General features: G+C 43.6%; 38 protein-coding genes and 1 pseudogene. 17 read left to right on the top strand and 22 right to left on the bottom strand.

Features of this window, described 5'->3' with window-relative positions; all coding sequences use genetic code 11:
• Positions 1-519: 519 nt before the first annotated feature.
• From O9334_RS23020 to O9334_RS02265, 6 genes are all read right to left on the bottom strand, one after another.
• Positions 520-714 carry a hypothetical protein gene (locus tag O9334_RS23020; protein ID WP_045362137.1) on the bottom strand — a complete coding sequence of 65 codons (195 nt, stop codon included), beginning with the start codon at positions 712-714 and terminating at the stop codon, positions 520-522.
• A complete protein-coding gene (locus tag O9334_RS02285; RefSeq protein WP_045362134.1) occupies positions 708-1,355 on the bottom strand; it encodes a Uma2 family endonuclease in 648 nt (215 codons plus the stop codon). The genes O9334_RS23020 and O9334_RS02285 overlap by 7 nt, the downstream gene beginning before the upstream one ends.
• Positions 1,356-1,393: 38 nt before the next feature.
• Positions 1,394-1,861 carry a DUF29 domain-containing protein gene (locus O9334_RS02280; RefSeq protein WP_045362131.1) on the bottom strand — a complete coding sequence of 156 codons (468 nt, stop codon included), beginning with the start codon at positions 1,859-1,861 and terminating at the stop codon, positions 1,394-1,396.
• Positions 1,858-4,206: an HD family phosphohydrolase gene (locus O9334_RS02275; protein WP_287999014.1), complete on the bottom strand. Its 2,349-nt coding sequence runs from the start codon at positions 4,204-4,206 to the stop codon at positions 1,858-1,860. The genes O9334_RS02280 and O9334_RS02275 overlap by 4 nt, the downstream gene beginning before the upstream one ends.
• Positions 4,207-4,947: 741 nt before the next feature.
• Positions 4,948-5,559 (bottom strand): 4Fe-4S single cluster domain-containing protein, encoded by a 612-nt coding sequence (locus tag O9334_RS02270; RefSeq protein ID WP_045362123.1) that lies wholly within the window; start codon positions 5,557-5,559, stop codon positions 4,948-4,950.
• Between the two features lie 81 nt (positions 5,560-5,640).
• The gene (locus O9334_RS02265) at positions 5,641-6,822 is read right to left on the bottom strand and encodes an RtcB family protein (RefSeq protein WP_045362120.1); all 1,182 of its coding nucleotides are present in this window, start codon (positions 6,820-6,822) and stop codon (positions 5,641-5,643) included.
• Between the two features lie 544 nt (positions 6,823-7,366).
• On the opposite strand from O9334_RS02265, the gene dnaK reads away from it, so the two are divergent.
• Entirely contained in the window at positions 7,367-9,268 is a 1,902-nt protein-coding gene (gene dnaK / locus O9334_RS02260) for a molecular chaperone DnaK (RefSeq protein ID WP_045362117.1), read from the top strand.
• A gap of 138 nt (positions 9,269-9,406) precedes the next feature.
• Positions 9,407-10,615, top strand: coding sequence for a sodium/glutamate symporter (gltS, locus tag O9334_RS02255; protein ID WP_045362115.1), 1,209 nt, complete (start codon positions 9,407-9,409; stop codon positions 10,613-10,615).
• A gap of 233 nt (positions 10,616-10,848) precedes the next feature.
• Here the strand turns inward: gltS and O9334_RS02250 are convergent, their stop codons facing one another.
• The 3 genes from O9334_RS02250 to O9334_RS02240 form a co-directional block, all read right to left on the bottom strand.
• On the bottom strand, positions 10,849-11,811 hold the full coding sequence (locus O9334_RS02250) for a protochlorophyllide reductase (RefSeq protein ID WP_287999009.1): 963 nt from the start codon (positions 11,809-11,811) through the stop codon (positions 10,849-10,851).
• Between the two features lie 788 nt (positions 11,812-12,599).
• Positions 12,600-13,601: a CsgG/HfaB family protein gene (locus O9334_RS02245; RefSeq protein ID WP_045362111.1), complete on the bottom strand. Its 1,002-nt coding sequence runs from the start codon at positions 13,599-13,601 to the stop codon at positions 12,600-12,602.
• A 73-nt stretch (positions 13,602-13,674) separates the two neighbouring features.
• On the bottom strand, positions 13,675-14,658 hold the full coding sequence (locus O9334_RS02240; RefSeq protein ID WP_045362108.1) for a succinate dehydrogenase/fumarate reductase iron-sulfur subunit: 984 nt from the start codon (positions 14,656-14,658) through the stop codon (positions 13,675-13,677).
• Between the two features lie 531 nt (positions 14,659-15,189).
• Here O9334_RS02240 and O9334_RS02235 point away from each other — a divergent pair.
• Both O9334_RS02235 and O9334_RS02230 read left to right on the top strand, forming a co-directional pair.
• Positions 15,190-15,576, top strand: coding sequence for an AbrB family transcriptional regulator (locus O9334_RS02235; RefSeq protein WP_045362107.1), 387 nt, complete (start codon positions 15,190-15,192; stop codon positions 15,574-15,576).
• 378 nt (positions 15,577-15,954) lie between these two features.
• Positions 15,955-16,749, top strand: coding sequence for a CPBP family intramembrane glutamic endopeptidase (locus O9334_RS02230; protein ID WP_287999006.1), 795 nt, complete (start codon positions 15,955-15,957; stop codon positions 16,747-16,749).
• Here O9334_RS02230 and O9334_RS02225 read toward each other — a convergent pair.
• The gene (locus O9334_RS02225) at positions 16,732-17,538 is read right to left on the bottom strand and encodes a Tab2/Atab2 family RNA-binding protein (RefSeq protein ID WP_287999004.1); all 807 of its coding nucleotides are present in this window, start codon (positions 17,536-17,538) and stop codon (positions 16,732-16,734) included. The two genes, O9334_RS02230 and O9334_RS02225, sit on opposite strands and share 18 nt — an antisense overlap.
• A 149-nt stretch (positions 17,539-17,687) precedes the next feature.
• Here O9334_RS02225 and rimM point away from each other — a divergent pair, with 149 nt between their 5' ends.
• The 6 genes from rimM to O9334_RS02195 all read left to right on the top strand — a co-directional run bounded on the left by rimM (position 17,688) and on the right by O9334_RS02195 (position 21,507).
• Positions 17,688-18,266, top strand: a complete 579-nt coding sequence (gene rimM / locus O9334_RS02220; protein ID WP_287999002.1) for a ribosome maturation factor RimM — start codon at positions 17,688-17,690, stop codon at positions 18,264-18,266.
• A 353-nt stretch (positions 18,267-18,619) separates the two neighbouring features.
• The gene (locus O9334_RS02215) at positions 18,620-19,399 is read left to right on the top strand and encodes an ABC transporter permease (protein WP_045362097.1); all 780 of its coding nucleotides are present in this window, start codon (positions 18,620-18,622) and stop codon (positions 19,397-19,399) included.
• Positions 19,400-19,463: 64 nt separating this feature from the next.
• On the top strand, positions 19,464-19,928 hold the full coding sequence (locus tag O9334_RS02210; RefSeq protein WP_287999000.1) for a hypothetical protein: 465 nt from the start codon (positions 19,464-19,466) through the stop codon (positions 19,926-19,928).
• Positions 19,929-20,217: 289 nt separating this feature from the next.
• On the top strand, positions 20,218-20,460 hold the full coding sequence (locus tag O9334_RS02205; protein WP_002775464.1) for a hypothetical protein: 243 nt from the start codon (positions 20,218-20,220) through the stop codon (positions 20,458-20,460).
• Positions 20,457-20,924 carry a type II toxin-antitoxin system VapC family toxin gene (locus O9334_RS02200; RefSeq protein ID WP_002801782.1) on the top strand — a complete coding sequence of 156 codons (468 nt, stop codon included), beginning with the start codon at positions 20,457-20,459 and terminating at the stop codon, positions 20,922-20,924. Before O9334_RS02205 ends, O9334_RS02200 begins: the two co-directional genes overlap by 4 nt.
• Positions 20,925-21,012: 88 nt before the next feature.
• Complete coding sequence (locus O9334_RS02195) at positions 21,013-21,507, top strand: hypothetical protein (RefSeq protein ID WP_287998996.1); 495 nt, start codon at positions 21,013-21,015, stop codon at positions 21,505-21,507.
• Positions 21,508-21,631: 124 nt separating this feature from the next.
• On the opposite strand, the gene cimA is transcribed toward O9334_RS02195, so the two are convergent.
• A complete protein-coding gene (gene cimA / locus O9334_RS02190) occupies positions 21,632-23,272 on the bottom strand; it encodes a citramalate synthase (RefSeq protein WP_045362082.1) in 1,641 nt (546 codons plus the stop codon).
• Positions 23,273-23,334: 62 nt separating this feature from the next.
• On the opposite strand from cimA, the gene O9334_RS02185 reads away from it, so the two are divergent.
• The gene (locus O9334_RS02185; protein ID WP_242017298.1) at positions 23,335-23,724 is read left to right on the top strand and encodes a (2Fe-2S)-binding protein; all 390 of its coding nucleotides are present in this window, start codon (positions 23,335-23,337) and stop codon (positions 23,722-23,724) included.
• A 53-nt stretch (positions 23,725-23,777) separates the two neighbouring features.
• On the opposite strand, the gene O9334_RS02180 is transcribed toward O9334_RS02185, so the two are convergent.
• A complete protein-coding gene (locus O9334_RS02180; RefSeq protein WP_190380666.1) occupies positions 23,778-24,530 on the bottom strand; it encodes a competence protein CoiA in 753 nt (250 codons plus the stop codon).
• Positions 24,531-24,614: 84 nt separating this feature from the next.
• Between O9334_RS02180 and O9334_RS02175 the strand changes: the two genes are divergently transcribed.
• Together O9334_RS02175 and O9334_RS02170 are read left to right on the top strand one after the other, a co-directional pair.
• Complete coding sequence (locus O9334_RS02175) at positions 24,615-24,737, top strand: hypothetical protein (protein WP_277874315.1); 123 nt, start codon at positions 24,615-24,617, stop codon at positions 24,735-24,737.
• A 213-nt stretch (positions 24,738-24,950) separates the two neighbouring features.
• The gene (locus O9334_RS02170) at positions 24,951-25,496 is read left to right on the top strand and encodes a hypothetical protein (protein WP_190380665.1); all 546 of its coding nucleotides are present in this window, start codon (positions 24,951-24,953) and stop codon (positions 25,494-25,496) included.
• Here O9334_RS02170 and sds read toward each other — a convergent pair.
• Positions 25,493-26,464, bottom strand: coding sequence for a solanesyl diphosphate synthase (gene sds / locus O9334_RS02165; RefSeq protein ID WP_045362077.1), 972 nt, complete (start codon positions 26,462-26,464; stop codon positions 25,493-25,495). The genes O9334_RS02170 and sds overlap by 4 nt on opposite strands.
• Before the next feature lie 323 nt (positions 26,465-26,787).
• Here sds and O9334_RS02160 point away from each other — a divergent pair, with 323 nt between their 5' ends.
• Complete coding sequence (locus tag O9334_RS02160; RefSeq protein WP_045362074.1) at positions 26,788-27,483, top strand: HAD family hydrolase; 696 nt, start codon at positions 26,788-26,790, stop codon at positions 27,481-27,483.
• On the opposite strand, the gene O9334_RS02155 is transcribed toward O9334_RS02160, so the two are convergent.
• Together O9334_RS02155 and O9334_RS02150 are read right to left on the bottom strand one after the other, a co-directional pair.
• Positions 27,480-28,100: a CPP1-like family protein gene (locus O9334_RS02155; protein ID WP_045362069.1), complete on the bottom strand. Its 621-nt coding sequence runs from the start codon at positions 28,098-28,100 to the stop codon at positions 27,480-27,482. The genes O9334_RS02160 and O9334_RS02155 overlap by 4 nt on opposite strands.
• Before the next feature lie 86 nt (positions 28,101-28,186).
• A complete protein-coding gene (locus O9334_RS02150; protein ID WP_045362063.1) occupies positions 28,187-29,248 on the bottom strand; it encodes a CIA30 family protein in 1,062 nt (353 codons plus the stop codon).
• Between the two features lie 357 nt (positions 29,249-29,605).
• Between O9334_RS02150 and O9334_RS23015 the strand changes: the two are divergent.
• Positions 29,606-29,710: pseudogene (locus O9334_RS23015) on the top strand (IS30 family transposase); the annotation flags it as partial.
• Between the two features lie 68 nt (positions 29,711-29,778).
• Complete coding sequence (locus tag O9334_RS02140; RefSeq protein WP_287998987.1) at positions 29,779-31,467, top strand: WD40 domain-containing protein; 1,689 nt, start codon at positions 29,779-29,781, stop codon at positions 31,465-31,467.
• Between the two features lie 142 nt (positions 31,468-31,609).
• Here the strand turns inward: O9334_RS02140 and O9334_RS02135 are convergent, their stop codons facing one another.
• From O9334_RS02135 to sir, 3 genes are all read right to left on the bottom strand, one after another.
• Positions 31,610-31,813: a hypothetical protein gene (locus tag O9334_RS02135; RefSeq protein ID WP_287998985.1), complete on the bottom strand. Its 204-nt coding sequence runs from the start codon at positions 31,811-31,813 to the stop codon at positions 31,610-31,612.
• A gap of 33 nt (positions 31,814-31,846) precedes the next feature.
• A complete protein-coding gene (locus tag O9334_RS02130) occupies positions 31,847-32,356 on the bottom strand; it encodes a hypothetical protein (RefSeq protein ID WP_287998982.1) in 510 nt (169 codons plus the stop codon).
• Between the two features lie 115 nt (positions 32,357-32,471).
• Entirely contained in the window at positions 32,472-34,409 is a 1,938-nt protein-coding gene (gene sir / locus O9334_RS02125) for a sulfite reductase, ferredoxin dependent (protein ID WP_190380568.1), read from the bottom strand.
• Positions 34,410-34,605: 196 nt separating this feature from the next.
• Here sir and O9334_RS02120 point away from each other — a divergent pair, with 196 nt between their 5' ends.
• On the top strand, positions 34,606-37,005 hold the full coding sequence (locus tag O9334_RS02120) for an ATP-binding cassette domain-containing protein (protein ID WP_287998978.1): 2,400 nt from the start codon (positions 34,606-34,608) through the stop codon (positions 37,003-37,005).
• A 176-nt stretch (positions 37,006-37,181) separates the two neighbouring features.
• On the opposite strand, the gene msrA is transcribed toward O9334_RS02120, so the two are convergent.
• The 4 genes from msrA to O9334_RS02100 all read right to left on the bottom strand — a co-directional run.
• Entirely contained in the window at positions 37,182-37,844 is a 663-nt protein-coding gene (msrA, locus tag O9334_RS02115) for a peptide-methionine (S)-S-oxide reductase MsrA (RefSeq protein WP_190380570.1), read from the bottom strand.
• Positions 37,845-37,977: 133 nt separating this feature from the next.
• Positions 37,978-39,624, bottom strand: coding sequence for a DUF6930 domain-containing protein (locus O9334_RS02110; RefSeq protein WP_287998974.1), 1,647 nt, complete (start codon positions 39,622-39,624; stop codon positions 37,978-37,980).
• A gap of 75 nt (positions 39,625-39,699) precedes the next feature.
• Positions 39,700-41,775, bottom strand: a complete 2,076-nt coding sequence (locus O9334_RS02105) for a caspase family protein (protein ID WP_287998972.1) — start codon at positions 41,773-41,775, stop codon at positions 39,700-39,702.
• 30 nt (positions 41,776-41,805) lie between these two features.
• Positions 41,806-42,021 (bottom strand): hypothetical protein (locus O9334_RS02100; protein ID WP_287998970.1); only part of this gene is annotated, 216 nt, incomplete at its 5' end.

Raw genomic sequence — 42,021 nt, 5'->3', positions numbered from 1 at the left:
TAAGTACCTAAGCAAAATTAATTACACATCTAAGCCACTACTCCGTCAGACTTCTGGTGTGAGGAAACAGTGAACTGAAAACTCAAATCCGATCCCTAATAGCTGTCTCCCGTCTCCCGTCTCCCGTCTCCCGTCTGCCGTCTCCTGACGACCGTCTCCGTTCGGACCTCGGCGTGAGCTTTTGTCGAACGCAAAAGCTCACGGCCGAAGCCTGTCTCCTGTCTCGACTAGGAAATTAATTTTGCACGACTACTTAGTATTTGAATTGATAAAAATAAATTTATTTGATGTTGTCTGTGGAGATTTTTTGGGTAATATAAGCCGCTCTCTTGTTTATTACAACGCCAATTCAAAAACTTGTTCAGGAAACCCAAGAGCAATTACTAACAGGCTGGAATGACTTCTAATCGTTAGTCTCACTGAGTCTAGTTGAGAAAACCACCATAACCAGCATTGATTATTAACTAAAATTATCTAGGGCTTGCTGAATAAATCTAAAAACCTTGTTGGATAAGGCTTTTAGACTTTTTTGACCTCAAAAAGTGCCGACCATTGGAGTGATCGGGGGGAAAATTCAGGTGCTTTTTCCCTGAAAATTAGGTAACTGACTACCTCAAAATCGGTAAAACCCCACACCCTACACCCCACCCCCCCGATGTCGGGGGGGGGTTGGGGGGGCCACACCCTGCCCCCACCAACAAACTTTTTCAGCAAGCCCTATCTAAAGCTTCAAATTGACGTAAAGCAAGACTAGAACCTTGGCTCCAGCCTAATTCTACATAATAGGGAAAAAGTTTCTTGATATTTATATCGGGAAAGAGACGACTGTTTTCGCTTTCTTGATAACTGTCTTCTATTAACAGATATATTTTTAATTCTTCCCGACGATAAACCCACAATTCGGGTATTTTCAACAATTGATAAGCCTCTACATCAGTCAGGGAAGTAAAATCCACTTCTATAGCTAAATCGGGAGGAGGATCGACAGTTAAATCAATTCTCTCTTTGCCTAAAATTGCCTGTCTATTATCAATATAAAAACAAGTATCTGGTTCTACTCCTGCTTCCCCCGGCATTTTCAAGGTAATCGGATCAAAACATTGCCAGTCTTTGCCTTGGCGACGGAGGATAATTTTTACTAAATCCCTTAATGTATCAACACGATTGCCATGACTTGGTAAAGGAGACATAAGCCTAATTTCTTGAGTTTTGCGATTAAAATAGAGTTTGGGATAGGTTTTTTGGAGACGTAAACTCAGCAATCTTTCGTAATCTTCCCAAGTCTGATGGGTAAAAATAACTTGACTGCCAGGAGATAAAGATAAAGTATTTTCGTTGAGAGTAATTAGTAGCATTTTGGTAATTATCCTTGATTTTTAGCTGTGGGATTTAACTAATTTCGCTCTGGCAACCAATGCCTATCAAGCATTTGTTCGAGAGAATAGGGACAATTTAGAGGAAAATTGTGAGGAGATATTTCAGTTTTTTGCCCGACAATAAAAACGGCATCTTGATAAATTCTTTCTTGGTTATCTAGGAGATATTTTTCTAAATTTGTACTTAAATATCCATTTAGATGCACTCTAAAAGTAGCTATTTCTCCTTGCCAATGCCGATGATGTAATTCAAATTCTTCTGACCAATATTGCCAGAGCAAAAGATGAATAATTATCTGTCTTAAAAAACTCTCAACTCGATTTTTATCCCGTTTGCTCAAAGCCTCCAACTCCTCGATTAAATGTTGAATATCTAACTCAGCTAGACGATTTTCCTTGAGAAGTTTAATTGTTTCAGTCAACCAGAGATGTTCATCTTGTTCGTAGAGAAATTGTAACTGATTTAGCCAAGTATCTTTTTTCATATTTTTTTGGCTGAGGAGACTTCTAAAACTGCTTTCGGGTAGGCAATGCGTTGATGGTGGAATTGTTGCCAAACTTGCACAAAAACCTCGGCAATAATTGGTAATTCCTCCTGACGAATACCACTATCTACTAATTGTTGATCGCGCCATCGGGCCTGAAAAATCTTTTTGATCATATCCATGGCTTGTTCTGGGGAGGCCTCCTTCAGCGATCGCAAAGCGGCCTCGCTACTATCGGCTAACATGACGATCGCCGTTTCTCGCGATTGGGGAATCGGACCATCGTAGCGAAAGGCCGCCTCATCGACGAATTCTTGACCATTTTGGGCGGATTTTTGCAAAGCTTGCTGATAAAAATAGGAAATTAAGAGATTGCCTTGGTGTTCAGGAATAAAATCGCGGACTACTCGCGGTAAACCGTGTCTGCGGGCCATGACTAACCCTTCGCTAACGTGCTTTTTAATAATCTCGGCGCTGACGTAGGGATCGTTAATTTCATCGTGTTTATTCGGGCCACCCATTTGATTTTCAATAAAACCGAGAGGATCGTGCATTTTCCCGATATCGTGATAGAGGGTTCCCGTGCGAATTAATTCCACATTACAGTGCAGTTTTCGAGCGGCCGCTTCAGCTAAACAGGCGACAAAAAGGGTATGTTGAAAAGTACCCGGCGCTTCCGTGGCCAAACGTTTGAGCAAACTACAATTAGGATTGGACAACTCCACCAGACGAATGGGAGTCACCACATCGAAACAGCGTTCCAAATAGGGGGATAATCCTAGGGCGATTACCGTCCAAGCTATCCCCGATAGACCATAGACGAGCGCCGTGGGTAGTAGAGTATAGATGACCGTGCTGGCCGTGGCGCTAACGATCAGGTAGGTGAGCAGATAAACACCCCCTTGACTGACTCCGATTCCCATCCCTAGGAGCGATAATTCATCCCGGGAGCGCAATTTTGCCGCTATCATCGCCGCTAATAGTCCCCCCATCGTCCCGGCGATTAAATCGGCGCTGATGCCTTGGATGCTGAATAGGGAAAGACCGGCAGTTAAGAGGACTTGGGTGACGGCCAGAGTCGGGCCATAGAAACTGCTGACTAATAAACCCACGGCTGCCAGATTGGTAAAGGGAATATGGGCGATCGCTAGGATCGGTGTGGTAAAACTTAGCAAACCCAAGAGAATAAAATCCCGGTGACGCAGAGGCCGATGGAGACGTTGGGCAACGAGGCAAAAAGTCCCGATCGCGCTGGTGACAAGGATTGCCGTTGACCCTAAACCCATCCAGTTAATGCCCCGTTCGCTTAAACCAAAACCATCGATGAGAACAAACTGAGCTTGAGTAATTTTTTCGCCTGCTTTAACGATAATTTGACCGGTTTGAGCGTTAGACATGACCATATCTACCGCTTCCACTGCTTTAGTGGCTTGTTCTTTGGTTGCCTCTCGATCTTCTATCAGGTTCGTTTGTCCCTCTAGGGCCGCCAGAAGGATATTTTCGGCTAAAGACTGCTGACGACGGGTTAGGCGATCGCTGCTAATCTGCACGGCGATGGTATCCTGTAGGTGACTGGTGGAAATCCCGGGGGGAATGCCTTGTACCAAAATCCGGCGCCCCGCTTGCAGGACGGCTTTTTCTAGGTTTTGCCACTCTCGATCGCCCATTTGGGCCGCTGTGATCAGATCGGCATATTTGAGTTTATTTAAGCTGGAATGCCGATAATTTTGGCTGGTTTGCTCCTGTATTTGCCGTAACTGCTCCAATCGATCGATAAATTGCTCAAAGTTTCCCTTCGTCACGCGCTGACCATAGGCTTGGATTTCCTGCATAGCATATTCCTGCTCTTTTGTCAAGGGTTTTGCAAAAGATTCTTTATGGTTGAGGCCGCTTTGTAGAGTTGACCATTGAGCGGCAGAAAAGGTGAGCAGCGTTCCCAGTGTGGCGTTAGCAATAGTTCTGCTCAGTAAAATCGAATTTTTTGGCAAAATTGGGCTAATTTGACTTAATTGCCCTAAAGTGTCCCGTAGCGATCGCTCAATCTGGGCGGTGGTTTGGGGGTCTCTTTTCAGCCGGGGAAGCAGTCCAGCCCGAATTTTTTGGCGTTTGAGGGCGGTGGTTTCTTGGTCTTCAAAACGGGCATCTTCGGGGGCGATAATTGTGACTGGAGAAATAGTCCCGACGGCCAATTTCGGCTGATTATAGAAACGATAACCGACCACGCTAGTCAGACAACCAACGGTAAACAGGAAGATTAACGGTCGTCGAAGTTTACCTAGGGAGTAAGAGCGAGATTTTCGGGCAGAATCAGGAAAAACAGTGAAAGAATGCAGAAAATGATTCATAAATTCCAGCTAAATTCTATAAACTGCGCCACCATGCCCAGGGAAAAAATACCGGCAACTTGGTTTTGTGTCCCCTTTCTATTTTAAGGATTCCCTGTACAAAAAAATTTTTTCTCGATCGGGGTTGGGGGTTGGGGATTTCAGTTATCAGTTATCAGCTTCTGAAGGCAAGGGGCAACAGGCACTCGTGCAGAAGACAGAATCTGGCAATTCTCCTACCTAAAAAGAAGGTTAGAAACTAAGCACATCAAAGCTTTTAGCTTAACCAATTAGGTTTTAGATTCGGCCCTGTTATCAGTTATCAGATGTGAGTTGTCAGATGTGATAAGCTGCCCGCGCATTTAAATTGCTTGTTGAGACGAGGCAAGAGGCACTCTTGCAAGAGGCAACAGTAAAGGGATTGGGGGAGATTCGGCTAATCTTAAGAATAAGCGCTTTAAATGCGTCTTAGCTTACCATTTTTCACAAGTAATGGCAGAGATGGTTAATTGCCCTCACCCCTAACCCCCCCCTGCCCCCCACCCCCCCTGCCCCCCCGACATCGGGGGGGGCGGGGGGGCAGGGGGGGTAAGATACCTGCCAAGAATAAAGAAAAATGGTATCGAGTGATACTAAACGTCGGGACAGATAAACAGTTATAAGGTCGGTCAAGCGGTTATTTCAGGTCTATGGCTCCTTATTTCATGCCTAAACGTTTCGCACTACTGTTTACTGATTACTGTTCACTGATTCTGGGCCTGATCAAGAAATAATCTGTCCCCAAAATCCCGTAAAAATTCGGGTTCCGTCTTTGAGAATATGAATTTCCACTTGATCCGATGCCCAATTAATCTGATCTTCCCAAGCGGGATTGAGGATGTGAATCCGTTGATTGCTAGAAGAAACGGGAGAATCGGGGGAATGAATAGCCAGGGATTCCACATAGGCCCCATCCACCAAAATATCTAACTGGGCCAATAATTCTTGAGAGTGGGGCGGTGCTTGGGTTGAGCGCAATTGTTTGATCGTAAATCCCGTGAAGGACATCACATTTAAGCCTTTTTCCTTAACATATTTAGCTAATTCTGTCAAGGCTTTTGCTTGCCAAAAAGGTTCACCTCCGGAGAAAGTTAGGCCTCTATTGCGGGGATTAGCCAAAATTTTGGCAGCTAGAGACTCAACAGTAATTAATTGATTGATCTCGAAGGACCAGGAAGCTTGATTAAAACAACCCCGACACTGGCGAGAACAACCCTGTACCCAGACCACCGCCCGACAGCCGGGGCCGTTAACGGCGGATTCATCCACATAGCCCATGATATTGAGATGATGGGCGGGAATTTGCCCTAATTCGGCAGCAATAGTCAGACTCATCGCTTATAATCCTCGATCGATTCCTATCTTTTTCATGCTAGGGAAAAAACGACAAAAATTGATCGCTCTTGCCATGATTTGTTAACCTTTGACACACATCACCTGCTTGAGAGTGGCGACAATTTCCACGAGATCAGCCTGTTGATTCATCACCTGTTGGATCGGTTTATAAGCTCCCGGAATCTCATCAATAACGCCCTCATCCTTGCGGCATTCAACCCCTTCGGTTTGGGCGATTAAATCATCAAGAGTAAAGATTTTTTTAGCCAGATTTCTCGACATCAAGCGCCCAGCCCCGTGGGAACAGGAACAGAAGCTATTATGTTCCCCTTTGCCTTTGACAATATAAGATTGCGCTCCCATGGAACCGGGGATAATACCATAATCGGTTTCTCTAGCGCGGACGGCTCCTTTTCGGGTGACATAAACCTCCTCCCCAAAATGAATTTCTTTTTCGGCATAATTGTGATGACAATTAACTACTAAGAGGGGTTTAGTTGGTTTGCCTCCCGCTAGATGTTTTTCAACAATGCGTTTAAATCTAGCTATCATAATTTCCCGATTATAACGGGCATATTCCTGGGCCCATTGTAGATCGTGCCAGTAGGCGGCAAATTCTTCTGTACCGGCGACAAAGTAGGCCAGATCGAGGTCGGGTAATTTACATTCTGCTAGTTTGGCTAACTCTTTGGCAGTATCAATATGACATTGGGCCAGTTGATTACCAATACCTCTAGAACCGGAATGGAGCATTAACCAAACTTGATTGTCTGTATCTAAACAAATTTCGATAAAGTGATTACCACCCCCCAGAGAACCCATTTGTTTAAGGGCTTTTTTCTCTAGGTTTTGTACGCCTCGATGAATCTGTTTAAATTCCGCCCATTTTGGCCATTTAGTTACTTCCCGATCCACTTCTTTATTTTCCGCAAAACCGACGGGAATATTCGCCTCCACATCGAGGCGAATTTTTTTAAGTTTTCCCTGCAATTGTTCACCGGTGAAAGGCATTTTTAGGGCAGCCATGCCGCAACCGATATCGACCCCGACGGCGGCGGGAATTACGGCATCTTTGGTGGCAATAACCGAACCGACTAAAGCACCTTTACCCAAGTGAACATCGGGCATTAAAGAAATGTGTTTATAAACAAAAGGTAGGGAAGCGACATTTTTGGCCATTTGGGTTTCTTGGGGTCCCAATTCATGCCCCGCCCAAGATAAAATCGGTGTCGGTGTGGAAAGTTCCAGAGTTTCGTAAGTCATATTTTTTATGAAAAAATCAGATAAAAAGCGGATACAACTAAGACAATAAGGCAATTGAGATTCTGCGATAAATTTAGATAAATTGTTATCAGTGATCGTGTTTTAACACAGAGGATAAGCTGTTGACTATCTAAATTAGAGTTCTTGCATAATTAATTTTTGAGAGGGCAAAAATGAGAAAAATAAGCATAAAATTGCATAAAATTGCTAAATAGAGCATTTAATCTATATAATGCTCATTCTTAATTCTCCTGACGACCGACTACTGGCTACTGACTCCTCACCTCACGGAAGATTTTTGATTTTTGCAAGAGGTCTATTACTCGTTCAGACTGCCCCCAGGAGAATTTTTCACTTTCACCGGAGGTTTACCGACTACTGTAATACTACCAAAAAGGTTCGGATACCTACACTATCGAGAAAGCGGGGTTATTTTGCACTATAGAGATAACGAAGGAACTGATAGGGGTAGGTATCGCCTAAAAACCGAGTACAGTTCCGATTCTAGAATTCACTATAGTTGTATCGGAGCAGCACAAAGATTATGGGAAAAGTAGTTGGAATTGACTTAGGGACGACTAACTCCTGCGTCGCGGTTATGGAAGGGGGTAAACCCACCGTTATCGCCAACGCCGAAGGATTTAGAACAACGCCCTCAGTCGTCGCCTACGCCAAAAATGGCGAGCGCCTAGTAGGACAAATCGCCAAACGTCAAGCGGTAATGAACCCGTACAATACTTTTTATTCCGTCAAACGCTTCATCGGCCGGAAATTCAACGAAGTTAGCAAGGAAGCCACAGAAGTATCCTACAAAGCTCTTCAAGACGGCAACGGCAACGTTAAATTAGACTGTCCGGCCCAGGGCAGACAATTCGCCCCCGAAGAAATTTCCGCCCAGGTACTGCGGAAACTGGTGGAAGATGCCAGTAAATACCTCGGCGAAACCGTTACCCAAGCAGTCATCACCGTACCTGCTTATTTTAATGACTCCCAACGTCAAGCCACCAAAGATGCGGGGAGAATTGCCGGGATTGAAGTTCTCCGCATTATCAACGAACCCACCGCCGCCTCTCTTGCCTACGGATTAGAGAGAAAAGCTAACGAAACCATTCTCGTTTTTGACTTGGGTGGGGGAACCTTTGACGTATCGGTTCTGGAAGTGGGTGATGGTGTCTTTGAAGTTCTCGCTACCTCTGGAGATACTCATCTCGGGGGTGATGACTTCGATAAAAAAATCGTTGATTATTTAGCCGAAGAATTCGAAAAATTTGAAGGAATCGATCTCCGTCAAGATAAACAAGCCCTGCAACGTCTCACGGAAGCGGCGGAAAAAGCCAAAATTGAGCTTTCTAGCGTTACCCAAACGGAAATTAACCTGCCCTTCATCACCGCTACCGCCGAAGGACCAAAACACCTAGATACTACCTTAACCAGAGCTAAATTTGAGGAAATTTGTGGCGATTTAATTGATCGCTGTCGGCGTCCCGTAGAAAATGCCGTCCGTGATGCCAAAATCGATAAATCTGCCCTCGATGAAGTGGTTCTCGTCGGTGGTTCAACCCGGATTCCCGCCATTCAAGAATTAGTTAAACAAGTTCTGGGCAAAGAGCCTAACCAAAGCGTTAACCCTGATGAAGTGGTAGCTGTGGGTGCCGCTATTCAAGGTGGTGTTCTTGCCGGTGAAGTCAAAGATATTCTTCTGCTTGATGTTTCTCCTCTGTCTCTGGGTGTGGAAACCCTCGGCGGTGTGATGACGCGGATTATTCCCCGCAATACCACTATCCCCACCAGAAAATCGGAAGTTTTCTCTACGGCAGTAGACTCACAAACTAACGTAGAAATCCACGTCCTGCAAGGGGAACGGGAAATAGCCAGAGATAACAAGAGTTTGGGAACTTTCCGACTCGATGGCATCCCTCCCGCTCCTCGTGGTCTGCCTCAAATCGAAGTGGTTTTCGACATCGATGCTAACGGTATTTTAAATGTCACCGCTAAGGATAAAGGTACAGGAAAAGAACAATCGATCAGCATCACCGGCGCTTCTACCTTGCCGCAAAATGAAGTGGAACGCATGGTAAATGAGGCAGAATCGAACGCCGCGGCTGATAAAGAACGTCGCGAACGCATTGAACGCAAAAATCAAGCTGATTCCCTGGTTTATCAAGCTGAGAAGCAGTTATTCGAGTTAGGCGATAAGGTTCCCCCATTAGAGAAAACGAAAGCCCAAAAGTTGATTAAAGAACTGAAAGAAGCGATCGCTCAAGAGGATGATGGTAAGATCAAAGTAGCCCTACCGGAATTACAACAAGTCCTCTACGAGATCGGTACCCGTATCTATCAGCAAGCAGCCCCTAGCAATCCCACCGGTGGCAATAACAATGGCCCCTCTGGTGGTGCTGGTGGTGGCGATGATGTCATCGATGCGGAATTCTCCGACACTAAATAAAAATTAAGTTCCTAGCTCCGACAAGGACACAAGTTAACTTGTGTCCTTTTTTCATTGCGGCTTTCTTACAGATAAGGCTGTTACTGAAAATTAGGACTAAACTTAAGTAAACCATCTTGGAGAACTAAGATTAAGAAAATGGAAATTTATCAATTTAGCCAACGCCAGACAATTATTATTGCTATTCTAGTCCTCTATCTCGGTAAGTATTTAAGCCAAAATATCAAATTTCTACAAGATTATAACATTCCTGATGCCGTTGCTGGTGGTGTCTTAGCTTCCTTATTTTTCGGTCTATTTTTTGCTGTTTTTAAATGGCAAATCGAATTTACCCTCAATGTTCGGGATGCCCTGTTAATCGTTTTTTTTACTACTATCGGGCTGTCCTCAAAACTAAAAACCCTGCTGCAAGGGGGGAAACCCTTGCTAATTTTATTGATAACCGCGGTGGTTTATCTCATTCTACAAAATTTAGCCGGGTTAGGAGTGGCAAAAGTGATGGGATTGGATTTACGCATCGGTTTGATTGCTGGTTCCGTTTCTTTGAGTGGCGGTCACGGGACTGCCATTGCTTGGGCTTCTATTTTTCGTGATAATTATGGCATCGCCAAAGCATCAGAAATCGGTATAGCCAGTGCTACTTTTGGGCTAGTTTTAGGGGGAATTATTGGCGGACCGGTGGCTAAATGGTTAATTACTAGAAATCGACTGCGAGCCAATAATCAGGACCAAGATTTAACGGTGGGAATTAAACAAAGCCAGAGGAATGTCAATATCGATTACAATACAATGCTCCATTCAATCTTGGTGATTGGTTTAACTATCGGTTTAGGTAATCAGATTAACTACTGGGTAACTCCCCTTGGTTTAAAATTACCGGATTTTGTCACCTGTTTATTGGCAGGAATTATCCTGACTAATACCGTACCTTTGCTATTGAAACGCTTTCCTTGGCCCGCTAATACGCCCTCTTTAGCCTTAATTTCTGATGTTAGTCTCGGTTTATTCCTATCAATGTCCTTGATGAGTTTACAATTATGGACATTGATCGATTTGGCCGGACCGATTGCTATCCTGTTATTAGTGCAGTTCTCACTCAGCATTATTTATACTGTTTTACTGGTCTTTCCCGTAATGGGAAAAAACTATCATGCTTCAGTAGTTTGCGCCGGTTATTTGGGTTTAACTCTAGGGGCAACTCCCACAGCGATCGCAAATATGACAGCAGTAACGGAAAATTTTGGGGCTTCTCCCCAAGCATTTATTATTGTTCCTTTGGTGGGGGCATTTTTTATTGATTTGTCTAATGCTTTTGTCATCCAGCAATTTTTGAATTTTCTGACTTAAAAATTTTTACCGATCAAGTGATCATTGAGGAAAGTTTACTAATCTTGTCCGTCAAGATTGGCAAAAGCTTACAGTAAAATCGGAATAATACCAAATCCGTTTTTAATAATATCATTAACTGCCAATCAAACTTTAAAAACCCAGTTATGGATTGTTTCTTGCTGCTCCGGCGCTCCCCGCTTCCACAAGGACACAAGTTAACTTGTGTCCTTTTTTAGTCTCAAAATCAGAAATTAGGCTAATCCGACTAATTTAGCGCTGTATTCCCACACTTTTGCCCCTCTTTCCTCGTCGCGAGCTTGAGGAGAAACCCTTTGCACAAAGGATTTACCCTCTTTTTTCTGACGGTTGCCCCAACTCCAGTAAGCACCGGATTGACGGTATTCGGGGTCAGCCACCACCATAGCGACTCTTTCCCCGGCTAATTCTTGGGAAACATAGCCACCGGTGATATTTTTCTGGAACCAGGGGAAAAACTGCTGGAAAAAGGGGTAATGGTTGCGGAAAAGGGGTGTATCGGCCACACAACCCGGATAGAGGGAAGTAAAAGTGATTCCGGTCGATTGGTGATAGCGTTTGTGCAGTTCCCGCATGGTGAGAACATTACACACCTTACTATCTTTGTAGGCCTTGACCGATTCAAATTTTTTGCCGTCGGCCATAGTAATCGGGGTTTTGAAACCCTTGGCAAACCCCTCCAAATCGCCCAAATCGGGACGAGGAGGAATTTTCCCGCCTAATTCATCGGGATTATGGGTGACAGTGCCGAGAATGACTAAACGGCGGTCGGGAGAAGGGGAATTTTTTAGATCTTCCAAGAGCAAATTCGAGAGCAGGAAATGACCTAAATGATTGGTGGCCATGCTCAATTCATAACCGTCGGGACTTCTTAAGGGTTCTTTGAGCAAAGGCAGATAGATAGCGGCATTGCAGACTAAAGCGGTTAGAGAGCGGCCCAAGGCCCGGAAATTTTTAACGAAGCGCCGGACGCTATCGAGGGAACCGAGGTCGATAAATTCAATACAGTAGTTATCCCGGGGAATGTTCAATTCCTTGGCAGCCTGTTCCATTTTCGGGATATCCCGACAGGCCATAACCACAAACCAACCTCTTTGAGCAAGGGATTTAGCGGCGTAGAGACCGACTCCAGAAGTTGTCCCAGTAATGATCACCGTGGGTTTTTGATCTTGTACCATTTTTTGATAGTTTTCGTTAATCGCTCTGGTCTAGGGAATATCCAAGGGATTCCGATTATAAATTTTATCTCAAATGTCGGGGTTTCATCCCGTCCCTAAAAGCGACGGGATGAAACCAAGCGCCAATATAAAACAGCACTTCGACACATTTCGACAGGCTCAATGTAAAGGCTCAACGTAAAGGCTCAGTGACACGAAGCACGATTAAAAATAAGCGTCCAGTCTCCTGACAAAATCTCGAATAACTTCTTCTTGTAAGGGTCTTGACCTACTCAGGCCAAATAGCTACCATGTAAGTAGAGCGGATAGGGTAATCAACCGCTTTAAAAACCCATGTAGTCTAACCACTACGCTATCTGCACCTTGACAATTAAAGATATGGGGTTCTACTCAATAGTTCTAGTTTCCCCCTGCTCGTGATGTAAAATCTTTACAGGAAATAGACAAAGCAGTATTTGAAGCTAACGTTTCAATTCAAGCAAACTTTGTACCCCCCCCTTGCCCCCCCCCGACGTCGGGGGGGGCAAGGGGGACTATCGTAGGGCATACGAAAAGTAACGCTTAGGGAGAGAACCACCTCTGGGTTGGATAACGCAAGGCATCTAATTTAAGTGGACTCGTTGAACTAAGAATCCCGAAGCGCTTAGTGCGACGGGAGTGTCAAATAACTTCAAATTTTCGTGAGTGTTCACTTATCAGTAATCAGTTATCAGTTATCAGTGATCAGTTATCAGATTTAAGTTTACCGATCTCCCCACTTCCCCACTTCCCCAATTCATAATTCATAACTAACGAATGGGTTTAGCTAAATCACCGACTTTAAAACCATTACCGGTAATGATGCGACCGACGCTAGATTGACCATCAGCTTCGACAATTTCGAGAGTGCCAATCGGTTGAGTAATCTGACGGATAACCTTACCCGTTTGCGGATCCTTGACCGTTTGAGTCGTCCGTTCGATGGAAATGCGTAAACCGACACGATAACCTTCTCCCGTACCTTTATTGAGAATTACCTGATTTCCCGCCACGGCAGCCACTAAAGCGGTGACAGTCGGGAGCGAGCGAGGTGTAGCGGCGATTTGGTCGGCTTTATCATTGAGATTATCCACCACCCGCGCCACTGCCTTATCGGTGGCAATACTGAGTAATTTCCCTTCGTTGGAGGTTTGGGAACCACCCCCAACTCCTAAAACCACGGTTGAACCATCGGATTGATTGGCAGTACCATCTCCCTGAGCGGTGGTAATAATTTCGGCCGTGGTGGTATTAATTGCCCGGACATTCAACTTGACAAAAGCATCGGTTTCTGTCTTGGCAGTGCTAAAAATAATAAACGAGCCACCGGATTGTTTTTTTTGTAAATCGAATTGGGTAATCGAACCGATAATCACCACATCTACCCCCAAAATTTGCCCGATTTGAGCAGCGGTAGCGGCATCTACCCGTCCCGAAGCCCCGAAATTCTGTTCTCTGAGGACAGCATCAATGCGACTGCGCTCAATGACTGTATAGCGACCACTTTCCACCAATTTATTGACGAGAATATCGCTGACACCACTGGCCCCACCATTGAGAAATGTTAACCACTGGGGATTACTGAGACCGCTATAATCGAAGTCTAAAACCGCTACTCGCACCTTTTCGCTTTTTTGGGCTAAGAGTAAAGGTAAATTGTTAGAGGTAGCTTGGGAGAAAGCCGGTGCGTTGAAGCTAAAACCCAAACTAGAAGCGACTCCCACAAGGGTGATTAGGGCAGAAAAACCACGGATACTATCTTGATCGAACATGATAAGGGGTTCTCCAGTCAAATAGAATATAGCTCATAATACATCTGAAAATTGCTCTAACTATCGAGAGTGATCAAGAGCGAGAATTTTGAATGGCAGTAATTAAACCTCTCACTTCCTCGGTTCCCTCGGAAGCTTCAAAGGAAGTGGGAAATTTACCCTTAGCAATCATCCGCAATCCCAAGGGGGCAATACTTAATAAACCCTGTAAATCGCGCCAATAATTGCCCACCACATAGAGGCCGAATTTGCGTTCATCAACCCATCCCCCTGCTTTGACTAATTCCACTAAAACTTTCCGGTGACGAATGGGACGACTACTATCGTCCGACTTGCGGGCGAGTATTTCCTGTTTAATTTTACTAATCTGATCCATGGGGGCCACTGCCATGGGACAAACCGCATTACAGAAATAGCAACGGGTACAACCCCAAACCCCTGCGGTGCCTTGGTTATAAAGTTCTAGGCGACTTTCCTGATTACCATCGCGGGAATCTGCTAGGGTGCGCTGTGCTTTTGCTAAAGCGTGGGGACCGACAAAATCGGGATTGACTTGCTTGGCGTTACATTCTGAATAACAGGCCCCGCACATAATGCAGTTACCCATCTGATTGAGATTGGCTCTTTCTTCTGGAGTTTGCAGAAATTCTCGTTCGGGAATGGTGCGCGCTTGACTACTAATATAAGGTTCAACCCTTTCTAAATCGTCCCAAAACGGTTGCATATTAACGATTAAATCCCGGATAATCGGTAAATTGCCTAGGGGCGCGATCGTGATTTCAGGAATTTCTCCGGCATCTTTTTGGCTACAATGGTTTAATTCACTGGCGATATTTTGTTGACAAGCCAGGGCCGAACGACCGTTAATTTTCATAGCACAGCTGCCACAAATTGTGTTGCGGCAATTTTTGCGAAAGGCCAAAGTTCCATCAAGTTCCCATTTGATGCGATTAAGGCAGTCGAGAATTGTATTTCCCGCCTCCACCTCTAGGGTAAAATTTTCTAGGTAGGGGGTGTCGTTGGGTCGTTGACGCAGAATTTTAAAATAAACTTCCATACTCGGCACGGGGATGAGGGACTCCTAATACTCAGGATAATCGATGTTAACGGGCCAAGGGGGAGCTAGTAATGGTAATTAATCCTTAAGATTTGCCCTGGTCGGTTGAGCCAAGGGGTGGGTATCTAGGCCTAATGATAGATGGGCAAGTCGCTCGAAAACAGTTTAATCACCCCGGATTTACTGCTCTGGGTCATTACTTTTTTGCCAACTCCAACCACAAGTATAGTTTCTCAATTCCTTGCTAGGTATAGCTTAATCCATTTTATGTCCTTACTTTCTCCTCCTGTTTTCCTCGCACCCGACCAAAAATTGCGAGAGTCTTGACCAAAAATTTCCTCTCCCCCACAAGGTTTACACTTACTACCTAGTCTGGGGTCTTCTTAGCACGATTGTCATCACCGAACCATCAGTTTTAAAAAATTTATTATTCCCCTCTAGACATTTTTGGCAAGATTTTTGGTATGATCAATTTGTCAGTGTAAACTTAATTGACAGTCACTAAAAAATCAAGGGACATTAAAAAGTACCATGAGTGATATCTCTCCTACTCCCCTAACCGGGAAAGCTCTACTTCAAAAAGTCAAAGAGTTATCCCACTTACCCCGTCGCGAAACGGCAAAACGTTGTGGTTACTACTCCCAAAGTAAAGATGGCCAAGTTCGGGTCAATTTAACCGACTTTTACGATGCTGTTTTGGGTGCAAAAGGGGTTCCTCTCGATCCCGACGGCGCTAAAGATGGCCGCGGTCGCGAACCCACTTTCCGGGTTAGTGTCCACAAAAATGGTCAAATCGTCATCGGTTCCACCTATACCGAACAAATGAACTTGCAGCCCGGCGATGAATTTGAAATCAAACTTGGCTACAAGCACATCCACCTCAAACAAATGGAATCAGAAGAACCGGTAGAAGCTTAAATAAGTTACGGAGTAGGGATAGGGATAAAAAAAATCGGCAGTCAAAAGGGCTAGTTTTGACAAGACCGACCAAAAAGACAATATAGATTCTTATCCCTAATTCTAACCCCTGACCGCCTCTTTCATCAACTTGAGGGGTTTTCCATAAGCACCTTTTGTTCTTTTTCGCAACCCCCTAGGGATGGATTTTTGTTGGAGCTAGGCTTTCCCAGAGCAGAGTTCCACAATTATTCTATCCCTAGAGGGTTTGTTGTTTTAGCCATCAGGAGACAGGAGACAGGAGACAGGAGACAGGAGACAGGAGATTATTTTTATTTATTCTTCCCACACCCCACAACCCACACCCCACACCCCCACTTCCTTAGCACCTAATTGACAATGGAAATTGCCGCCTTAATAAAAATTATTATTTTCCTGTTAGCCTGGTTAATTCTCTGGCTGCCCATTGCCATTGGTTTAGGGAGTCGTTTGGGATGGCAACCGCTGCAAGGGACAAAACCTGACCAAAAATTGCCCCTGGTGGCCTCTCTTTACGCCTTGGCTCCCTTAGTTATCTGGGGATTATTCAAGATAGAGGGAAGCATCCTCCATAATTACGGATTAATTTGGTCATTTTCCCTATTTATCTCCCTAACTAAAGGATTAATCCTGGCAGTGGTGGGATTAGGGATAATTTTTTTTCTAGAGGGGATTTTGACATGGGTACATTGGCAGCCCAAAAATCTAACTCGTGCTTTTGCCTTGAGTTTACCCCTGTTGATAGTGGCCCTCTGGGTGGGTATTACCGAGGAATTAATCTTTCGGGGCATCTTTTTGAGCCAATTAAGCCAAGAATACGGTTTTTGGGTGGCGGGAGCCATTTCTAGCCTAATTTTTGCCCTGCTGCACCTGCTTTGGGAACGTCAGCAAACGCTGCCGCAACTACCCGGTTTATTTCTGATGGGGATGGTTCTGGTCTGGGCGCGGGCGATCGATGATGGTAGTTTAGGATTAGCTTGGGGACTTCATAGCGGTTGGGTGTGGGGATTGGCCTTGCTAGACAGTGCCGAATTGATGTCTTACAGCGATTCTGGGTTAGTTTGGGTTAAAGGTATCTATAACCAACCTTTAGCGGGTTTAGCCGGCATTCTTTGCCTCTTGGGGACAGCTTGGGGGTTAAACTTGCTTCAGTAGCCAAAAGCCGGTAAAAGTGCGACCAGAATCATCCGGTTGTATGAGGAGAAAGTGCAAACCTTGGCCTTCCTCTTTGGTTGCTTGATAAACATTGGCTGCCCGGGCCACTTCTTCATCCTCGTAGGTTAGGAAAATCCAGCGTTCATTTAGACCCGATTCCAAGACTAAACCGCCCGATCGCCCCGTTTCTGTGGGAATATGATCGATAAATACCGGGTTAATTTCCTCTAACCAACGAGCGATCGCCAGAGATTTTTTACCACCGGTAATAACCACACCGGGGATCATTAAAGTGGAGGCTAAACCTAATTTTAAAGGAGAAAAGGCCTCTGGTAGGGAAAGAATCGGTATTCTGCGATCGCCAAAAAAGTTAACTAAATCAACGGCGGGAAAGCGAGCAAAACGCCACTCTTGACCTAAAAATTGGCCTGGTAGAGGTTGCGGTGGAGGAGAGTCGATATTTATGGGGATTTGCCGCAATTCTAGCTGTTTTTTCAGGGCATTAACGTGACGGGTTAACTCAATTTTGATCTGTAAATTTTGACCAGCGAGGAGAAATAAATTGGCGCATTGGGGGCGAAAAACTTGGATAATTTCCGGGTATGAGACTTGACAAGCTTGCCGTAACTGTTGGGTTAACCAGTCACTATTAGCTTGGGATTGGGGACAGGAATTTTCATAGATAAGATGACCGAGAGGATCGAAAATTAACAATTGCCAGACTGTCTCAAGAGGGGAAGAAGGAGAAGAAGATGAAGATTTATAAAAATCCGCTTGCCAAATAGTCATAATTCAGTAAAAAGTCACCAGTAAAAAGTCAAAAAATGGTCAGGAGTAGAGGTCAACTAAAAATTTTACCTTACCAAGACTTTTAAAATCTAGGAGCGAGACAAAAAAGGCTATATACTAGGGAAAGCTATAGCAAAAAAGTCGAGACAATGGAAGAAAATTGGCTAGAAATTGGGACAATAGTAGCACCTCAGGGACTGGAGGGAGAATTGCGAGTTTTATCGGTATCAGATTTTCCCGAACGTTTTCAGAAGCGAGGGATAAGGGGAATACAAGGACACCAAGGGGGAGAAATCCGAGAAATTACTCTGCTCAGGGGACGTGAGCTACCGGGCAAAAATGTTTATATTATCAAGTTAGAGGGGGTTGAAAATCGGGAACAAGCCGAAGCTTTGCGCGGATATAAATTATGGGCGAATAAACTAGAAAAACCTCGCCTAAAAGCGGATGAATATCATGTTAGCGAGCTAGTGAACTTAGAGGTTTATCATCACCTGACAGGAGAAAAAATCGGGGTTGTAGTAGATATTTTGTGGGCGGGTAATGACATTTTAGCAGTGCAACTAGAAGCAAATCTCGCCTCTGTCAAGAAACAAAGTCCATCTGCTGACTCAAAAGCCACGGCCCTGGTTCCCTTTGTCAAAGAAATTGTGCCACTGGTGGATCTGAAAGCGGCACGCATCGAGATCTCGCCACCACCGGGGTTATTAGAGATCAATTTATCCTAGACTTATTAGAGTTCTTGCATAATTAATTTTTGAGAGTTAAAAAATGAGAAAAATAGGCATAAAATTGCATAAAATTCTTAAATAGAGCATTTAATTGATTAATGCTCATTCTTAATTCTCCTGACTCCGTTCGGACCTCGGCGTGAGCTTTTGTCGAACGCAAAAGCTCACGGCCGAAGCCTGACGACCGACTCCTAACCCCACCAACAAACTTTTTCAGCAGACCCTACCTAGTTATCGCTACGGACTGCTAACCAACCGCGACAATTTTTGATTTTGAGAGTAGATCTACTTTTGCCCCGGAAATGGATAATCTGAAAAGGAATAGAGAGATATTATTTTGATGAAAGGCTATGGGTATCAGCATCCTGAGAATCTGGGCGATCGCAGCTAATGGTTTTCGCGAGGTTATTCGCGATCGCATTCTTTACTTTATCGGGTTTTTTGCCTTGTTGATGGCCTTCGCTTGGCGTTTATTACCAGAAATTGCGGTGGGAACCCATGAGAAAATCTTTCTTGACTTGGGATTAGCCGCTATCGGACTATTAGGGGTAATTGTCGCGGTTTTTGTGGGTACAGGGCTAATTAATAAGGAAATTGACAAGAAAACTATTTTAGTTTTGATTCCTAAACCCCTGAGTCGGGCCGAATTTATTCTAGGTAAACACTTGGGTTTGTCTGGGGTTTTAGTGGTGATGCTGGGGGTAATGTTGGTGATTTACCTGCTGATGTTGCTGGGGATGAAAGTATCTTTTCAAGCTTTACCCCTGATTGTCTCGGTTTTCTATCTCGGTTTGGAATTAATTCTCATTGCGGCCGTGGCGATCGCTTTTGGGGTATTTACCAGTTCGATTTTAGCCACGCTAATGACTTTTGGGGTCTATCTAATGGGTCACATCAGCAAAGACCTGATCCAATTGGGTATGATCAGCAAAAATGCCAATATCCTCGCCATCACTAAAAATATTTATCTAATTCTCCCAGATTTGGAGAGATTGAATTTTAGAAACGAGGCTGTTTATGGTTTGCTGCCTAGTGCTGATGTCTTAATCGCTAATGCCCTCTACAGTCTCGTTTATACTGGTCTATTATTGGGTATCTCCATCCTCATCTTTTCACGACGACAATTTTAAATGGGGTTGCCGAGTCAAGGAATGAATGTCATCGCCATCGATTAGTTTATAGAGATGATTAGCCATGAAATTAAAGGCACAACTGCATATTTTAAGTCGAGAAGCGGTCAATTACGGACTGGCAACCGTGGTCATGGAAGAAGCGGTTAATCCCGTCCTTGCAGCCTTTGCTAAACAGTTAAAACATTTACAATACTATGTAGTTCAGAATAGCCAGGGTGATTGGTTACTAACCACCTTAGCTCATCGGCAGCAGCCAGAACAGGAAAAAAGGGTGATCTATGCTTTTGCTACGGAAAAAATGGCCATATCTGCCCAAAATACTGCTAATTCACCCCTATCAACGCTCCTGATTCCCGTAACCCATCTTTTATTCCAATTATTTGCCGTAGAAAAAGTAGATAGTATTATTTTTCTGGAAAATGCACACACCGCTCAAACAGGAAAAGAAATCTCCCGGATCCAATTAAAGGCTAATATTGAAAAACAACTACAAAAACTGGGGACAATTCCTGCCAATCTTGCTTAATTAGTTATCCTTAATCAAGGCGAATTAGATGTCATACTAAATCCGTTGATTATAGGCTACATATCAGGAGAGGCAATAGGCACTCTTGCAATAGGCAAAAGGAGAAATAGATAATCAGTCTGTAATAACGAGATTTAGCATTACCACCAGAGACTTTTTAAGCTGGCAACTTGAGTCTAGCCTAATCAGGGAGATTATTTAGAGCCGATCGTATAAACAAGCACCTGAGCCAAACGGCTAGGAGCATATCGGTTACTATAGAGAGTGTCTATTTTCTCAAAACCGACCTATGCTGCGAGAAGATCTTAAGAAAGAATTAGATAAACTAAACGATGATCAACTGAAAAAGATTGCTGATTTCATAGCCGACCTTGAGTTTCAGTCTGGACAAGTCCCATCGTCTGTTCCGCTTTGGCAAAGAGCAACACCATCCCAGAGAGCTAGGGAATTGCGTGAATGGGTGTTACAACTTCCCAAAGATAGTCCGAGTCTAGGAGATGAAGCCTTTAGTCGCGATAGTATTTACGAATGATGACGAGATATTTACTTGACACTAATATTGTTATGCGATTGTGCAATTGTTCCGACCTACAGCATAAGCTGGCAACCAATGCAGTTTCTCGTCTGCTCATGCAATCAGATGAATGTTTCCTTGCGACACAAGTAATAATTGAGTTTTGGGTTGTTGCCACCAGACCAACTGAAGTCAATGGTTTGGGTTGGTCTGTAGAACAAACCAGAAGCATGATAGATCAACTTCTCGCTCGTTTTCCAGTCTTGGCAGAATCTCGGCAGATTTTTACAAATTGGCTGAACTTAGTCACAACTAACAGAGTGATGGGTAAACGCACTCATGATGTTCGTCTCGTTGCGGCTATGCTTGCCAATGAAATTACACATCTGTTGACCTTTAATCCCAGTGATTTTGCGGGTATATCAAGTATTACCATAACTCATCCACAAGATTTGAACCCGTTTGATACTAATGAGCCATAGTGTTGGCGAGCGCCGCATAACTCAATCGTTATCAATAGGGAAAAGTTAATTATCTGCAATTGCCTTTTTTACTCTCACTCACATTACCATGACCGAGCCAACCCGATTAAACTATCATGATACCTATTCTTGTCCCGTCTGTCGCCATGGTAAAATCGCCGCTTTACCCCTAATGGAAGCCTATGCTTGTAACTTTTGTCAACACATTTTTACTGCTAATTTAGAAAGACAGGTTTTAAAAATGGCCGATAGTCAATTACCCTTAACTTGGTATTGGAATGGTAAGTATTGGCAGGGTTTACCGAGAGAAGGAATGGAGATGGCAGGTTTTTACTTAATTATCGGTTTAGGATTTGTGATTTTTCCCACAGCAATTGTGGCTACGGGGGCCTATCTTTTTCCTCCAGTCGAGGGGAGTCCTTTGTCATGGGTGCCTCTATTTTGGTCGATTTTAACCTTTATTTGCCATGCTATTTGTTTACTCTGGTTAATGATCGAATATTATCAGTTTCCCGTTAATATGTATCTGCGGGCCCTAGCTCGTCGTTGGCAAAATTCTGTCGTCACTAGATTATTATCCTAGGAAACATTCAATCCCAGAAAGGGGAGCAGGAAGTGGGGAAGTGGGTTGTGAGGTGTGGGGGGATGGGAAGAATAAATAAAAATAATCTCCTGAATACTGAATACTGATTACTGATTACTGTTCTCTAAATTATCCCCAAAGGACAAAATTGACCCGATAATTCTAGTTTATTGTTTTGCAGCAGATATAAACCGTATTCAATTCCTTCCACCACTGCTTGATAGGAAGCTTCCAAAATATTACTAGACACTCCTACGGTAGTCCATCTTTGTTGACCGTTACTGGACTCGATTAAAACCCTAGTTTTCGCTGCCGTCCCCGAACCACTATCGAGGATTCTCACTTTATAATCGGTCAGGTGAAAGTTAGCAATTTCGGGATAGAATTTGACTAAAGCCTTTCTTAAAGCCCGATCTAAAGCAGCCACCGGCCCGTTACCTTCGGCCACTTCTAATAAATCTTCCTCTTTTACCCGTACTTTAATTGTAGCGATCGCATTACCACTATCCCGGAGCATATCACAATAAACTTGGAATCCTTTTAATTCAAAAAGGTGGCTTCTCTGTCCCAAAGCTTCCCGCATTAATAACTCAAAACTAGCTTCGGCTGCCTCAAATTGATAACCCTCACTTTCCAAGATTTTTAAACGTTCCAGAATTTGCCGACAGGTGGGATCATCTTTATTTAAATCGATGCCAAAACTGCGCGCTTTCGCTAACACATTACTTAATCCCGATTGGTCAGAAATGACGATGCGGCGCTGATTCCCGATCGCTTCTGGATTAATATGTTCGTAGGTAAGGGGATTTTTCGCCACCGCAGAAACGTGAATGCCGCCTTTATGGGCAAAAGCGGAGCGTCCGACGAAGGGAGCATGATCATCCGGGGCTAAATTGACCATTTCGCTGATTTTTCGGCTAGTTCCCGTCAATCGGCCTAATTGATTTTCTTCTAGGCAAGAAAAGCCCATTTTTAACTGAAGATTGGGAATTAAAGTACATAAATTGGCATTGCCGCAGCGTTCCCCATAACCGTTAATTGTGCCTTGAATCATGCGTGCGCCCTCGTTAACTGCCGCTAAGGAGTTAGCCACGGCGGTTCCTGCGTCATTATGGGCATGGATGCCTAATTTAGTCCCATTTTCGTTATCAGGATCGATATCCAATTTCTCCCGCACTTTCTCCACAATCGGGGCGATTTCTTGGGGTAAAGTGCCACCGTTGGTATCACAGAAAACTAACCATTCGGCCCCGGCATCCCTGGCGGTTTTGAGGGTTAAAAGGGCGTATTCGGGGTTATTTTTGTAACCATCAAACCAATGTTCGGCATCATAAATGACTCGTTTTCCCTGACAGCGTAGATACTCGATCGTATCTCCTATCATGGCTAAATTCTCCTCCAGACTGGTTTTTAAGCCCTCTGTGACGTGCAGATGCCAAGATTTGCCGAAAATTGTCACCCAACGGGTTCTAGCGGCGAGAATGGCGGTTAACATCCGATCTTCCCGGGCCTCGATATGGGGGCGACGAGTGGAACAAAAAGCGACTAATTCCGCTTGTTTTAGGGGTTCTTCGTGCAGTTTCCAGAAAAATTGACCGTCTCTTGGGTTTGCGCCCGGCCAACCGCCTTCGATAAAAGGAATACCCATTCTATCTAATTCCCTGGCGATTTTAATTTTATCTTCTAGGGAGAGGGAAATACCTTCTCGCTGGGCCCCATCCCGGAGAGTAGTGTCATAGACCCAAATGCGCTTACCATTGTTCATAGAAATAGTCAATAAGTGTTAATATTAATTAATAACTGTAGCAAGTTAAAATCACGTCCCTAATGCCTAGAATAACAGTTTACGGTCAAACAATCACCTGTGATCGAGGTGCAAATCTCCGTCGCGTATTATTAAAACATGACATTTCTTTGTATAACGGCGGTTCCAAGTTAATCAATTGTCGCGGCATCGGCAGCTGTGGGACCTGTGCGGTGGCAATTGTGGGCGAAGTTTCTGCTATCAATTGGCAGGAAAAAGCGCGTCTTTCTTTACCTCCCCACAGCGGCCAACATCAGGCCAAACTATACGCCGACTGCCTCGAACAACGGTATGGGCAGCGCCCCGTTATTTTCTACAGCAACGGCTATGAAGCTGATAAGATTATCTCGATTGTGCGATCTTTCAATGAGTCCGTTGATGTGGATTATTCCAGACAGGATGCTTCGGCATAAATTCACTAGACCATCACCGCAAAGGCTTGTTTCTCGGTTAATTTATCCATGATTTAATGGCGACCGCGCGAATCTATATAGCGATCGAGTAAAATTTTGGATTTAGGAACATATATATTGCCACTTTTCCAAAATTCTCTAGTTCGAGGTTGAAAATCTTCCAAAAGATTAAGTGTACGATCTTTTTGTGGAGTTTTATATCGTTTTGATTTTTTATGATACCCTCCATACTCCTGATACTCTTCAACCCACAGCATATATTCAGCAAAACGAATTGATTTAATAGAAAGTCCGTGCATCCAATAGTAAACTCTTCCAAAATATAAACTATGAAGCCACTTCTCCCACTGCTTTGGTGCGTATTTCTCATCATTTAAATTTTTATTAAAAAGCGGCAACCAAAGAACGTATATACCGAGTTTCTCATATTTTTGAGTTCTATTAATAATTTGTTCTACGGTCAGAGAACTAACTTGAACTTCAATAGCAATTTTTATATCTAAAAAACAAAAATATATATCCGAAATAACAGAACCTAAATTCTTTTCCAGTTCACACTCTGTAACCTTGGGAGATATTTTTAGTAAATTAAATATATCTTGTTTGCATTTTCTATGCGATTCGGATTCACCTTTTCCATATTCGCAAAGTACAGGAGGTTTATGTGCAAAATGATGAGTTTTTACAAGCCCTTTCCGTAATATAGTTTCACGACCGCATACCGGACACTTGAAAGGTGCTTGATTTTTATCCGCATCTTCTGCACAAACTTTTGAATCATCGTTAACACGAATTGATGTAAGCATAACACTGAACCCGTACTAAAGTCATAAGCTCGCTTCTCTAATTATATGTTTTTCTACAATAAGACCTACAAGTAATGTCATAAATTGAAAAGAATTTTGACTCTCTTGGATATTTGGTATAGAATGTTTGCGGGTGTGGCCAAAGCGAAAATGAGTTACGACGGATTGAGCATTTCTCCTTACGTTTCTAGACTTAGTGCCGTCTAACCCACCCTACAATTTATGATGGTCATTGTCACGACCATAAGACCAGAACAGAGTAAATCTGTTAAGGCAGGTGCGAAACCCCTTTTAGGACAGAAGCAGAAACCCAAATCGTGAGGCTTGGGAATCACCGTCCGTAAACGGACGGTGAGGATGTCAAGAGAAACTTAGAGATAATTGCTAGAATTAATCCTGTGTCTTAGTTGATGATTTTCTATGCAAGAAACAATAATTTTTCGCATTTCACCAATAATTCGGGTAACTTTATTAAGTTTATATGTGGCGTTAACCATCCCTTTACCCTTTTTAGCAAAAGTCACTAATTCCCCCGTTAATCCCAATTTTCTCTGGGTAGGAATTAGCTTAGGATTAATCGCTTTATACGGAGCTTTAAGTGAAAGAGTGATTTTATCAGAAACAGGGATACAAGTTACCTATCCCCAATGGTTTCCTGCTTTTCTTCGCTCTGGTTGGTGGTTAAATTGGACAGATATAAAAGAACTTAAATGTCGCAGTACAGGACAGGGTGGTTTAGTCTATTATTTCCTTGATCGCTCCGCAGAAAAAGCCTATTTATTGCCGATGCGAGTGGTGGGATTTAATCGCATGGTCAAAATAATCGAGGAAAAAACTAACTTGGATATGACCGATATTCGCCCCCTTTCTCAGCCTTGGATGTATGGAATTCTTTTTATTCTCACCCTATTTTTATTATTAGTCGATGCTTGGACTATTGCTACGGCGAGAACTATGATTCCCTAATAAATTCGGCTCAAAACGTAATCCACTAGCTCGATTAACACCTCTTTTGATGGAGAAGAAGCTAAACAGTCAAGGTGTTTTAAGGCACTTTGACCATATTGATTGGCTAACTCTTTTGAGCGAGGAATACCTTGGCTAGAGTGAATAAAGTCAAGAGCTTTTTCGATGTCTCCTTCCTGACTAAATTCCCGTTCGATTAACACTTCTATATAGGGATTTTCCTCCATGGCAAAGAGAGCGGGAGCAGTGATATTACCACTGATCAAATCGGAGCCAGAGGGTTTTCCTAATACTTCCGTGGGGGAGGTAAAATCGAGAATATCATCGACGATTTGAAAAGCTAATCCTAAATCGCGACCATAATTATATAAATGATGATTAACTTCGGCCGATTGCTCGCTTAATACCCCGGCCGCTTTGGCACTGTTGGCAATTAAAGAAGCAGTTTTGTAGTAACTTTTTTCTAGATAAGCTGCCAAGGAGATACTGGTATCAAAGCGATTAATTCCCTGTTGAATTTCCCCTTCAGCAAAATCGCGGATCACTTCTGAGAGCAATTTTACCACTTCTAAATTATCTAAATTAGCTAGATACCAAGAGGATTGAGCGAAAAGAAAATCTCCCGCTAAAACCGCCACGCGATTGTCAAATAAACTGTTAACGGTGGGAACACTGCGGCGCAATTCCGCCTCATCTACCACATCATCATGGACGAGACTGGCAGTGTGGATCATCTCCGTGATTTCCGCTAATCGACGATGACGGGGAGTGATATCCCGGTCTAACATAGTAGCGCGGGAGACTAACAACACGATCGCCGGTCGAACGCGTTTACCACCGGCCTCGAACAAATGTTCTGCTGCCGCCGCTAAAATGGGATGACGAGCGCCGACGAGGTTTTTTAAGTTATCGGTCAAAAGACGGAGATCATCGTCAACGGGTGCGAATAAAGAAGTTGTTGGGATCATTGGTTAGCCAATTGGCGAGATAGTTACGAAAGTTTACATATCCTTACATTTATTTTAAGCTAACCGTCCAGACTAGGGAAGGGGAAGCATCAGTGATCAGTGATCAGTAAACAGTGAGGGGTTGGAGGTTGGGGTTTTGGGGTATTAGTTGAAATTTCCCCATCTCCCCCCACACCCCACACCCCACACCCTACACCCCACACCCTACACCCCACTTCCCACTTCCCACTTCCCTAATCTTTTTCCCGACAAAACCCTTGTAATTGTCAAGACTCTAGGGTAACTTGTATATAAAAATTAATAAAGCGAGAAGTATTAGAACGATGTTGAGACTAATTAGCGACTTTGACGGCCCGATAATGGACGTATCGGAGCGATATTACCAAGTTTATCAATACTGTTTACAGAAAACCGCCTATAAAGGTCAAATTATTGGGGAATTATCGAAAGCGGAATTCTGGCAGTTAAAACGGGATCAGGTTTCTGAGAAGCGTATCGGGGAAATGTCAGGATTAGATGAAGATCAGGCCCGGAAATTTGCCCATCTTCGTCGTCAAACTGTTCATACTTTACCCTATCTTGTCCACGATCGCCCGGTGCTTGGTTCTTTGGAAACTCTCCAGAAAATCCAAGAGTTAAAGATCGATTTAGTCGTGATGACGATGCGGCGGGTATCCGAGCTAGATCATGCCTTTAATCGCTACGATATCGGTCGTTTTTTCGCCGCTAATCGTCGTTATTGTCTAAATAACAATTACACCAAAACCAACGACGTGCGCGACAAAACCCTGCTTATGGCTAAGGCCGCTAAAGAACTGCCAGCGGCTGCCGATACTTGGATGGTGGGGGATACGGAAGCGGATATTGCCGCCGCTAAGAGCCAAAATATTAAGGTTATTGGCGTATTATCGGGGATTCGCAGCCGTTCCCGTTTAGAGAGCTACGAGCCTGATTATATCGTCAATAACCTTGGGGAAGCAGTGGACGTGATCTTAGGCTCCCTACGAGCGATTGGTTAACGGAAAAAACTACTAATCACCCAAAAGATCAGAAAAGTGACGAGCGCATAAATTTGGCGATCGGCGAAAATATTCAAATCAGCCTTGGCCGCTAAACTGACTAATCCCGCTCCCAGAGCGACTCCTAGCACTAAACCAGCGAGAGTGAATAGCAAGGCGCGGCCAAAACGTTTTTCTTTGTGGTTGAAAAAATAGATATTAACGAAAACGCCAAAAGCTAAGAGCAGCGGTAAGAGGGAGCCACTGGGATCGGGAACTAACAGGGTTATTGCTCCTAAACAAGCGTAAATCACTGCTGGTACGCCGATATCCTGTGCAGAAGGTGTATCGATTAAGCTTTGCCACCAGTTAGGAGATTTGCCGCTAGTAACCGGTTTACTTTCCACCGGAATCGTCAGACGTTCGGGAAAACGAATGCGATCGGGAACTTTAATTCTACCCTCCTGTCGCATCCGCAGTCGATCCATGAGGACAGAATCGTAGGCCGCCTCGATCGATTCGACAATTTTGCTATCATTCTGATACTGTTGCACCAGTCTTTGTTTGGCCTCTTGAATTTCTTCAAAAGAGGATTCTTCAGTAACCCCAAGTTGTTCGTAGGGATTCTGTTCACTCATGAACATACCTCCTTAATTATGCTCCCGATAGTCATGATCTTAACCCGATGTTCTGTAGTGTAACTTGAGATGCAAGCTTATATAAATTAATTAAGTTTAGCGAAAATCTGAGCAGAATCGATCGCTTCGTAGGGATAACCACTGGCATCTAAAAGGCTTTTTTCGGCGATTTCTCCTTCCTTAACGATAATTAAGCGGTTTTTGCCACCGTAGGCTTTAATTGTGACAATTTCTAAAGCAAATAACCCCGGAAAGAAACGGGGATTTAAGGCCCCATCGTACTCGAATTTACTCTGCATTAACTGCAAAGCATAGACGCTACTGCTATCAAAGGGTACTGCATCTCTCATCGTTTTGGCGCGCACTACTGGGATTAAATCGCGAAAGGGAATAGAAATCCTTTGCTGGGTGCGATCAAGTGTATCAAAAGAATAACAGTAACCGATGCCGTCCCAACGTCCTTCACAACGCAGAATTAATTTATAGCGTTTTCCGTCCCCTTCTACCTCTAATTCAATCCCCTCGTAGTTAGATAAATTTAGGGGAGGATTCAGGTTTCTGGTACGAACTGAGGCAAAACCGCCGTTATTTTCGGTTCTAACGATACCAGAAAAGAGCGAGCGTCCTCCGGTTAGGGTTATCTGACTCTCACTCACTCCTCCCATTACCACATCATCCACCGCACCCCAGATTTCTTTAATATCACTGCTGGGATTGCTAAAGTCAAAGAGGGTTTTTTCGGCGGTTATACCGGTATTTTTCAGTAAATCGAGTAAATTAGCTAAACTATGGCGGTTATTCTCCCCTTGACAGTAGATAATCTCATCAATCCCCGTGAATAATTGCGGGGTTTGCAGAGCGAATAAATCGACATTTTCGCCGAATACTTGACGAGCATCATCAATATTATCGACTAAAGCGCGAATTTGAGAGTTTTGCTGCTGTAGTTGAGTGATTACCTTTCTACCGATCGCATTTTCCCCACCAATGACTAAAATAGTCTTCATTGCTTGCTCATTTGTTAGCTGAATTTTTTTATCTTCCCCGAAACCGAGCAGCCTTTGCAGACAACTCCAGAGGGGAATACTATCAAAATAGTCTAGAGTTTGCCAAAATCTCTGAAAATCCCAGTTTTTTGACTCAGCCATAACTTTTATCTCCTTACTGCCATTAATTTTTATTGTATCGAGTTAGTTTGGCTGTTTGAGATCAAAAGCTCTCCTGTAAAAATCAAAAAAGGTGAGGAGACTAGGAGACAGGAGGAGAAAAAAGACAAGAGACAACTATCCTATTCATAAAACCTAAGATGATGTCAAATTTATCTGTGCTTTTAGATATTTTGACCCGATAGCGGTTCGAGAACTTACTTTGGCAGCAGGTCTATTAATTCTAACCAAAAATATTTTTACTTTATTCGATTCCATACTATCTAAGTTTTTAAGCTCATTAAAACTACTAATTTTCTCTAATCAGTCTAGGAACCCCAATGGGAGAAAGTGGCAAAAGTTGTCGGGTTAATTAACAATTGTCCCCGAAAATGTCTTGACCATCGAACCCCCTTTGAGGTATTTTATGAAATAGGATCAGATAGTGATGCAATTCAGATTTGAATTGGCTCTAAACTAGGCTACACTCTAGAGGAGAAACGCCTGGACTAACTGCATTATTTCGCAAAAATATGGCTAAAAAGCTTGATTTTGTTGTTCCCGCCATCGGTGGAGTCGCAGGAGCCAATTTATCTGCTTATCTGGGAAATATCGGCTTAGTCGGCGGATTTGGCGGGATAAGCGTCGGTTTAGTGGGAATGACGGGGATGGGCATCCTGACAAGTTCGGCAATTTATGCCAGTCTGCAAGGACTAGAAACAAACGATCGCACCGTGGGGTTAGCTTTGGGGATGGGAAGCCTTGGCGGAATCGGTATCTACTCTACCTTGGGGGGTGTGGGAGTCGCAGTTAAAGGTACAGCTTTCGCTGTTGGTGTCGGTTCTATGGCGATCGCTGGTGGGGTAGCCGGGTTAGGAGTCTATGGACTGATGAAAATGTTATCTCCCACCTACTCCGACAATAATTTTTATGACAATCTAGAATTTTTTGATCGCATTACTAGAGAGTACGAAGAAGCTTTATTTTGGCAAGAAGTTACGGGAAAATATGAAAATCTAGAGGCAGAATTACAGCAACTGTCAGCAGAAGTATCTGTTCAGGAAAATCCACAGTTATATTCTACAGAAATTACTATTCCAGAGCATTTATCTTGGCAGTGTTTCCAAACTCTTAAAGGTCATCAGGCAAATATTGGGGCGATCGATATTAGCCCTGATGGTAAAATTATCGCTAGTGCGGGAGAAGATCAAACCATAAAACTTTGGCAGCGAGAAACGGGTAAATTAATTTATTCTTTTGTGGGAGTTAATGAACCGATCCAAACTCTGGCTATAAGTCCTAACGGTAAATCGATTATTGCTGGTGGATTCGATGGCAGAATTAGTCAGTGGCAATTAGAAACTAAGCAGTATAAAAGTAGTTTTTTCGCTCGTGTAAATGCTCCCGATAGCCACGATGGTGTAATTTTACAATTAGCTTTTGCTGCCAATGAAAGATTTATTGTTAGTGCTAGTAATGACAAAACTCTGCGAATCTGGAGTTATTATACAGGAGAATTAAAGCGAACTTTAATTGGTCATGAGGAGGCAGTTAATACCTGCGCTATTAGTCCCGATAGCCAAATTATTGCTAGTGGTAGTGATGATAAAACTATTAAATTATGGCGATTTGATCATAGCTATGCTTATCAAACTTTTATCGGTGACAGGGCAGCCGTTAACAGTTTAGCTTTTAGTAATGATGGTCAATATCTAATTAGTGGCGGTGGGGATAAAACGATTAAAATCTGGGATATCAAGACAGGAGAAATTATTAAAAGTTGGCAGGCACACGAGCAGGCAATTATCAGTATTGCTGTTAATCCTCATCGTCATTTAATTGCTAGTGCTTCCCGAACAGAAATTAAAATTTGGCAAGGACAAACTGGAGAATTAATTAAAACTTTACGGGTAACTGCTCCCTTAAAATTTAGTCCTGATGGTCAATTTTTAATTACAGGTAGTTATGGAGGTAAGGTAAAAATATGGTCAGAAATATTAGAAAAATTAGAAATATTACCCCCTGATTCCGAGGATTGGTGGGAGGTTTTAGAAGTTTCTAAGAATGCCAGTTGGCCAGAAGTTAAACAAAGATATTATCAGCTTGCTCGTCAGTATCACCCCGATCACAATTCCTCGGCCATGGCGATTAAAATTATGCAAAAAATTAATCGAGCTTATGATCAGTTTTTATTTTCTATCTCGCAACAATCAAAGTGTTAGGTGATAGTTATTATAATTGGACTTCCCCCATACATAAATACTAAAAACTTAACAAATCAGAAAAACTTGACAAGCCAGCAATTGATGGATAAGGGTTTTCGGCTATTGTAGTAGATAATTATGGGGGAAGTTCAGCGATAAATCAATCAGTATTATTCTGAGAGCTAATTTCTTTTCTAATTTCGTTTAAACTTCTGGCAACTTCTGCATAATCATCAGAAGATGAGGAATAAAAACCCCAAGTATCAGTTATCTCTACTGCCTCGGCTAATTTTAAAACTGGCATTTTTTGCGGCTCAATAAATTTAGGTATTGGCAATTTTACTGGGATAACTCGCGCATTCATAAAATAGACAGAAAAATCTGAATATCCCATCTGTTAATCAATTACTATCCATTCTCGTTCGATTAACTGTAAACGAGGCTCTTGCACATCAAACGCATAAAGAAAAGCGGCAGCATAGAAACCACTTTTATAAAGAAAATCCTGAGAATAACCATTAGGTGTATCCCACCCAAAAGCTCCCCCCCTACCTACTGGTATGCGAATATGGGGAACAAAAACTTCTTGAGAATGGGATTTGATGATTTTGTCTAAGGTATAGGATGCTAATTTAGGACGACAAGGATGTATTTCATGGCCATAAATAAAGGTGAGTTGAAAAGTCTGCCGTGAACCGTTCCGATTATTGGGATTTTTCTCACTTATGCTAAAGTTATATTCTTCATGTTTATAATTAACCCCATCATTATCATCTATATACGATCTTGTCCCATTTTCCTTCTTTTGATACTGACAATAATAACTTAGCTCGCCATCTTCGCCACTATAGGAGAGCTTGCGGAGACGTATAGCGTTAATGAGTTTAATCCAATCATTTTTAAGCATAGACTGAGGATATATACGAGAATTAAGAGTTATTGGTAATCTTCCCCGATAACTCCCAAAAGTTAATTTTCTTCAATTGGCAACTGGTCACTGATAACTGGTCACTGATAACTGATTAGGATTTTTGACTGAAATAGGCCTCTAGTGCCGCATTGATGATTTGATTCATCGGCCGTTTTTCCGTTTCCGAAGCTTCCTTGAGACGGACAAACATATCATCGGGGACGCTGACACGGTTTTGATTTTTACGGACGCGTTTGGGTTTTGATTCAGTGGTGGTAGTTTCGGTCATTTTAGGTGTGTAGGTGGCTGAAAATGCTTGTAAAGCAGGGAAATTGACTCGATGACAGAATTCTCCGAAGGTCTCGTTATTTTGTTGATCCTGTTGGAAGTAAACGAAAATCGGTTCTAAGACCTTTTCTAGATCATCGATCGCCATTTTATCCAAATAGGGGCGCGCTAGTCGAGTTTGATCGGCCGTTCCCCCTAACCAGAGTTGGTAGGAGTTGGGGGCGCTACCCACAAATCCTAATTCTGCCATATAGGGACGCGCGCAGCCATTAGGACATCCTGTCATGCGGATGACAAATTGCTCTTTGGATAATCCTAAGCGATTAACCAGGGCGCGAATGCGTTCAATCACGCTGGGTAAAATTCTTTCTGACTCAGTAATCGCTAATCCACAGGTGGGCCAAGCGGGACAGGCCATGGCATAACGGGTTAAAGGGTCAATTTCGGCGGGATCGGTGATCATTCCGTGTTCTTTCAGGATCGCCTCGATCGCTTGCTGATCCTGGGGTTCGATGTCGTAGAGAATGATATTATGGTTAGCCGTCAAGCGCATGGGCAACTGAAAACGCTCGATAATCACTTTTAAGGCGGTTTTTAGCTGAAAACTGCCTTCATTTTTGACCCGGCCATTCTCCACAGAAAGACCAAAAAATAATTTTCCGTCTCCCTGTTCATTCCATCCCAAAAAGTCTTGATATTTCCAATCGGGGAGGGGTTGGTAGGGGGCGATTTTTTGGCCGAAATAACCCTCAACAGTGCTGCGGAATTTCTCTACTCCCCATTCTTCGAGGATATATTTCATTCTCGCATGACGACGATCGCCGCGATCTCCGTAATCCCTTTGGGTTGCCACGATCGCTTTTACCAGATCGTACACATCTTCTTTGTCCACATAACCGATCGGATCGGCCATTCTGGGGAAAGTTTCCTCCTTATTGTGGGTCCTTCCCAGTCCACCCCCGGCAAGGATGTTAAAACCCTGTAATTGACCGTTTGCGTCGGTAATCACCACCAAACCGAGGTCATTGGTGTAGATATCGATGGAGTTGTCCCCCGGCACGGTGACACCGATCTTGAACTTACGGGGCATATAATGTTGACCGTAGATCGGTTCGATGGGATCGTTTTTGTTAATGCCATTTGTATCTTTTTGTCTCGATGCCTTGACTTCTGGCGCTTCTTCTGCACTGATCACTTTTTCGCCATCGAGCCAAATTTCGTAGTAAGCGCCAGTTTGGGGAGTGAGCAAATCGGCGATATTATTGGCATATTCCCAAGCATAGCCGTATTCGGGGCGATTTTTGTAGGGGGCTGGCGGTGCGGTGACATTGCGGTTAACATCACCACAGGCCGCTAAAGTGGATCCCATACTGCGGATAATTTCCCCGAGGGTAGCTTTGAGATTTTTCTTTAAAATGCCGTGTAATTGGAAGCCTTGGCGAGTTGTCACCCGTAAAGTGCTGTTACCGTAGCGATCGGACAAACTATCGAGGGTAAGATATAGTTGCGCGGGAATAAAACCCCCCGGACTGCGGGTACGCAACATCATTTGATAGTCTTTTTCTTGACCTTTGGCTCTATTGTCGCGATTATCCTGTTGATAGGAACCGTGAAACTTGAGGATCTGCACCGCCGCATCGGTAAAATGGGTTGTATCTTCGAGGAGTTCACTGGCCAAAGGTTCTCGTAGATAATTACTGCGTTCTTTGATACCTTCGACTTTAGAAACCTTGGCGGTAGGAGAAATAGGAGTTGTAACCATCGTCTAACAGCACGATAACCTGTGGATAGGTCTTAGGAATAGGAATTTAGACAAGCTCGATCGATCCTAAGAAGTTTTACTAACATGATCTCTAGAGTTCGTTCCAGACTCTGAGGTTAACAGTAGCGATCGAGACCTTAATTCTATCTTAGCTTCTTACCGTCCCCCGCGAACGCCACCCACCGATCAACTTTTTATGACCAATTCTCCCAACATTAAAACGGTTATTAGTCAAGAACCCTACATTATTCTTAACAATCAGGGAGAATTTCTGCCTTCTATTAATCTGAGTCGTCCTAATTATAAATTGGGGCGGGATGGTCAACAGGTGGATTTAGTTGTTCCCCAACACTGGACGGTGGTGAGTCGAGTACAAGCTTGTTTTCGTCGTCAGGGAGATGATTACTATATCTACGATGGAGACGGGACTAATCCTAGTTCCAATCAACTTTTTATCAACAATCGCGTCATTACTCCCAAAGAGGGCTATCTTTTACGAAATGGGGATGAGATTAATATCGGTCAAGATGTCAAAAATTCGGTCAAGATTACCTATTATCATCCTAACCAACCGGTAAAAAGCCAATCTTTCGCTTTTAAATCGGTTTCCCTCGGCCATCGCAGTGTAGTTTTAGGACGAGATAATGCTGCTACTGTGGTTTTAGACGCACCGACAATTTCCCGACAACACGCGATTATCGACAGCGATAACCAAAATCGTTATATTCTCTACGACAAAAGCACCAATGGAGTCTTTATCGACGGAGAAAAAGTATCGGGTAGTGCCATTTTAACCAACGGTTGTACAGTGAGAATCGGCCCCTATAGTTTTCGGTTGCAGGGAGATGAATTAGTTTTATTAGATACGGGGGATAATATCCGTCTGGATGCCGAAAATATCGTCAGGATGGTGCGGGATAAAAAGAAACAACCTTTGATAATTCTCAATCATATCTCCTTACCGATCGAACCGAGTCAATTAGTGGCGATTGTCGGGGGAAGCGGTGCGGGAAAATCGACTTTATTAAAGACTTTATTGGGAATTGAACCCACCACCTCGGGAACTGTTTATCTGAATGGGGAAGAGCTGCGCCAGAATTTTAATATCTATCGCACCCAAATCGGTTATGTTCCCCAATACGATATCGTCCACAGGGATTTAACTGTGGGAGAAGTGTTATATTACGCTTCTAAATTAAGGCTACCTCCCGATCTTAATTGCCAAGAAGTGATCGAGAAAACCCTGCAGCAGGTGGAATTATTAGCAAGAAGAAATACTTTAGTCAGAGACTTAAGCGGTGGTCAATTAAAAAGGGTGAGTATTGCGGTAGAATTATTAGCCAATCCCAAATTATTCTTTTTAGATGAACCCACCTCGGGATTAGACCCCGGTTTAGATAAAAAGATGATGGAATTGCTGGCAAAATTGGCCAAAGAAGGCAGAACAATTCTCCTAGTCACCCATGCTACTAATAATATCAATCTCTGCGATCGATTAGTTTTTCTTGGTCAAGGGGGCAATTTATGTTATTTTGGTTCTCCGGGGGAGGCCTTAAATTTTTTCTCTTTACCTCAGGGGGATTTTGCCGATATTTATATTCATCTGGAAACTAGCGAAAAAGTTGAGCAAGAATGCCAACGTTTCCAACAATCCGACTACTACAAAAATAATATTGAAGCAAGAATCGGTAAAATATTTCAGCAAAATAATAGTAAACCACAACAGGTTCAACAATCTTTTTGGCAACAACTACAGGTTTTATGTCAACGCTATAGCCAGTTAATTATCCGTGATCAATTTAGTTTAATTTTATACCTATTAACCGCCCCGATCGGAATTTTCTTAATGTCCGTGGTTTTAGGGGACAAAAATCCTTTATTTTTGGGGGATAATCCCAGTTTTAATGAGGCTATCCAATCCGCACCTTTAGCCTTAAAAACTCTCTTTGTTTTTACCTGCGCGCAATTGTGGGTAGGTTTTGCCTGTTCCCTACAGGAAATTGTCAAAGAATCGGCAATTTATCAGCGAGAAAGATTAGTTAATCTGGGATTATTACCCTATTTATTCTCAAAAATTCTGGTTTTAGCGGTCTTAGCTTTTCTGCAAACAATTGTCATTACCTGCGTAATATTTTGGGGATTTACCGACCCGCAACCAGAATTAATGACCTGGTTAACTGGCTGTTTTATTACCACATTTTTAACTATATTTGCGGCGATTAATCTCGGTTTATTAATTTCTGCTGGCGTTAGTAATATCACCCAAGCAAATAGCGCCTTACCTTTAATTTTAATTCCTCAGATTATCTTTGCAGGGGTATTATTTAGCTTAGAAGGTTTGGGAAAATATCTATCATGGTTGATGATTAGTCGCTGGTCAATTGGTGCCTACGGGGTATTAGTAGAGGTGGAAGCTATGATTGCAGAAGCGAAAGAACAAAATAGTTTTAATTTCCCTTTACCCTTTGAGGATGCCAATCAAGTTTATCAATTATCTTTCAATAATTTGTTCTTGAATTGGGGAGTGTTAATTCTTCATTCCCTTATTTATTTTCTCCTTACCTATTGGTTGCAAAAAAGAAAAGATATTTTGTGATCTGAATTATGAACAGCTTAACTGATAAGTACCTAAGCAAAATTAATTACACATATCTAACCCCCCCTTGCCTCTTGCCTTTTGCCTTTTGCCTTTCTTCACTAGGAAATTTATTTTGCACGACTACTTAACTGATAACTGATAACTGATAACTGATCACTGACGGCTAACCCTACTTAATTTAACTTCAGATCAAGAGCGATCGGACATTCCACTTTCGTTCCCCCTAAACCACAGTAACCGCCGGGGTTTTTAGCTAAATACTGCTGATGATAAACTTCAGCATAATAAAATTCAGGTGCGTCGATAATTTCCGTGGTAATCTGACCGTAGTTCGCTTTATTGAGAGCCTGTTGGTAGATCGATCGAGATTTTTCCGCTAATTGCTTTTGCAGGGGACTATAGGTATAGATACCCGATCGATACTGGGTTCCCGTATCATTACCCTGACGCATTCCTTGGGTGGGATTATGGCTTTCCCAGAAAACCTTTAACAGTTGTTCGTAGGAAATCACCCTGGGATCATAGACCACTAAGACCACTTCATTATGCCCAGTCATGCCGGTACACACTTCCTGATAGGTGGGATTGGGGGTGATACCAGCCGCATAACCTACGGCCGTGGTGTAAACACCTTCTAATTGCCAAAATTTCCGCTCTGCTCCCCAAAAACAGCCTAAACCAAACATTGCGGTTTCCATACCGGCGGGAAAGGGGGGCTGCAAAGGATGACCGTTAACGTAGTGGGTGCTAGGTACGGGCATTTTTTCCGATCGCCCGGGTAGGGCCTCCCTTGCCGTGGGCAAAGTTAATTTTTTTCCGAATCCGAATAACACCATAATAAGAATTTGTCCAGAAAGTTTTACCTTACTTTACATTGTCGCTTAATTTTGGGGATTTCAGTGATCAGATCAGAGTTTTCAGTTCACTGATTACTGTTCACTGAAAAAGCTCCGCCGCTGCCCGTTAAAATTAACCGAAGTGAGGCATAAGAGTCAAAACTCCCAAGTCTAAATCTTTACTATCGATCGATTTTGCCTCGTAGAGGGCTAACATATCGTTTAATTGAGGATTACCGCAGGAGGAACCGGTTACGCCCATGGCAACAATCAAACCACAATAACCCTCGGTATTTTTGATGCGTTTTTGCCAATTGCGGCGAGCATTACGGTGGTCGGGATCATCTTGCTCGAATTCCCCAAACAGATAGAGATCACCATTAGCCATTTTCAGAATCCCGAGATCATAACGGGTATCTTCGAGGGGATCTTCGCCGGGGTTAAAACCAATAGCCGCCAAACCGCCAGCTTGTTCGATTTTTTCGATCAGTTCCTTGGCTTTCGGTCGGGAGGTCTGGATCATCACCACGGGGAAACCCTCTCCTTTTGTTGGTACGGATTGGGGTTGATAATGGATTTTTGGACGACTGCGAATTTTATCTAATAATTGCCAGGGAACCATTCCCAGACTCAGATGAGCATTATCAGGGACGAGATTCTCCTTGAGTACGGATTCTTCCTCATCATCATCCTCATCATCGTCGTCGTCGTCGTCCTCTAAGAGTTGCATAAATTCCGCACATAGATCGGGCATCGTGGCTACCGTCACCGCCACGGTTTCCCCTTTTGCTTGTTCGGGATCGATGGGAATGCGAAAACGACGCTGTAATTCTCCGATCGGTTCTTCGGATAAAGCGGATTGATTGCCTTTAAAAAAGCGCAACAGAGCCATTAAAGCTAAATATACCGTGATTGCTTCTTCTTCATCCAAGTAGGGGCGAATACCTTCGTAGGGATGCACGCTGCCGAAAACTGGATGGATTTGGGAGGGGGCAGCCGAGGCTAGATCGTAGTCATCCTCATCATCATCCTCATCATCATCGGCCAATTCGTAGCTTAAAAACCAGCAATCTTGGGAAAGAAAGGCCTTTTCTAATCTTTCCATCGATTTTTCTTCTAAAGCGGACTGCCGGAATTGTTTGAGGGATTCTAGGGAACGATAGAGAATGACTCCGTATTCCCGACCGAGCATTCCCATGACACAGGCGTAAAGATTCGGGAAATCGGGGCGATCAATCTTAATTTCCAAAATATCGTAATCAGCTAAACAGGACCAGGGTTCAGCTTTCCAAATTTCGTGAGCGGTTTTCACTAAAGCGGACTGCCAAGCGGGGGGAATTGCCGGGGGGCGGTTATTTTTGAATTCCTCGAATCCGCGAAAGAGATCATCGATCAGGGGCAAACTGGGGACATAATCGATGGTGATATCGAGATCTTGCAGTACTCCGCGCAGAAAAAACTGTGTTTCTCGATCGCGGACGATAATTTTTTTCGGTCTGGCTGGCCGGGCGGGACTTTGCGGTGTTTCGATGGCGCGGATTAAGGTTCTGACCATGGCCTCTGGCCCGGTTTCGGGGGAAACTACTTCCATAGAGCGTACACAGCCCTCGCTACCATCCACCCAGATCACGCACTCGCCGCCGCTTTCTTGATTTGGTTCTAAGGTGGCCCGGGGCATTCTCTCGGATAAGGATAAAGCACGACGATCTCCTTCCCAAACACTGGGAATTTGGGGAATTTTTTTGAGGCGGCTTTGGGTTGTCCGGGGCAGAAGATTCATCGGGAAATTTAGGGGTAGCTGTGTTAGGATTTTAACCTTTTCTTTTTAAGGATTCCATAGAATCATTCTATCGATTTAGTCGATAACTTGATAAATAAACCGGAAACCTGACCAAGTTCCTAGATCAAAGGCGTATTCATCAATTACACTGCCAGAACTATCCATTTTTAGACCTAAATCTAATTTTAGATCGCTCCAGAAAGCTCTGGCTATTTCTAGGGGGTTAGTCAGGGTGAGCAGTGGGGTGGCTTCTCCCTTGAGGCTTTGAGTGGCATTGAGAAGGGTCAAGGTTTTCGGGAAAGGATGGCGACTGAGGATCAGTATATTCTCTCTGATGCCCTTGGCTTGACTAATTTTCCAATGCCCTTGGCGGTCATTGGGGATGGTGGCCTTGGTTTTAGCCGCCACGACAAAGGGGGCTAATGGGCTGGAATTGCTGAAATTATCGGGGGTTTCTGAACAGGAACAGTATAAAAGCGGTTGGCGATCGCTGTTGAGGACAAGGATCAGTGCGTAGAGGGGTTGTTCTTCTTGATTCTCGATTTGATAGCGAATTTCCGTCCCGACGGGCAGAATTAAGTCATTTTTAGCGGTATTATTCCCCCTGCTACCCACAATTTTTTGGGTTTGTACCGTGGAGATATAGGTTTGATCGAGGCTTTCCAGGGTGACAATGACGGCTAAACCGGAGGATTCTTGATTGATCAACAAGTGCCACAATTTGCAGGCCAGCAGGGTTTCTAGTTGCGATTGCAGTCGTTTAATCCCGGATTTAATGGCTTCGTTGGCCGCCCCTAAACTACCGATAATTAGGGAGCCATTGGCAGATAATAACTGATAATTGCCAGTTTCTTCGCCACCAACTCGACTTAAGATACAATCTACCGTTTGTTCGCCAATATTAACCACGGCGGCCACATCGGGCAAACTGGCAAAGGTACTGGTGGCATCTACCCGTTCAATCCGGGTTAAGTTACTATCCAAACCGACGATTAAGCCGATTTTACTCGGAAAAACCCGCAATTTTTCCTCTAGAATCTGTCCTATTTCTAGGGAGGCGGTTGGTGATAATAACTGGGCTTTGGCTTTTAAACCCTGACGGGAGAGAATTTGTAGGCTGATTTCCTCCCCAGTCGCCTCAATAAAGCTCAAACAGGAGTTAATCCCGTAATTTTCTAGGATTTCTAAGGGCAGGCCGACCAGATTGACTTCTAGGGTGCGCTCGTCAATAAGATTTGTAACAATTGCCGCCCCACCCCTTGACTTTTCTGACGTTGTATGATATGGCGGCGCAGAATTATTTTTTTGATTACTGGTCAGGATTGTCGGTTGCTGTTGTTGACTGCTGTGACTAGCGACGAGATTACGGAGATGGGGAAAAGCGATCGCAATTGTCGGACTGGGGGAAACTTGCCAGAGATACTGAGTGAGATCATAGGTGAATAAGCCGGCATTGGGGCTATTACCGCTCAATTCCAGGGCGCTTTGTTCTGGTTTAGCGGCAGCGAGAATAACGCCGTTACTAGGCTTATTTTTGAGGTTAAAACGGGTTTTAATATCGGCAGCGAAAGTTAACTCGGCGGGGTTAGGATCAGTAATGGTTCTAGAATAGGAACGAATGCGGAGATTACCGAGATAGGGCTGAGGTTGGGGGAGATGACTACTATCAAAAATCAAGCTAAACTTATCCGTAGCTAGACAGCGAGCCATCAGCAGGATATTTTCCTTAAGTAAAGCATTTTCTGCCCCATCCGCAGTAATAAAAACCTCTTTTCCGGCCCCAACACTGCCATAACCGCTAAAGTGAAAAATTACCACATCCCCCAACCTGGCTTGGGCGATCAGGTGTTCTAAAAAAGCCGCTTCGATCGCTTCTCGACTGGCTTTTTGTCCTGTTAAAGTTACTATATCAGCATCCTGAAAGCCAAAACGATAACGGAGAAGGTCTTTTTGTAACTCCACATCGGTAAGACAACCGGGCAGCGGCGGAATATTCGCACCATACTGGTCAATACCGACTAAAAGAGCCAATTTTCGGGGATTAGGGGTGGCGAGAGCGGCCAAATGACGGTTAAGGGTCCCTTGACTAATCGCCAAAGTCAGCAACCCCCAACCTGTCTGCTGGATCAATTCTCGCCTAGTTATGTTCATCGGAAATTTTGGGTCTGAAACCCCGCCGTTCTACGGCGGCTTTACGTTAGAATTAAAAGGCCAGTCTCGAAAACCAAGTGGACGGCGCAGCACCGTTCGGCTGAGCTCACGGCCGAAGCCTTGAAAACTCGGCTTAGGGGGTTCCGACCAGAAAAGCTTGGCCGGGTAAAAAGTCGCGCGCAACAAGTACAAGAAGCTATAGGCGGTCAACGTACCGTGGGACACACGGAATCGGGCTTCTGAAAT

The sequence above is a fragment of the Microcystis sp. LE19-8.1F genome, from assembly GCF_027531715.1.
GTDB classification, from domain to species: Bacteria; Cyanobacteriota; Cyanobacteriia; order Cyanobacteriales; family Microcystaceae; genus Microcystis; species Microcystis wesenbergii_A.
The sequence above is the reverse complement of the archived record's forward strand: the minus strand, read 5'-3'. Positions and strand labels throughout refer to the sequence as shown.

Coding starts and splice junctions, on each gene's coding strand:
- O9334_RS02285 (WP_045362134.1), bottom strand. CDS start 1,355: ATGCTACTAATTACTCTCAACGAAAATACTTTATCTTTATCTCCTGGC.
- O9334_RS02280 (WP_045362131.1), bottom strand. CDS start 1,861: ATGAAAAAAGATACTTGGCTAAATCAGTTACAATTTCTCTACGAACAA.
- O9334_RS02275 (WP_287999014.1), bottom strand. CDS start 4,206: ATGAATCATTTTCTGCATTCTTTCACTGTTTTTCCTGATTCTGCCCGA.
- O9334_RS02270 (WP_045362123.1), bottom strand. CDS start 5,559: ATGAGTCTGACTATTGCTGCCGAATTAGGGCAAATTCCCGCCCATCAT.
- O9334_RS02265 (WP_045362120.1), bottom strand. CDS start 6,822: ATGACTTACGAAACTCTGGAACTTTCCACACCGACACCGATTTTATCT.
- dnaK (WP_045362117.1), top strand. CDS start 7,367: ATGGGAAAAGTAGTTGGAATTGACTTAGGGACGACTAACTCCTGCGTC.
- gltS (WP_045362115.1), top strand. CDS start 9,407: ATGGAAATTTATCAATTTAGCCAACGCCAGACAATTATTATTGCTATT.
- O9334_RS02250 (WP_287999009.1), bottom strand. CDS start 11,811: ATGGTACAAGATCAAAAACCCACGGTGATCATTACTGGGACAACTTCT.
- O9334_RS02245 (WP_045362111.1), bottom strand. CDS start 13,601: ATGTTCGATCAAGATAGTATCCGTGGTTTTTCTGCCCTAATCACCCTT.
- O9334_RS02240 (WP_045362108.1), bottom strand. CDS start 14,658: ATGGAAGTTTATTTTAAAATTCTGCGTCAACGACCCAACGACACCCCC.
- O9334_RS02235 (WP_045362107.1), top strand. CDS start 15,190: ATGAGTGATATCTCTCCTACTCCCCTAACCGGGAAAGCTCTACTTCAA.
- O9334_RS02230 (WP_287999006.1), top strand. CDS start 15,955: ATGGAAATTGCCGCCTTAATAAAAATTATTATTTTCCTGTTAGCCTGG.
- O9334_RS02225 (WP_287999004.1), bottom strand. CDS start 17,538: ATGACTATTTGGCAAGCGGATTTTTATAAATCTTCATCTTCTTCTCCT.
- rimM (WP_287999002.1), top strand. CDS start 17,688: ATGGAAGAAAATTGGCTAGAAATTGGGACAATAGTAGCACCTCAGGGA.
- O9334_RS02215 (WP_045362097.1), top strand. CDS start 18,620: ATGGGTATCAGCATCCTGAGAATCTGGGCGATCGCAGCTAATGGTTTT.
- O9334_RS02210 (WP_287999000.1), top strand. CDS start 19,464: ATGAAATTAAAGGCACAACTGCATATTTTAAGTCGAGAAGCGGTCAAT.
- O9334_RS02205 (WP_002775464.1), top strand. CDS start 20,218: ATGCTGCGAGAAGATCTTAAGAAAGAATTAGATAAACTAAACGATGAT.
- O9334_RS02200 (WP_002801782.1), top strand. CDS start 20,457: ATGATGACGAGATATTTACTTGACACTAATATTGTTATGCGATTGTGC.
- O9334_RS02195 (WP_287998996.1), top strand. CDS start 21,013: ATGACCGAGCCAACCCGATTAAACTATCATGATACCTATTCTTGTCCC.
- cimA (WP_045362082.1), bottom strand. CDS start 23,272: ATGAACAATGGTAAGCGCATTTGGGTCTATGACACTACTCTCCGGGAT.
- O9334_RS02185 (WP_242017298.1), top strand. CDS start 23,335: ATGCCTAGAATAACAGTTTACGGTCAAACAATCACCTGTGATCGAGGT.
- O9334_RS02180 (WP_190380666.1), bottom strand. CDS start 24,530: ATGCTTACATCAATTCGTGTTAACGATGATTCAAAAGTTTGTGCAGAA.
- O9334_RS02170 (WP_190380665.1), top strand. CDS start 24,951: ATGCAAGAAACAATAATTTTTCGCATTTCACCAATAATTCGGGTAACT.
- sds (WP_045362077.1), bottom strand. CDS start 26,464: ATGATCCCAACAACTTCTTTATTCGCACCCGTTGACGATGATCTCCGT.
- O9334_RS02160 (WP_045362074.1), top strand. CDS start 26,788: ATGTTGAGACTAATTAGCGACTTTGACGGCCCGATAATGGACGTATCG.
- O9334_RS02155 (WP_045362069.1), bottom strand. CDS start 28,100: ATGAGTGAACAGAATCCCTACGAACAACTTGGGGTTACTGAAGAATCC.
- O9334_RS02150 (WP_045362063.1), bottom strand. CDS start 29,248: ATGGCTGAGTCAAAAAACTGGGATTTTCAGAGATTTTGGCAAACTCTA.
- O9334_RS02140 (WP_287998987.1), top strand. CDS start 29,779: ATGGCTAAAAAGCTTGATTTTGTTGTTCCCGCCATCGGTGGAGTCGCA.
- O9334_RS02135 (WP_287998985.1), bottom strand. CDS start 31,813: ATGAATGCGCGAGTTATCCCAGTAAAATTGCCAATACCTAAATTTATT.
- O9334_RS02130 (WP_287998982.1), bottom strand. CDS start 32,356: ATGCTTAAAAATGATTGGATTAAACTCATTAACGCTATACGTCTCCGC.
- sir (WP_190380568.1), bottom strand. CDS start 34,409: ATGGTTACAACTCCTATTTCTCCTACCGCCAAGGTTTCTAAAGTCGAA.
- O9334_RS02120 (WP_287998978.1), top strand. CDS start 34,606: ATGACCAATTCTCCCAACATTAAAACGGTTATTAGTCAAGAACCCTAC.
- msrA (WP_190380570.1), bottom strand. CDS start 37,844: ATGGTGTTATTCGGATTCGGAAAAAAATTAACTTTGCCCACGGCAAGG.
- O9334_RS02110 (WP_287998974.1), bottom strand. CDS start 39,624: ATGAATCTTCTGCCCCGGACAACCCAAAGCCGCCTCAAAAAAATTCCC.
- O9334_RS02105 (WP_287998972.1), bottom strand. CDS start 41,775: ATGAACATAACTAGGCGAGAATTGATCCAGCAGACAGGTTGGGGGTTG.